The 46,484-nt window shown below is 59.1% G+C and carries 37 protein-coding genes and 1 tRNA gene (1 of these 38 only partly in view); 25 read left to right on the forward strand and 13 right to left on the reverse strand.

All coding sequences use genetic code 11. From position 1 onward, the window contains the following. The 7 genes from F8N36_RS05135 to F8N36_RS05165 all read left to right on the forward strand — a co-directional run. Positions 1-31 carry the 3' end of a 2-hydroxycarboxylate transporter family protein gene (locus tag F8N36_RS05135; protein ID WP_291331725.1) on the forward strand. Its footprint begins 1,307 nt before the window's first position, so only the last 31 of its 1,338 coding nucleotides appear in the window; the start codon falls outside the window, past its left edge; it ends in the stop codon at positions 29-31. A 101-nt stretch (positions 32-132) separates the two neighbouring features. After that, on the forward strand, positions 133-1,185 hold the full coding sequence (locus F8N36_RS05140; RefSeq protein ID WP_291331726.1) for a hypothetical protein: 1,053 nt from the start codon (positions 133-135) through the stop codon (positions 1,183-1,185). A gap of 75 nt (positions 1,186-1,260) precedes the next feature. Beyond that, positions 1,261-1,533, forward strand: coding sequence for a citrate lyase acyl carrier protein (citD, locus tag F8N36_RS05145; protein WP_291331727.1), 273 nt, complete (start codon positions 1,261-1,263; stop codon positions 1,531-1,533). Beyond that, entirely contained in the window at positions 1,533-2,387 is an 855-nt protein-coding gene (locus tag F8N36_RS05150; protein WP_291331728.1) for a CoA ester lyase, read from the forward strand. The genes citD and F8N36_RS05150 overlap by 1 nt, the downstream gene beginning before the upstream one ends. Positions 2,388-2,400: 13 nt before the next feature. Beyond that, the gene (citF, locus tag F8N36_RS05155) at positions 2,401-3,807 is read left to right on the forward strand and encodes a citrate lyase subunit alpha (protein ID WP_291331729.1); all 1,407 of its coding nucleotides are present in this window, start codon (positions 2,401-2,403) and stop codon (positions 3,805-3,807) included. Positions 3,808-3,867: 60 nt separating this feature from the next. Then, positions 3,868-4,440, forward strand: coding sequence for a citrate lyase holo-[acyl-carrier protein] synthase (locus F8N36_RS05160; RefSeq protein ID WP_291331730.1), 573 nt, complete (start codon positions 3,868-3,870; stop codon positions 4,438-4,440). Continuing rightward, complete coding sequence (locus F8N36_RS05165) at positions 4,428-5,459, forward strand: triphosphoribosyl-dephospho-CoA synthase (protein ID WP_291331731.1); 1,032 nt, start codon at positions 4,428-4,430, stop codon at positions 5,457-5,459. The genes F8N36_RS05160 and F8N36_RS05165 overlap by 13 nt, the downstream gene beginning before the upstream one ends. A 7-nt stretch (positions 5,460-5,466) precedes the next feature. Here the strand turns inward: F8N36_RS05165 and F8N36_RS05170 are convergent, their stop codons facing one another. Then, positions 5,467-6,147, reverse strand: a complete 681-nt coding sequence (locus F8N36_RS05170) for a response regulator (protein WP_291331732.1) — start codon at positions 6,145-6,147, stop codon at positions 5,467-5,469. After that, complete coding sequence (gene dcuS, locus F8N36_RS05175; RefSeq protein WP_291331733.1) at positions 6,144-7,778, reverse strand: DcuS/MalK family sensor histidine kinase; 1,635 nt, start codon at positions 7,776-7,778, stop codon at positions 6,144-6,146. Before dcuS ends, F8N36_RS05170 begins: the two co-directional genes overlap by 4 nt. A 421-nt stretch (positions 7,779-8,199) precedes the next feature. Between dcuS and F8N36_RS05180 the strand changes: the two genes are divergently transcribed. Further along, positions 8,200-9,726, forward strand: a complete 1,527-nt coding sequence (locus F8N36_RS05180; RefSeq protein WP_291331734.1) for an outer membrane homotrimeric porin — start codon at positions 8,200-8,202, stop codon at positions 9,724-9,726. Positions 9,727-9,839: 113 nt separating this feature from the next. Here F8N36_RS05180 and F8N36_RS05185 read toward each other — a convergent pair whose 3' ends face one another. Both F8N36_RS05185 and F8N36_RS05190 read right to left on the reverse strand, forming a co-directional pair. Continuing rightward, positions 9,840-11,090 carry an MFS transporter gene (locus F8N36_RS05185; protein WP_291331735.1) on the reverse strand — a complete coding sequence of 417 codons (1,251 nt, stop codon included), beginning with the start codon at positions 11,088-11,090 and terminating at the stop codon, positions 9,840-9,842. A gap of 164 nt (positions 11,091-11,254) precedes the next feature. Next, entirely contained in the window at positions 11,255-13,030 is a 1,776-nt protein-coding gene (locus F8N36_RS05190; protein ID WP_291331736.1) for a methyl-accepting chemotaxis protein, read from the reverse strand. A 216-nt stretch (positions 13,031-13,246) separates the two neighbouring features. On the opposite strand from F8N36_RS05190, the gene F8N36_RS05195 reads away from it, so the two are divergent. Together F8N36_RS05195 and F8N36_RS05200 are read left to right on the forward strand one after the other, a co-directional pair. Further along, positions 13,247-15,628 (forward strand): DUF2157 domain-containing protein, encoded by a 2,382-nt coding sequence (locus F8N36_RS05195; RefSeq protein WP_291331737.1) that lies wholly within the window; start codon positions 13,247-13,249, stop codon positions 15,626-15,628. Then, positions 15,621-16,229, forward strand: a complete 609-nt coding sequence (locus F8N36_RS05200; RefSeq protein WP_291331738.1) for a GDYXXLXY domain-containing protein — start codon at positions 15,621-15,623, stop codon at positions 16,227-16,229. Before F8N36_RS05195 ends, F8N36_RS05200 begins: the two co-directional genes overlap by 8 nt. Before the next feature lie 136 nt (positions 16,230-16,365). Here the strand turns inward: F8N36_RS05200 and F8N36_RS05205 are convergent, their stop codons facing one another. After that, a complete protein-coding gene (locus tag F8N36_RS05205; RefSeq protein WP_291331739.1) occupies positions 16,366-17,742 on the reverse strand; it encodes an SIR2 family protein in 1,377 nt (458 codons plus the stop codon). Positions 17,743-17,839: 97 nt separating this feature from the next. Further along, a tRNA-Met gene (locus F8N36_RS05210) sits at positions 17,840-17,916 on the reverse strand. A gap of 532 nt (positions 17,917-18,448) precedes the next feature. On the opposite strand from F8N36_RS05210, the gene F8N36_RS05215 reads away from it, so the two are divergent. From F8N36_RS05215 to F8N36_RS05250, 8 genes are all read left to right on the forward strand, one after another. Further along, positions 18,449-19,486, forward strand: a complete 1,038-nt coding sequence (locus F8N36_RS05215) for a CNNM domain-containing protein (RefSeq protein ID WP_291331740.1) — start codon at positions 18,449-18,451, stop codon at positions 19,484-19,486. A gap of 486 nt (positions 19,487-19,972) precedes the next feature. After that, positions 19,973-20,383: a cytochrome c maturation protein CcmE gene (locus tag F8N36_RS05220; protein ID WP_291331741.1), complete on the forward strand. Its 411-nt coding sequence runs from the start codon at positions 19,973-19,975 to the stop codon at positions 20,381-20,383. Positions 20,384-20,655: 272 nt separating this feature from the next. Then, entirely contained in the window at positions 20,656-22,572 is a 1,917-nt protein-coding gene (locus F8N36_RS05225; protein WP_291331742.1) for a cytochrome c-type biogenesis CcmF C-terminal domain-containing protein, read from the forward strand. A 16-nt stretch (positions 22,573-22,588) separates the two neighbouring features. Continuing rightward, a complete protein-coding gene (locus tag F8N36_RS05230; RefSeq protein WP_291331743.1) occupies positions 22,589-23,296 on the forward strand; it encodes an ABC transporter ATP-binding protein in 708 nt (235 codons plus the stop codon). Then, the gene (locus F8N36_RS05235) at positions 23,284-23,961 is read left to right on the forward strand and encodes a heme exporter protein CcmB (protein WP_291331744.1); all 678 of its coding nucleotides are present in this window, start codon (positions 23,284-23,286) and stop codon (positions 23,959-23,961) included. Before F8N36_RS05230 ends, F8N36_RS05235 begins: the two co-directional genes overlap by 13 nt. Beyond that, positions 23,961-24,644: a cytochrome c biogenesis protein CcsA gene (gene ccsA / locus F8N36_RS05240; protein ID WP_291331745.1), complete on the forward strand. Its 684-nt coding sequence runs from the start codon at positions 23,961-23,963 to the stop codon at positions 24,642-24,644. Before F8N36_RS05235 ends, ccsA begins: the two co-directional genes overlap by 1 nt. A gap of 47 nt (positions 24,645-24,691) precedes the next feature. Next, positions 24,692-24,829 (forward strand): CcmD family protein, encoded by a 138-nt coding sequence (locus tag F8N36_RS05245; RefSeq protein ID WP_291331746.1) that lies wholly within the window; start codon positions 24,692-24,694, stop codon positions 24,827-24,829. Continuing rightward, a complete protein-coding gene (locus F8N36_RS05250) occupies positions 24,822-25,487 on the forward strand; it encodes a hypothetical protein (RefSeq protein WP_291331747.1) in 666 nt (221 codons plus the stop codon). Before F8N36_RS05245 ends, F8N36_RS05250 begins: the two co-directional genes overlap by 8 nt. Positions 25,488-25,661: 174 nt before the next feature. Here F8N36_RS05250 and F8N36_RS05255 read toward each other — a convergent pair whose 3' ends face one another. From F8N36_RS05255 to F8N36_RS05270, 4 genes are all read right to left on the reverse strand, one after another. Next, on the reverse strand, positions 25,662-27,953 hold the full coding sequence (locus F8N36_RS05255) for a hydratase (protein ID WP_291331748.1): 2,292 nt from the start codon (positions 27,951-27,953) through the stop codon (positions 25,662-25,664). A gap of 233 nt (positions 27,954-28,186) precedes the next feature. Then, complete coding sequence (locus F8N36_RS05260) at positions 28,187-28,882, reverse strand: LysE family translocator (protein ID WP_291331749.1); 696 nt, start codon at positions 28,880-28,882, stop codon at positions 28,187-28,189. Positions 28,883-29,092: 210 nt separating this feature from the next. Next, complete coding sequence (gene icd / locus F8N36_RS05265) at positions 29,093-30,235, reverse strand: NADP-dependent isocitrate dehydrogenase (RefSeq protein WP_291331750.1); 1,143 nt, start codon at positions 30,233-30,235, stop codon at positions 29,093-29,095. A gap of 14 nt (positions 30,236-30,249) precedes the next feature. Continuing rightward, the gene (locus F8N36_RS05270; protein ID WP_291331751.1) at positions 30,250-32,091 is read right to left on the reverse strand and encodes a cache domain-containing protein; all 1,842 of its coding nucleotides are present in this window, start codon (positions 32,089-32,091) and stop codon (positions 30,250-30,252) included. A gap of 207 nt (positions 32,092-32,298) precedes the next feature. On the opposite strand from F8N36_RS05270, the gene F8N36_RS05275 reads away from it, so the two are divergent. The 5 genes from F8N36_RS05275 to F8N36_RS05295 all read left to right on the forward strand — a co-directional run bounded on the left by F8N36_RS05275 (position 32,299) and on the right by F8N36_RS05295 (position 39,498). Next, complete coding sequence (locus F8N36_RS05275; RefSeq protein ID WP_291331752.1) at positions 32,299-34,449, forward strand: ribonuclease catalytic domain-containing protein; 2,151 nt, start codon at positions 32,299-32,301, stop codon at positions 34,447-34,449. A gap of 181 nt (positions 34,450-34,630) precedes the next feature. Beyond that, the gene (gene plsY, locus F8N36_RS05280; protein ID WP_291331753.1) at positions 34,631-35,245 is read left to right on the forward strand and encodes a glycerol-3-phosphate 1-O-acyltransferase PlsY; all 615 of its coding nucleotides are present in this window, start codon (positions 34,631-34,633) and stop codon (positions 35,243-35,245) included. Positions 35,246-35,397: 152 nt separating this feature from the next. After that, on the forward strand, positions 35,398-36,843 hold the full coding sequence (gene thrC, locus F8N36_RS05285) for a threonine synthase (protein WP_291331754.1): 1,446 nt from the start codon (positions 35,398-35,400) through the stop codon (positions 36,841-36,843). Between the two features lie 259 nt (positions 36,844-37,102). After that, entirely contained in the window at positions 37,103-39,151 is a 2,049-nt protein-coding gene (locus tag F8N36_RS05290) for a methyl-accepting chemotaxis protein (RefSeq protein ID WP_291331755.1), read from the forward strand. A 119-nt stretch (positions 39,152-39,270) separates the two neighbouring features. Further along, the gene (locus F8N36_RS05295; protein ID WP_291331756.1) at positions 39,271-39,498 is read left to right on the forward strand and encodes a hypothetical protein; all 228 of its coding nucleotides are present in this window, start codon (positions 39,271-39,273) and stop codon (positions 39,496-39,498) included. Positions 39,499-39,609: 111 nt separating this feature from the next. Here F8N36_RS05295 and F8N36_RS05300 read toward each other — a convergent pair whose 3' ends face one another. Genes F8N36_RS05300 through mtnA form a run of 3 tightly spaced genes read right to left on the reverse strand, consistent with a single transcriptional unit; the run spans position 39,610 to position 43,202 of the window. Then, positions 39,610-40,083, reverse strand: a complete 474-nt coding sequence (locus F8N36_RS05300; RefSeq protein WP_291331757.1) for a C-GCAxxG-C-C family (seleno)protein — start codon at positions 40,081-40,083, stop codon at positions 39,610-39,612. Further along, the gene (locus F8N36_RS05305) at positions 40,080-42,086 is read right to left on the reverse strand and encodes a TIGR04326 family surface carbohydrate biosynthesis protein (protein WP_291331758.1); all 2,007 of its coding nucleotides are present in this window, start codon (positions 42,084-42,086) and stop codon (positions 40,080-40,082) included. Before F8N36_RS05305 ends, F8N36_RS05300 begins: the two co-directional genes overlap by 4 nt. Positions 42,087-42,095: 9 nt before the next feature. Next, a complete protein-coding gene (mtnA, locus tag F8N36_RS05310; RefSeq protein WP_291331759.1) occupies positions 42,096-43,202 on the reverse strand; it encodes an S-methyl-5-thioribose-1-phosphate isomerase in 1,107 nt (368 codons plus the stop codon). A 334-nt stretch (positions 43,203-43,536) separates the two neighbouring features. On the opposite strand from mtnA, the gene F8N36_RS05315 reads away from it, so the two are divergent. Next, a complete protein-coding gene (locus F8N36_RS05315) occupies positions 43,537-44,718 on the forward strand; it encodes an aminotransferase class I/II-fold pyridoxal phosphate-dependent enzyme (RefSeq protein ID WP_291331760.1) in 1,182 nt (393 codons plus the stop codon). A gap of 319 nt (positions 44,719-45,037) precedes the next feature. Then, a complete protein-coding gene (locus F8N36_RS05320; protein WP_291331761.1) occupies positions 45,038-46,372 on the forward strand; it encodes a homoserine dehydrogenase in 1,335 nt (444 codons plus the stop codon). The last annotated feature ends 112 nt before the right edge of the window (positions 46,373-46,484 follow it).

Below are 46,484 nucleotides of genomic sequence, written 5' to 3' on the forward strand. Positions count from 1 at the left end.
TATTCTCATGCGCATTTTTTACGCGGGCTAGACGCAAACAGATATTGGGCTTCCCCGGAAGGCGCAGGTCTTCCGGGGACTGCCTGTTTTTGCCTTGCAGGAATGGCCGGGCGCATGCCCAGGGATACGAGCATGCAGGAATATCGCCAGATATTGATTGATACTGAATGGGCCGAAGCCGAGAGGCTGCTGCTCGCTGCCGGGCTGGGCATGCCCACGGGCTGCGACTACGGGCTGGCCTACTACGAAGACGACACCATGCTTGCCTGCGGTTTTTTGGCGGGCAATGTGCTGTGCGGTTTTTGCGTGAGCCCTGCGGCGCAGGGCGGCGGCGTGTCTACCGCCATTCTGAGCCGTCTGGTGCTGCACGGTAAACAGAAGGGCATCAACCACTTCTTCATTTTCACCAAGGCCAGCGAGGCGGAAAAATTCGCGGCAGCGGGCTTTACCCTTGTGGCCCGTACAGGGCAGGCGGCCTTGCTGGAACAGGGGCGGCCCAACTATGCAGACTGGCTGGCCGCCACGCGTGAACGCATGGCGGATTTTGCAGGGCAGCAGACGGCTCCGGTTCTTGGGGCCATTGTCATGAACGCCAATCCCTTTACCCGTGGGCACGAATATCTCGCCAGCACTGCAGCCGCCTCCTGCGACCGTTTGCTGGTTTTTGTAGTGCAGGAAGACGTTTCCGTTGTGCCTTTTGCCGTGCGCTTCCGGCTGGTGAGCGAGGGGCTGGCCCACCTGGGCAATGTGCTGGTGCTGCCCGCCGGGCCGTACATGGTGTCGCGCGCCAGCTTTCCCGCCTATTTTACGGCAGACGAAGCGCGCGGCAGCGTGCATGCGGGCCTTGACTGCGCCCTCTTTGCCACACGCATCGCGCCCGATCTGGGCATTTTCATCCGCTTTGTGGGTACTGAACCCTTCGATCCCGTAACCCGGCAGTACAACAGGGTTATGACGCAGGAATTTGCGCACTCCGGGTTGATCCTGCGGGAAATTCCCCGTCTGGAATCCGCCGGTGCGGCGGTGAGCGCCTCGCGCGTGCGCGCCCTGCTGCAGGGAAACACCTGCGAGGCCCGCTGGCGCGAGCTTGAAATGCTGTTGCCCAAGGTAACCTATGATTTTTTGCGTTCCCGAGAGGGGGTAGACCTGCTGTGCAGGCTCCAGAATCATGTGGGGCGGCACTGAGGGGCCTGCGGCAATGGCCGTGAATGTTCTGGTCTGATTTCATGCAGGCGGCGCTGCCGCCGGAGGAGATACTATATGAGCGCACACGTGAGCGCAGTGGCGGGTACACTGGAATCAAACGACATTCTTGTAACCATCAGCAGCACCGGCGGCAGCGCCAACAGCGTGAGCCTGTCGAGCATTGTCATAAGCCAGTTTGGCCCGGCCATCAGGGCGGTCATTGACCAGTGCCTTGAAGCCTCGGGCCTTTCTGGCGTGGAGGTAACCGTGCAGGACAAGGGCGCGCTGGAGTGCACCATCAAGGCCCGCATGGAAACGGCCATCGCCCGCTACAAGGAGAAGATGTGATGCGCAACCGCACGTTTCTTTTCATGCCCGGTAACAACCCCGGCATGCTTGCCAGCGCCCAGTGTCTGGGCGCTGACGTGGTTATTTTTGATCTTGAAGACGCCGTGGCCCGGCAGGAAAAAGACGCGGCGCGCAACCTGGTGAGCCACGCGCTCAAAGAGCTGCGGCCCCAGGGCGTGGGTATTACCGTGCGCATCAACGGGCTGGATACTCCCTTTTGGCAGGCAGACATGGAAGCCGTGGTGGAGGCTCGCACCAACTTTGTGATGGTTCCCAAGATGGAACGGGCAGAGGAAGTGCAACAGGTGGCCGAAGCCATCGAGGCTGCGCGCCGCAAGTTTGGCGTGCAGGAAAAGGTTGAGGCTCTGGTGATTGTGGAAACGCCAATGGGCCTTGAAAACGTGTACGCCATCGCCTCTGCCAGCCCCCTGCTGCGGGGTATACTGCTTGGGGCGGAAGACTTTACGGCTGCCATGGGCGCGCAACGCACGGCAGAAGGGGCAGAGATCGCCTACGCCCGTTCGCGTCTGCTCACGGCCTGCAAGGCTGCGGGCGTGCTGGCCATTGATACACCCTTTCCCTTTGTTTCCGACCTTGAGGGGCTGGAAAAAGACGCGGCCTTTGCCGTGCAGCTTGGCTTTGACGGCAAGGCCGTTATTTCGCCCCACCATGTGCACCGGGTCAACCGCGCCTTTGTGCCCGCGCCGGAAAAAATCAACTGGGCAAAGCGCGTTATGGCCGCCGCCCGGCTGGCCGAAGCCGAAGGCAAGGGCGCTGTTTCACTGGACGGCATGATGATTGACCTGCCCATTATCAAAAGGGCGGAACGCATACTGCTTTTGGCCGATGTCTAAAGGGGGCGCAGCCATGAAAAACAAGTTTATCGCAACTATTGCCGATGCCCTGCGCCAGTGCGGCATTGCCGACGGCATGACGCTGTCGTTCCACCACCACCTGCGCAACGGCGACCATGTGGTCAACATGACCATGGACGCCGTGGCCTCGCTGGGCATCAAAAATATCACCGTGGCCTGCTCGTCGATGTTTCCCGTGCACGAACACCTTGTGCAGCACATCAAGAGCGGCGTTATCACCGGCATTGATACAGACTACATGAGCGGCCCGCTGGCCCGCGCCGTTTCAGAGGGGCTGTTGCCCACGCCTGTCATGTTTCGCTCGCACGGGGGCAGGCCGCGCGCCATCGGCGAGGGCTCGCTCAAGATAGACATTGCCGTTATCGCCGCTCCGGCGGTGGATTCGCTGGGCAATATCAACGGTACGGAAGGCCCTTCGGCCTGCGGTTCACTTGGCTATGCCCTGCCCGACGCCAAACACGCCAGACACGTCATTGCCGTTACCGACCATCTGGTGCAGGGCGGTCTTGGCCGCGTAAGCATCCCCCACGATCAGGTTGACCATGTGGTTGTGGTGGACAAGATCGGCGATCCGGCGGGCATTGTTTCCGGCTCCATCAGCCTTACCCGCGACCCTGTGGCCCTTGCCATCGCCCGCAGCGCCCAGGCTGTCATCCGCGCCTCGGGCCTGCTCAAGGACGGTTTCAACTATCAGACCGGCGCTGGCGGCGCTTCGCTGGCGGCTTCCATCTTTTTGCAGGAAGACATGCGCGCCATGAAGTTGCACGGCGGTTTTCTGCTGGGCGGCATTACCAAATACATGGTTGAAATGCTTGATGAAGGCCTGTTTGACAATGTGTACGATGTGCAGTGCTTTGACCTGAGCAGTGTGCAGTCCATTGCCCGCAATCCGCGCCATGTGGAAATATCGGCGGATACCTACGCCAACCCGGCCAGCAAAAGCGCCTGTGTGGACTATCTGGACGCGGTGCTGCTGGGCGCCACCGAGGTGGATATGAACTTTAACGTCAACGTGACCACCGATTCAAACGGCAATATCATCGGCGGTTCGGGCGGCCACAACGATGCCGCCGCCGGAGCCAAGCTGACCATCATTGTGGCCCCGCTGGTGCGCGCGCGTCTGCCCATCGTGGTGGACAGGTGCACCACCCTCACCACCAGAGGTGAAACCGTGGACGTGCTGGTGACCGAGCGCGGCATAGCCGTAAATCCGGCGCGTAAAGAGCTGGCCGACCGCCTGCGCGATGCCCGCCTGCCAGTGTGCGACATTGCCGAGCTGCACGAAACAGCCATGAAAATGACCGGCAAGCCGTTGTCCTTCGAGCACGGAGAAAAGGTGGTGGGCACGGTGGAGTACCGCGACGGAACAATTGTGGACAAAATATACGCCACAAAGTAAGCCCCGCACACCCTCCTGGCGGGGGTACGCCCCCCGCCAGCGCGGGGCAGGAGAACATGCATGGATTTTTGCCAGCTGCTTGCCGAACGCGAACGCCGGTGGAATACACGTTTGTCACTGGCTGGCCTGTACAATTGCCCGGTGCTTTCCCTGACACTGAACATTCCCGGGCCGGACAAGAATCTGCCCGGTGCGGATGCCGCATTGGGCCTGCTGCGGACAGAACTGTGCGCGGCGGTGGAAGCGGCAGGGGGAACGTGCGTAGATGAATGCCAGTTCGCAGGCCCGGACGGCCCCGCGTGGGTGGCCGCCGTGCGTATGGACGCCATGGCTCTCAAGCATCTGGCAGTAGCGGTGGAAGAAAGCCACTTTCTCGGCAGGCTGGCCGATGCGGACGTAATGGATTCGCAGGGGCAGCCCGTGAACCGCGAGCATGTGGCAGGCACGCCGAATGCTGTCGAGGGCGGCGCAGCGCAGGGCCGTGCGCCGCGTCAGTGTTTTTTGTGTTTCCGCCCCGCCAGCCTGTGCCGCCGCGAGGGCAGGCACAGCCTTGATGAACTGCTGGCCGTCGTGCATCGTACGCTGCGTCTTGCCAGTGAAAATGCAGGGCAGGAACAGGCATGTCGGCCGTAACGCCACTGCTGGACGAGCTGTCCGGTGCAGATTGCTGGCATCAGGACGGCCTGCCTGCCTTGTCGCTGTGCCTGTCTGGTGAGCAGGTGACGGAGCTGGCTGCGCGCGCGGCCATACTTGAAGCAGCTGTAAGCCCCAAGCCGGGGCTGGTATGCCTGGGCAGCAACGGCGCGCACAGTGACATGGACTACCCCCTGTTTGTGCGCAGCGCCAAGGCCCTGCGACCTTATTTTGCGCAGGCCCACGCCCTTGGCGAGACCACTCGCGATCTCTCGCCGGGGCAGGTTTTTGCCCGTTTGCGGCCCCTTGGAGTGTGGGCAGAGCAGTGCATGCTGCAGGCCACTGGTGGTATAAACACCCATAAAGGATTGATTTTTTCCATGGGGCTGTTTTGTGCTGCGGTGGGGCGCCTCAACAATGGCATGGCCGGGCAGGTGGTGTCCGCACTTGCGCTGCGGCAGGCGGCGGCGTCGTTCGTGAGCGGCATTGTGCGGAGGGATTTTGCTCCACTGGCTGAACATAAGGCGGCACAGCGTGGAACTCTGCGCTGCGGCGTGATGGGTGGCCTGAGCCCCCGTGATGCTCGGCCTGTGTTTGAGGCACAGCTGCAACGCGCGCTTACCGCCGGTGAAGTGCTGTACCTGCTCTACGGCGTAACGGGCATACGTGGCGAGGCCGAGCAGGGGTTCCCGCATGTGGGGCTGGCCCTACAGGCGCTGGAGGCGCACGGGGCAGCGCACGACCTCAACACGGCCATGGCCCACTGCCTGCTGGAGCTGGTGCAGGCCATGGATGATACAAATATTTTATGGCGCGGCGGCCCGGAGGGGTTGCGCCACGCGGCAAGCTCCGCACGGGCGGTACTGGCTGCCGGTGGCCTGGGCACTCACGTCGGGCAGGCGGCCTTGCGCCGCATGAGCGTCGATTTTGCACGCAAAAGACTGAGCCCCGGCGGCTGCGCCGACATTCTTGCTGTGAGCGTGTTTTTGTGGCTGTTGCGCTGCCACGGCACAGGCTGACTCGCCCTTACGCAATCCAGTTGTACAGGGTTACGGGACGGCCCGGGCCGCCGTAGTCCTTCACACTGCCAAGCCTGCCGGTGGCGGTGAGGTAGTCAAAGTATTTCTTTAACGAAATGCGCGAGATACCCGCCAGCGGCTCAATGTCCTTGAGGCTGAACGGCCCCTCATACTGCTGCAATACCTGCATGACCGTTTTCAGCGTGCGTGCGTCAATGCCCTTGGGCGTGCCGGAATCGGGCGCGGGGCGCTCCTTTTTGATGAAAATGCGCCGGTCAAGCATCTCCTGGGTAATGGGAACCTCGGGCGAGATGAGCAGCTGGCGCTTTTCGCGGAACTGGAGCAGCGATTCGCGAAAGCGCTCAAAGGTAAAGGGTTTGACAATGTAGTCAGCCACGCCCATGCGCAGGGCGTTGAGAATGTCGTCGCTGTTCTGCGCGGCGGTTATCATGATTACATCGGTGTGGTAAAACTGCGACTTGATGATGCGCAGCAGCTCCATACCGTCCATGCCCGGCATGAATACGTCAAGCAGCACCAGATCCACATGGTGCGCGCGCAGCAGGGCAAGGCCATCCTCGCCGGAATGGGCCGTATGCTCAAGGCTGAAGCCGTCTATACCTTCCAGATACCCGGCAGCCAGATCTGCCACCATGGGGTCGTCTTCAATGATGATGACGCGGATCATGGGTTTTCTCCTTCCACCAGTGTGGTTGCTGGAATACGGACAGTAAAGATGGAACCGTGCCCAAGCCTTGAATCAATTTCCACAGATCCGTCCACTTCGTCCAGCGTAAGCAGCAGCATGTACAGCCCTATGCCCCTGTTGGAGCCCTTGGTGGAAAAACCCTTGCTGAAGATTTTTTCCTGGTGTTCCTCTGCTATGCCGCGCCCGGTATCGGCCACCCACAAAATTAGCTGGCCCTTGTCGCCAGCGGGGGCAAAATCGCTTTCGATGTGCAGGGTAATGCGCTTCTCACCAGCATAGGTAACTGCGTCAAAGGCGTTGTCTATAAGGTTGCCCACAATTGTCACCAGGGCGTGCGCTCCTTTGGCCGAAAGGGGCGGCAGCGCGCCGGTGCCCTCGATGTGCAGGGTAACGCCCAGCTCGTGGGCGCGGCTGTACTTGCTCTCAAGAAAGCCCGCCATAATGGGATCCTTGACCAGCGCCGTGATGGATGAGGTTTCGCGCTTTTTGCTGCCGATGATGCGCTCGAGGTAGGCATCGAGCTCTTCATAGCGCCTGTTGCGAAGCAGGCCCGAGATGACGTGCAGTTTGTTGAGATATTCGTGCGAGCGCGAGCGCAGGGCCTCGGCGTAGTTGCTGAGACCGGTGAGGCGCTCGGCCTGCGCGCGAACCTCTGTCATGTCGCGGAAGGTGGCCACCGCGCCGATAATTTTGCCCTGCACGCTTATGGGCGCACGGTTGGTCATGATGATGCAGCCGTTGATGTTCTGCTCCATATCATATTCTGGCTTGCCGCTTTCAATAATGGCGTCGAGCCGCGTGGCGGGAATGGTTTTTTGCACCGGCTGGCCTTCCAGCGGTCCGGTAACACCAGCGGAGCGCAGTATTTTTTCGGCCATTTCGTTAACAAGCACCAGTGTGCCGTCCTTGTTTACGGCAATAATGCCCTCGCGCACGGTGCGCAGAATGGCGTTGCGTTCTTCAAGCATACGCGCGATCTGGTGAGGCTCAAGGCCGAAAAGAATTTTCTTGATGGTGCGCGAAAGCATCACGGCCAGTACAATGCCAATACCCAGCGAAAGCACCAGAAGCCACGACAATGGCCCGCTCAGTCGTGAAACATTGGCCTCGATATCCTTGGACATGATGCCCACGGCCACTGCGCCCAGCTGCTTGCCCTGCTCGTCGTATATGGGCCTGAAGGCCCGCAGTGAAAAGCCGAACGACCCGCGCGCCGACGAAATATAGGTGCGCCCTTTAAGGGAGTCGCCTTCGTCGCCGCCCATGATATGCCCGCCGATTTTCCACGCTTCGGGGTGATAGACGCGTATGCCCTGCATGTCGATGAGCACTATGAACTTTACGTTGGAGACGTGGGTGAGCATCTCCACAAAGTCCACCATCTGTTTGCGGCCCTCGGGCTTGCTTGAGCGCATGCCCTCGATGACGGTGGAGGATTCTGCCGAGAGTCTGGCCACGTTGGTGACGGTTTTTTCCGCCTCTTCATAGCCGTACTTGCTGATAAAATACGATTCTGCCAGATGGCTGAACAATATGGGCGGGCAGAGCGCAAGGCTCACCAGAATAACAAGTTTTACAAACAGACTGGAATTTTTGATTGCTTGCAGCATGGCAAATCGTTGGGGGCGGTCTTGCTGGCGGGCAGGCCGGATTACGGCGGGCTGCCCTTGTTGCGGGTGCTCGCCATGAATGGTTGTTGCGACTGGCTGCGGCGTGCGGCTCAAAAGCCTGCGCACCACTAGTAAATCATAACAGGAGCCCGGAGGCCTCGCAAATGGCGCAGCACTGATCCGCTTTGCACAAATTTGCCAGTTCAGCACCGGTTACAAAAAGGCCTTTTTGAATGAAAATTTTTTCAACGCTTTGTAAATACTATTTTTTTTGGTGTCATCCTGCGGGCAATTAAAAATGACAGTGGATAATTATCACATATGGAGTTAGGAAAGGCGACCCCCCCCTGTACGAGAAAAGTTTGAAGCATGTTGTTTTGGTCATTGGGTACTGAACCAGGAAACGAAGATGGAGCCGGGGATGAAAAAAATTGCAGTGTTGGTTTTGGCGGCCGGTATGTTGTGCGCGCTTTCAGAAGGCGCGAGCGCCATTGATTTTTCGGCCAAGGGCCGCTGGGCTTACAATTTTAGCTACGGGCAGCACGGCAATTTTACTGCTGGTGGGGGCAGAACGGGGTACAGCTCGACTGAAGACGAATTTGAAGCCGCCCAGCAGGTTCGCCTGCAACTGGATGCCAAGGCTTCCGAAAATCTTTCCGGCACGGTTCATTTTGAAATCGGCGGATACAACCGTGGCATGATGCAGTACTGGGGCGCCAGCGGCAACGGCGGCGCTCTTGGCGCAGACGGTACAGTGGTGAAGGTCAAAAACGCCTTCATAGACTGGACTGTGCCGCAGACCGCCCTCAAGGTGCGCATGGGCATTCAGCCCATACAGCTGCCCGATTATATCAACAACAGCCAGGTGCTGGCCGATGATGCCGCGGGCATCACCGCTTCTTACGCCTTCAACGAAAATGTGGGCCTTACGGCGTTCTGGACGCGTCTGTTCAACGACAACACCACCGCTACCACCAACCGCTACCCCGGCTATATGGACAACATGGACGCCGTGGGCCTTACCCTGCCCCTGACCTTTGATGGTGTTAACCTTACACCCTGGGGCATGTATGCCGGTATTGGGCCCGCCATCAACTATGATAGCGTTACCAATGACCCCACCAAAAAGCAGATAACGAGCTATGTCAGCCAGGCTTCTGCTGGCGGCCCAAAGGCTGGCCTGCTGCCTCTGTACGGCGGTTTCCACAAGAGCAGGCTTTCGCAGTACGGCAACGCCATGTGGGCTGGCCTGCCCGGTCAGATCACGGCTTTCGACCCCTTCCGCATTTCGTGGGACGTGGTGTACGGCGCAGTGCAGTATGACGACAGCGCCATGAACCGCGCTGGCTGGCTGGCCTCGCTGGTGCTTGAATACAAGCTCGACTGGAGCACTCCCGGCCTGTACGGCTGGTACACCTCTGGCGACGACGACAACCTCGGCAACGGTTCCGAGCGCATGCCCAACATCCACCCCAACAACCCCAACGATTTCTCTGAATTTGCCTTCCACGGCGACCCCATCGTGGGCCGCGACAGCATTGTGGGCAAATCCATGACAGGAACCTGGGGCATCGGCGTGCGGCTCAAGGACATGAGCTTTGTTGAGAACCTCAGCCATACCTTCCGCATCAACTACATGGGCGGCACCAACGACCCCGGCGTGCTCAAAAAGATCAACCGCGCCACCGGCAGCTGGATGGCCCCCAACGACACCACGGTTGCTGGTCGTGAAGGTCTGTACCTGACCCGCAACGACAGCCTGGTGGAATTTGGTCTGAGCACCAAGTACAAGATGTACGATAACTTTACCGTGTATGTTGAAACCAACTACGACGCCCTGTTCCTCGACAAGAGCGCCACGGTTTGGGGCAACAGCAAGATGAACGGCAAGAGCGACCGTAGTGCCGATGCCTGGAATACTGCTGTTACCTTTGTGTATCAGTTCTAATCCGCGTTGCGGCAGCAACCTGCCGCGCCCGGCATACTGCAAAGCGCCCATGGTTTCATGGGCGCTTTCTGTTTTTGCCGCAGCATTCTGACTTTATTTTTTGAGTGGCGGGCTCAGTCGGCCTTGGGCCGTTCTGGTCTGCCCATGAGCACAACGGGCACAATGCTGAGGGCCGCCACTGCCGCCATCAGCAGGTACACGGCATCCATGCCCCACAGGGCGGCAAGCCCGCCAAATAGCGTGGGAGTGAGAATGTTGGTAATGCCCCGGCCAAAGGAATTGACGGTGAATATGGACTCGTAGTTTTGCGCGCCCTGCACTGGTTCGGTGATGATGGTCTGGATAACCGGCACGGTTCCCTTGGTAACAATGCCTATGGCCAGCGCCAGCAGCAACGTGATCACAAGGTTGCTGGAGCTGAGCAGGGCGCAGAGCAGCAGGGTGAGTGTCAGCCCCGCCGCGATGAAAATTTTGCGTGTGCCGAAAATGTCGATAAGTCGGCCACAGGCCATCTTGCCCGCAAAGGAACCAAGGGTGAACCCCAGGGCGAACGAGCCGATGGTTTTGGCATCCATGCCCTTTGCCACCAGCAGCAGGGGCAGAAAGGTAAAGATTCTGTCATTGCTGAAAGCATTGAGCATGCTGCCCAGCATGGCCAGCAAAACAGAGCGGTTTTTCAGTATGGCAAAGGCGGCAAAGGGATTGCGGCGTGGGGGCCTGCCTGCGGAAGAATCGGCGGGCGCGGCATCGCCGCTCTCGCCGGATTCGGCAAAGCTGCCCCTTGTGCAGTAGAGCCACAGGCCCGCGCAGAGGGCAAACACCCCGTAGGCGAAACAGATGGCCCGCCAGCCGGGCATGGAGCCCACAGTGTAGGCCGCCGCAAAGGCAGCAAACGACACCAGCGGAATACGCCCCACATCGCCAATGGCCGTAAAATCGCTCATGACCCGGCCAAGCCGCGACCTGTCTGTGTTGGTGGTAATGTACGAAAAGGAAAGATTGTGGAATACGGCAAAGCCCGCCATGACCAGCAGCATGCAAGCGCCCGCGGCTGTCATGCCGCCACCGGGCAGGACGCTGGCAGCCCCCGTACCAGCAAGCCCGGCCCCAATGAGGCCCAGCCCCGCCACGCAGGCAATCAGGGCCACAGAGCCAGCAAAGCCAAAGCGGCGCGAAAACCAGCCCGTGCCAAGGCCAGCGGCGGTGCTCAGGGCTGTGCCGAGTGAAACAATCAGGCCCACCTCTGTTTCACCACTGCCGTAAGCCAGCGCCATGAACGACAGGATCACCGGCACCGTGTCAAACAGACCATCCACCAGGATGTGGTACAGATTCAACATGATAAAACGTGCGCGGGTCATCATGCGTGAGCTGTACTGTCAGGCGCGGGGCGCGTCAAGGCACAAGCTGCCTGTTATGGATGGGGCCGCCGCCCCATAGGCGTAAAAAAGGCCCCCAGGAATAACCGGTGGAGGCCTGTGTGAGCACGAAAAGAAAAAACGGATGATCAGGCTAAAATCGAAGGCCTCTACACTGTCTGACTCTGCGTCTTCATGTCCTGAATAAGGGTGTGCAGCACGTGGGTTTGCTGAATGAGGTCTGTAACCGATTGGGCGGCGAGCTCCATGGCCTGTGCGGTTTCGGCCGAGATGGTTGCAATCTGCTCCACCGATCTGTTGATTTCTTCGCTGGTGGCAGATTGCTGCTCGCTGGCCGTGGCGATGGACTGCACCTGATCGTTGACCTGGTCCACAAATTCAAGAATACACTTGAGCGATTCGCCAGAGTGGATGGAAAGCGATGCGGCGCTTTCAACGGCTGCCACCACGTTTTCAACGCTCGAAATATTTTTGCGTGTACCTTCCTGAATTCCGCTAACCGCGCGGCCCACATCCTGCGTGGCGACCATCGTTTTTTCTGCCAGTTTGCGCACCTCGTCTGCCACCACGGCAAAACCACGCCCTGCGTCACCCGCCCTCGCTGCCTCAATGGCAGCATTGAGCGCCAGCAGGTTGGTCTGGTCGGCGATATCGGCAATGATGTTCATGATCTGCCCGATGCCGTCGGCCTGTTTGCCCAGCAGGGCCATGTCTTCGCGTATGGCAAGCGATTGCGCACGCACACCTTCAATGCCTTTTACCGCACTATTCACAACAGACGCGCCTTCCTGAGCCTGTCCATGAGTATTGCGAGATGCGTCGGCAGCCCGTTGCGAGTTCCTGGCCACTTCGAGCACGGTGGCGTTCATTTCTTCCATGGCGGTGGCGGTTTCGCGCACACGGCCAGACTGCTCGTCTGCGCCACGGCTAGACTGCTCAACCTGGCTCGAGAGCTCCTCCGAGGCCGTAGCCACAACATTTACCACAGATTCAAGGCTGTGCACGGCCTCAACAATCTTGTTGCGGTTGGCCTCGGCTTTTTCGCGCGCTTCTTCTGCGGTTTGCATGGCGCGGTTGGCCTTGCCTACCTCTTGCTCCGCCAGCTGGCTTTTTTCTTCTGCAAGCGAAATCTTGTGTTTCAGTTCGTCCAGCATTGTGCTGAGGTTGTCTGCCAGTGCGCCAAAATCGTCGTTGCGCTGCAGAGATATGCTTGAATCAAACTCGCCCCGGGTGATGTTTTTGGCAAAGCCAATGCATAAGCGGAGCGGCCTGATAATGCCCAGGGCAATACCCAGCGATATGAACGTGATCAGAGCAAGGGCGCAGATAAAGATGGTGGTGAAGTATATGCGTCCTTTGCTCACGATGCTACGGCCCTCTTCGGCCACTTTTTGGGAATAGGCATCGAGCAGGCTTGCAAGCTTGTCTACCACTTCACGGTGCTTCTGGTAGGCGGGGGTAAGCTGGCGGGCGGCCAGTGTTTCTGCCTCAGACCAGTTGTTGGCCTGCACGGCAGGTTTGATCTTGTTTTCAATGACATCAAACACGACGCTGCCGGTGGGGTAGAGCTCCTGATCAACAATCTGCTTGATCTGCGGGTCGATATCGCTGGAATGCCAGAAATTATACTGGCGCAAAAAATCTTTTTTGTGTTGGGCAATGGATGCATACAGCTTTTCGAGATTTGCTGCATCCCTGGTGCCCACAACCTGCAGGGCATCCAAATAGGTTTCAATGACATACAGCGGCGGCGGCAAAATATCTGCAAGCAGGTCTTTGCTGTCGGAGATAGATTGATATGTGTCAGAACCAATAGAAGTTTTTGTTATTGTATAAGTAGAAATGGAAAAAACACCAGTCATACCAACGAATACAAAAATGATAAGGATGGCAAATTTTTTGGCGACAGAGATATTTTTAAGCATTGGTGCTCTCCCTGCATTGGTATCAAAGGTGGATTTTGTTTTCATGCTTCTAAACGGTCACCCGGAAGAAAACAATAGGGTGGCGACATTCTCTTGAGTGTGCTTGCCAGTTAGGCAAGCGCTCACTATGCTTGATCGTGCTCAACTATAGCCAGATACGCCCAACCTGCCGCGATTTTGCGGGCTTGCCCTTGTATATTCTTACGGAAGCAGCTCATGACAGAAACTGAAAATTCCTCTGCAACGCTCCACATCACGCCATATTCCACTGCCAGCGGCAGAGCGTATATGCCCCCGCTGACGCGGGCCTCACTGAATGCCCTGTGTGATGCTGGCGGCATAAGCCCTGCGGCATGGCAAAAGGCCATGAATTTCTGCGGGTTCAGGCCAGACGGCAAGGCCTGGCTGGCTTACTGGCGGCAGCTGTGCCTGCTGGGCGGCGCGCTGTTTTTTGTGGCGGGTGTAGTCTGTTTTATCGCCTGGAACTGGGGAACCATGACGCCGCTGGCCCGCATGGCGCTGACAGGCGCGGTGGTTGCCAGCAGCGGCTTTGGGGCGGTGCTGCTGGGGCCAGATACGCGGCTGGGGCGGGTTTTGCTGCTGGTGTGCGGCCTTGCCATTGGGCCAATGCTGGCCGTGTTCGGGCAGACCTATCAGACCGGGGCCGAGCTGTGGGAGCTCTTTAGGGTATGGACTGCCGTGCTGGTGCTGCTGGCGCTGGCAGGCAGGCAAGCCGGGCTGTGGTTTGCAGCGTGGCTTGCGGCCAATATGTTTGGGGCGCTGTGGCTTGGGCGCAGCCTTGGCTCGCCCCTTGATGCCCTGGGCCAGACCCTTATTGTGCCAGAGTGGCTTGTTGCCATTGCCTGCGTTGTTGTGTGCTGGGAGTGGGCCGCGTACAGGGCAACACTCCGGGCTGTGAATAAATCCGTCCAGCAGGCCGACGATGGAACGGATCATGGCGTAAATCATGCCGCAAGCCCTGCAACAGAGCAGACCTGGTTCTGTTCGCGCTGGATGCCGCGCATGCTCTATTTTGATCTGGTTATCCGCACGGCTTTTTTTCTGCACGGCCTGATCAACGGGCTGGGCCATAGCCCCAAATTCAGCCCGATGCTGTTATCGGGCAATTTTGTGGTGGGCTTTGCCGTGGTGTTGGCGGGCCTTTCTTGGTGGTGGTACCGTACGCGGCAGCCCGACCTTTTTATGCTGGCATCGCTGCTGGCGGCGGGTGCGGCGGTGCTGCTTTCAGCCTTTGCCGAGGCGGAGCTGTTTCGCGATACGGGAACAACCGCCGCCCTGCTTCTGTGGGGGCTGCTGGTTACGGGCATGACGGCGGGGCTGGCAAAAATTTTGCTGCACCTGCAGGTAAGCATGGCAACATCCCCACGGCACGAAACTGAAGCCCTGTCGTTTCCCCCCTCGATCTTTGGCCGCACGGTTGCCGGGGCAAGCTGGCAGACACTGTGGGCCTATTTGCAGGCCCACTCGCAACAAGGCGGGCTTGTGCCGCAAAGTCAGTCACTGGCCGAAGCACTGGGTGCGCTTGGGGAGCAGCCGTCGCCCTGGTATGTGCGGGCCATGCTGGCCTTTGGCGGCTGGGTGTCTGCGGTGCTGTTTATCTGCTTTTTTGGATTTTTGCTGTTTTCAAATCTGCATATCAGCTCCAACGAAGAGCTGATTATCTTTGTTGCCTCAGTGCCGGTGCTGCTGCTTGGGCGGGTATTGTTGCCGCGCGGGCACATGTTTGCCCGGCACTTTGGCTTTGCCATGGCCATTGCCGGTACTGCCGGGGTTTCCATCGCCCTGTGCCTGAGCGTTACCCCCGAAGGACTGGCCTGTTTTGCGCTGGCTGCGGTGCTTTTTGCGCTCGCTGTTCTCATGCGCAACGCTGGCTACACGGGGCTGGCGGCGGTGGTGACTGGCAATTGTGTGGCAATGGGAATCGCCTTTTATTACGGCCAGATGGGTGGTGAATTAGCCGCGCACATTGAGAGAGGCTGGATGGGTGGCCCGGTGGGGCTGCTATCCCTTTGGTGGACGCTGGTTTGCGTGGGGCTGGCCTGCTACTGCCTGCGCGAAGATGCGTGGCGCGGGGCGGTCCATGGCAAACAGGCGGAGGCGTGGTTTTACGGATTGTACACCTCGGCCCTGATTTTTCAGGTATGCACCCTTGCCCCGGTTTACAGCCTGACCAGCGAGATGGGTCTGCCCGGCCTGACAGCGGGGTATCTGGGGCTTGGCGCGGCTTTGGCAGTGGCTGCGCTGGCCTGTAATTTGAGCCGGGGCGCGGGCAAGGCCTCGCGGCTGCTGGCAATGGCGGCCATTCCCCTTGCGTTTGCCCTGTCGTGGTATCTGCCGGGGGTGGGGCTGGCTCTTTTGGGCCTCGCGCTGGCACGGCAGATGGGCAGTGTGGTGATGCAGGGCTTTGTGCTGGTCTATCTCTTCGCCTACATGGTTTTTTACTACTACAGTCTGGCCGTGCCGTTTTCGTTAAAGTCACTCTATCTGGTTGTAACCGGGATAGGTTTGCTGGCGGTGGCGCTGGTGCTGCGGCTGTGGCAGGCAAAACAGACGGCAGGGGAGGCGGGCCATGCGTAGGCTGTATATTCTGGTGGTGCTGGTACTGTTTTTGGGAGGCTACGCCCTTGCCGCGCAGCGCATGGAAGCCGTACGGGCAGAATGCAAGACTATTTTGCTGGCTCTTGCCCCGGTTGACCCCCGCGCCCCGCTCATGGGCGACTACATGGCCCTGCGCTATGTGGTGAACAACGATATTCGCAAGGCTCTTGCTGCCCAGAAAAATGCGCAGAGAAACGCGCAGGAAAACGCGGCCAAAGCTACCCCAAAGTCAGCCCAAAAAGATGGGCAAAAAGACGGCCAAAAAAATGAGCAGAAAGCTGAGCCCTCTGAAAAAGTTACCACTGCCCGCGAACAAAAACGCAATGCCGAGGGCTTTGCCGTGCTGCGCATAACAAATGCCCCGGTGCCGCAGGCGGCAACCTTTGTGCGTCTGGACGATGGCAGCCCCCTGCAAGCCGACGAGTTTCTGCTGGGCTACAGGTTACGCGGCTACGAAGTAACATCTGCCGCCCCGGCTTTCTATTTTCAGGAAGGAACCGCCCACCAGTACGCTGGCGCGAAGTTTGGGGTGTTTAAGCTGGCCGCAGATGGCAAGACTTTGCTTGTTGGGCTGCAGTGATGGGGCGGGAATTGCTTCCGTTTGAGAACCCATTTTGGGGATAAAAACTGGTAATCCAAATGCATCTGTCGAACGTTGGCGGATTGCTTTGACTAGCTCATTTCTGCAGTGTCCTTTCATTGAAAATTATTATTACTTAGAGCTCCTCCTGATTTTTTTGAATAAGAGTTTCAATCGTATAGTCATTATTGTTTTCTGCCCTATTTAAGAGATCGAACATTTTTATTGAGTATTTATGGGTACTTGAAATGTTCCCCGTTTTGATTGTTATGTGATATTGGTTGTCTGACTCTTTAAAATTAACACCATGACGATCTTCAATTTCCTTCATGAGCTTGTGCGCATGCATCCAATGTGAAAACCCTAATTTGTGAGCCATTTGTGATATAAGATAGGGGTACTGGGCAGAAAGTGATTCGGGAGAATTCAATACAGTGATTCCAAACAGTTTTGCTAGTCCATCGGTGCTGCTGCATGCAGACTCAAGGAGCTGAAAATCAACCTTAAGGTCTTTACGTGGAAAATCGTGGCGTACAAGTTTGTATGTGTTTGCCATCAACCGCCTAAGCATTTTAGGGTCAACGGATGTTTCTATATTGCCGCCATAAAATGCGTCGAAAACCCATGAAAAATCATCGGAGACAATGCTCTTTATTCGAATTTGTTTTTCATCTTGTGTTGGGATAATTGTTTCCAACTTCTCAAATTTGTTTGATATTTTTTCTTTCCATTCCAATATATAGATATTGGGAATGATGTCATCACCTTGTGAAAGAATTTCATCAATGTCTGATAAGATTGATGAAATATTTTTGTCTGCTGCACTGTAGCCAATAAATAAAAGAGGATGCTCAGCAAAATATGTAAGGAGCTTTGCACTTAAGTACTTTTTGTTTTTTGAAAAGTTTTGATAGTCTTCTTTCGTAAAGACTATGCTATCTGGTTGACTGCAACATCCATGAATTTTATATATTTCTCCATATGATACGTAGTTTGCGCGGATAATTTTTTGCCCAATGACTCTGGAATATGCAGGGAAGATATTTTCTATAATGTTATCATAGTTGGTTGTTATAAGTGCGTGTGGTTTTATATTTTGCAATTTATTGATTTCATCAATAAAAGGTGAGGATAATGCATTAAAATTATTGCAAATATTATGTATTACAGAAGATATTTTGTGCTTAATATAAATATCGGGTCGATAGCTTTTAGAAAAAAGCTCCTGTGGAAAGTTGTTTTTCCCACTTCCCCATGCCCAATCTGTATATAGTTTTGAAAGAATGCTTCCGATCTCTGATTTATCGTCGTGCATCTGTAGGTAATAATCGATCCCTTTTGTCTCAATTTCGCAGTCGGCTGCAAGTATTTCTAATAATTCTGTCCAGTTGGGAGCACCGCAATATCTCCGTGCTAGGCCGGAACCAATAAACAAAATGGGTTGGCATCCCATGTTCTCAAGGCATTGTCGTACGTCGTCTTTTACCACACGCTGATAATCTGAATAGTCCACGATTTCTCCTTTCCAGAGACTTGTTGTGGGAGGTCTTTGAAGTGGATGAAAACAGAAAAAGCCCTTACGTCTGTTCAACGTAAGGGCTTGTGTTATCTGGTTGCGGGGGCAGGATTTGAACCTACGGCCTTCGGGTTATGAGCCCGACGAGCTACCGAGCTGCTCCACCCCGCGACACGTGCAGCGTTTCTCGCTGCGAGAAGATATATGTAAGCGCAACGTCTCTGACTGTCAAGAAAATTGTAAAATTCTTTTGGGTGGTCGCTTTCATATATCTGTGTCCTTGCCTCAAATCCGCTGTTGGCGCAGGTTTGCACCCTTTATGTGTGCGTAAATTATTTTTGTTCCAGGCACTGCGTGTCTGTTTTTTTGTTTCTGTGCCGGAATAAAGGCATGTAGTTTCACAAAACACATTGGTTCAATATGTTGAAATATATAGTACTCCTAATTTAATTTTCAGTAAATACATGTCATGCGAATTATTTTATCGAAATTTACGATGATTGGGTTGCGCAAAATATTTTACGTGTTCTGCTCGTTACTGCAATCTGCTTAATTTATAGAATAGTCTTGATTGCTGCTACGGATGGTGGTCACGCTGCCCTGCCGATTGCAAACACTGCCGCGCGGGGCTAAACTTCGGCTGTCAGCGCCGCCTTGCGTTTTGCCGGGTGGCCCGCGCATCAAATCTTCCGGATGTTTCGTCATGCTCACCCTTGTTCTGGCCGTAGTCATTGCAGTTGCCGTTTCCTTTACCTGTTCGCTGCTTGAAACGGTGCTCTATTCCTTGTCATGGTCAACCATAGAGCGGTTGCGCAAGTCTGGCAGCAAGCCGGGCGAGCTGCTCTACACCCTGCGTACGCAGGTAGACAAACCCATCGCCGCCATTCTCACGCTCAACACCATTGCCAACACCGCCGGGGCCACTGTGGCTGGTGCGGCCTTTTTGTCTGTGTACGGCTCGGAATACATGTCTGTTTTTGCCGTGGGCTTTACGGTGCTTATTTTGACCATGGGCGAAATTTTGCCCAAAAACCTCGGCGTGGCAAAGGCAGAGCCCATTGCCGTGATGCTGGCCCGCCCCCTCGCCATAATGGTAAAGTTGATGACCCCCCTGCTGTGGGTCACCAGCATGATAACCCGTCTTGTGGCTCCGCCGCCCGCAGGGCCGGTTATTTCAGAAGACGACATCCGCGCCGTTACCAGTCTTTCGCGGCAGGCGGGGCGCATCAAACCCTACGAAGAAGCCTTTATCCGCAACGTGCTGGCTCTGGACCAAAAGCGCGTGCGCGAAATCATGACCCCCCGCACCGTGGTATTTGAACTTTCGGACGACCTCACGGTAGAGCAGGCCTACACCGACCCGCGCACCTGGCATTTCAGCCGTATACCCGTGTACGGCGATGATAATGAAGATATCGTGGGCGTGGTTGAGCGTCGCACTCTTGGCCGCTGCATAAACGAGGGCCGCAAGGATGTGCCCATCAGCAAGATCATGCGGCCTGCGCATTTCATACTTGAAAACCAGACCCTCGATGTGCTGCTGCACGACCTGCTCAAGGCCCGCGTACATCTCTTTGTAGTGATGGACGAATACGGTGGTCTTTCTGGCGTTGTTTCGCTGGAGGATGTGTTGGAAGAAATTCTTGGCAGCGAAATTGTGGACGAAAGCGACAAGGTGGACGATCTGCGCGCTCTGGCCCGCCAGCGGCGGCGCGAACTGAGCGGCAGCAGGCAGGCGTAAAGTGCCGCATACAACCGCATTGGCGGGAAAGAATCACTGAAGACCTTGCGGTGATATTCTTATTGTAATAGTATGATAGGCCGTAACCAGCGTTGAGCGTCACGCTCGGCGCAGCCGTACAGCCCCGGCGCGTGGCAGCGCACAGGCGGGCGGCCCACCTTTAACCCGCTGTATCCCGGCACTGATGTCTTTGTGCAATATCTGCGCGCATATCCTGTGTACAAATTTGGCCGCATTCCTTGCGCATAGTGTGATTACAGTCACAGAATGTGCAGTTCAGGCTGGGTTATAATTCTAATAAAAATAATTCCTATCTTGTCAGCAGGTGCAAAATAGCGTAAGGTTTCGAGCAATAAATGTCGGGCGATTATGGGCGAAAGTCCAGGCCCGGCAGGCTCTGTCTTTCTGCCCTCGCGGCAGGGCAGGCCCAAGGCCATGGCCCCTTTCGGGCAGCACAAACATGGCTCAATGTTTCAGGAGAAACGCATGGCCCGTAAAAAAAACACAGGCATCTACATAGCCGCGCTGCTGCTCTTTTTGGGCGGGGTGGGCTATCTTGCATATTCCGGCTTTTCTGAAAACAGCGTGTATTTTCTGAATGTGTCGGAAGCCAAAGCCGCAACGCCCGATAAACTCGTGGCAGCGCGGCTTTTTGGTACTGTTGCCGAAGAGGGAATTGAAAAGCACCGGGGCGCGCCCGGTGTGAGCTTTCGCCTTGAAGACAAGGACAACGCCAGCCAGACCATTGAAGTGAACTATTCCGGCGCAGTGCCGGATACCTTCAAGGCCGGGGCCGAAGTTATTGTTGAAGGCGGCATGGGGGCAGAGGGCCGGTTTCAGGCCAAAACGCTCATGACCAAGTGCCCCTCCAAATACCAGAAAGAGAATCGCGGCTAGCCTTGCAGGCAGGTTGCGAGCTGCCGGGGCGGCCGGTCACGGACCTTTCGCTCCATCTAGTGTTGCGGGCTTCAATTGCGGGTTCTGGTATGGGGCCCCTGTTGTGACCTTGCCCGGCCACGGTTTGTCTTGCCGCCCGCAGCGGCCTGCATCTGCGCTGGCAGGTGCTGGGCGTCTGTGAAGCGCCTGATGGTCGCGCCTTTAATGATGCACAAATGATAGTCACTCCCCGCCGTGCGGCGGGCCGCCCCCTGGTGGGATAAAGGAGTCGTATGTACGTTTTTGCCTTTGCTCTTCAACTGATCGCCCTGCTGGCCGCCCTTGGCGGCGGTGGCCTGGCCCTTCTGCAACTGTGGCAAAACCGGGAAGACTCCCTGCCCGTGGTGGAAAAAGCCCACCTTGTCATTAGCGGCGCGCTTTTGCTGGCCTCGGCCCTGCTGTTGCACGCCCTGTTCTGGAATGACTTCAGCCTGTCTTACGTGGCCAGCTACACCGACCGCGTTTTGCCGGTGTTTTATCGCCTTACGGCCTTCTGGGCCGGTCAGCCCGGCTCCATGCTTTTTTGGGCGCTGGCCGTGGGCCTGAGCGGCAGCGCATTTGCCCTTACGCGGGCGTACAGAAATCTCAGCCGCCCCACGCGCCTGTGGTACTGGAGCTTTTTTTACGTCATCATGGGCTTTTTTGCCCTTATTCTCACCAGCTGGAGCAACCCCTTTGTGCTGCAGACGCCTGTTCCGGCAGACGGCAACGGCCTGAACCCCCTGCTTCAGAACCCCGGCATGATTTTTCACCCGCCGTTGCTGTTCCTTGGTTACGGCGGCTTTGCCGTGCCCGCCTGTCTGGCGCTGGCGCAGTGTCTTTCGGGGCAGAGCAGCACCGAGGGCGCGTGGTTTCGCCTTTCGCGGCCCTTCATCATTCTGGCCTGGCTGTTCCTTACTGCGGGCATAGTGCTTGGTGCCTGGTGGGCCTACATGGAACTGGGCTGGGGCGGCTACTGGGCATGGGACCCGGTGGAAAACGCTTCGCTGGTTCCGTGGCTGATCGCCACTGCCTCGCTGCATACCCTGATTGTTGAAGATCGCCGGGGCAAGCTTGGGCGCGTCAACGTGTCCATGATGGTGCTCACCACGGTCTCGGCCTTTTTCGCCACCTATCTGGTGCGCAGCGGCGTTATCGATTCTGTGCACGCCTTTGGCGACGGCAGCGTGGGCACGCCCCTCACCATCTTTGTGCTGAGCGGCCTTGTTATCGCCCTGTGGATTCCCTTTGCCGCGCCCAAAACCGGCAAGCCCCTTGCTGGGCTTGAAAGCCGTGAGGGCTTTCTGACCCTCGTCGCCTGGGTTTTGCTGGCGCTGGCCGTGATTATTCTGGTGGCCACCATGTGGCCTGTCATCAGCAAACTGTGGTCTGCCGCACCGCGTGGGCTTGATGCCCGCTTCTACAACCGTGTGTGTCTGCCGCTGGGCGCGCTGCTGGTGGTCATGATGGCCGCCTGTCCGTGGCTTGGCTGGGGCGGCGGCCTGCGCAACAAAAAAGGCTTTTTTGTTGTGATCGGCGGTTTTGTGGTCAGCGCCGTGGTCATATGGGCGCTTGGCTATCGCCAGCCCACTGCCCTGGTGGGCGCATCCGCCGCTGTGGGTATTGTGCTGGGGGCTATCATGCTGCTGGCCGACAAAGCCAACCGTGCACAGCCCGTAACCGTGGGTGCGCTGGGCGCGCACATGGGCATGGCCCTTGTGGCCATTGGCATTGCCTTTTCCGGCCCGTACACCACCGACCGTGAAATGATCCTCGCCAAGGGCGAAAGCGACACGGTGGGCGGCTACACGGCCACCCTGCTTGAACTGGGCGAGGGCCGCCGCGCCGACCACGAATACATCGTTGCGCAGCTGCAAATTTTCAAGGACGGCAAATCACTGGGTGTTGTATCGCCAGAACGCCGCCTGTACGACAAGTTTGGCAGCATGCAGTTTTCTGAAGTGGACGTGATCCCCGGTCTTGGCAACGAAATCTACGCCTCCCTGCTGGGGTTGGATGAAAATTCCAAGGTGGTGGTCAAGGTCAGCGTTGAGCCGCTGGTCAACTGGCTGTGGATAGGCGGCACCCTCATGTGCCTTGTGCCACTTGTGGGCCTGCGCCGCCGCAAGAATCCCGTGTCAGAGCCGGACAGCGGGAACAGCGCGGCCTAGCCGCAGGAGGCCCCTCTTGCTGGAACTTGTGCGCGTTGCCAAGGTCTATGGCGTCAAGGTTGTGTTTAAAGACATAAGCTGCGCCTTTGCTGCGGGCAGTGTTTCACTGCTTGTGGGCGGCAACGGCGCGGGTAAAAGCACGCTTATGCGCATAATGGCCGGGCTTTCGCGCCCCAGCGCGGGCGCGGCAAGGGTGGCCGATCAGGTTCGCGTTGGCTATCTGGGCCACGCCACCTTTCTGTATCCCGGCCTTACGGCGGTGGAGAATCTTGCCTTCTGGCGCGATGCCTACGACCTCAAGCTGACGAAAGACGACATCATGGCTGGGCTTACCCGCGTGGGGCTTGAAGCCCACGCCCACGAACGGGCGGGGGTGTTCTCTCGCGGCATGGCCCAGCGCCTCAATCTGGCGCGTGTGCTCATGCAGGCCCCCGATGTGCTTTTGCTGGACGAACCCGGCACGGGGCTTGATGTTGCCTCTCTGGCCCTGCTGCGGCGCGAGATTATAGCGGCGCGGCAACGCGGGGCGTGCGTGGTGCTTATCAGCCACGATCTGGCGGGCGATGCGCCGCTGGCCGACAGGCTGCTGGCGCTGGAACACCGCAAGCTGGCCTACGATGGCGCACCGGCGGGTTTTGACGGCTTTGGCATGGCAGAGGTGCTGGCGGGCGATGCCGCTGGCGCAACGGCCCGGAATCAGGGAGGCTCTGCATGCTGCGCCTGATGATGGCCATGGCCCGCAAGGATCTTTCGCTCACGCTGGCGCGTGGCAGCGGCCTTGTGCAGGCCCTGCTGCTTGGTTTGCTGCTGCTCTTTGTATTCAGCCTGTCGCAGGGCATTGGCGAGCGCATGGCCCCGCAGGGTGCCGCGGCCGTGTTCTGGATAAGCTCTGCCTTTTGTCAGGTGCTTATATTCAACCAGCTTTACGCGCTGGAAGAAGTAAACAATTCCCGCCTTGGGCTTTTGCTGTGCCCCGCACCCGTGCAGGCCGTGTGGCTTGGCAAAGGGTGCGCCGGGCTGGTGCTGCTGGTGCTGGCACAGATAGTATTTTTGCCTGCTGCAGTGGTCTTTTTGGGGCAGGATCTCAGCGGGCCCCTGCCCGAAGCTTTGCTGGCCCTGGTACTGACAGATATCGGCATGTGCGCCCTTGGCTCGCTGCTGGGTGCGCTGGCGCAGGGGCAGGCCGCCCGCGAATCGCTGCTGAGCATTGTGCTGTTTCCGCTGCTGACGCCGCTGTTGCTGGCGGGCATCAGCGTAGGGGCTCAGGCGCTTGGCGCTCCCAACCCGGATGGCCCGGGAGCGTGGCTTGGCGTTGCCGCCGCCTTTGACGCCGTTTTTCTCGGCGCGGGGCTTTTACTGTTTGGATACATCTACGCGGGGGACGAGTAATGCCCAAGTGTTCGGCGCTGCCGCAGATTCTGGCCCTGCTGGGGGGCATTGCCTTTGCCGCCTGCCAGTGGCTGGTGTTTGCCTACGCTCCAGAGGAAGCAACCCTGGGGCTGGCGCAAAAGATATTCTACATCCACCTGCCCATGTCGTGGTGGGCGCTGGTGAGCTTTTTTGTGGTGTTTGTTTCCTCTGTGGCCTATCTGTGGCGGCGCAATCCCGCTGCCGACAGGCTGGCCGCTGCCGCCGCCGAGGTTGGCGTGCTGCTGGGGGGCCTTGCGCTGGTTACAGGCATGCTGTGGGCACGCCGCTCGTGGGGCGTGTGGTGGACGTGGGACCCGCGCCTTACCACTACCCTGATCATGTGGTTTGTGTACGCTGGCTATCTGGTTTTGCGCGGGCTTGACCTGCCGCCGCAGCGCCGCAATACGGTGTGCGCCGTGGTGGGCGTGGTGGCTTTTCTGGATGTGCCGCTGGTCTTTATGTCGGCGCGCATCTGGCGCTCCATCCACCCCGCTGTTTTTGGCAGCAAGGGCGGCGGACTTGAGCCGGAAATGCGCCTTACTGTTATTGCCTGCGTGGGCTGTTTTGGCCTGCTGTGGGCGGCTTTGGTGTGGCTGCGCAAGCGTCAGCTTGATCTGCGCGACCGCCTTGACGCTCTGACGCAAAACGGGCTTGATGCCTGATTTTGCCAGATTTTGACTGAAACCCGTTCACTCCCCCCGGAGGAAATATGGATACACTGACCTGGGTTATCATGGCCAATGCCGCCGTGTGGATCGGCATAGGCGCGTACATGGCCTTTATGGCGGCGCGCCAGCGCTCTCTGGCCGCCCGGCTCGCCCAGATGGAGATGCTCAACCATGACTGATACCAACAAGTGCGGCCTTTCGGCCCGCATACTGATTATTCTGCTGGCTGCGGCCTTTACCATCATGCTTTTTGCCTCGCTCAAGGCGCGTATTCAGAATCCCCACCTTACCGTGGCGGCCCGCCCGCAGCAGGGTATGGCCGGGGGCGAAGCTGGCGAAGACTCCCAGACCGTGGGCAGGCTTATGCGTCAGGTGGCGGAAAATCCGCAGGATATTGGTGCGCTTATCCATCTGATCGAGCATCTTGTCACCGCGCAGAACTGGGACGCGGCAGAAACCTTTGCCCAGCGAGCGGTTGCCATGGATGTGAGCAATTCCAAGCCTCTGTATCTGCTCGGTGTTATCCAGCACAATCAGGGCCGGAACAAGGAAGCCGCCGAAGCGCTCGAAAGGGTCGTAAAGATCAAGGACGAGGCCTCTGTGCGCTACAGCCTTGGCGTGCTGTATATCTATTTTCTCGAAGACCCCAAGCGTGGTGTTGAGCACCTGCGCGCGGGCCTGAAAGACACTACCGCCAGCGAAGAACTCAAGGCCGCCATGCAGCAGGAGCTGGATAAGACTCCTGTGCCGGAAGAAGCCCAGACCGCGCCCGCCAAAACGGACGCCAAGGCAGACAAAAAGGCTGACAAAAAGGCTGACAAGAAAGCCGCCAAGTAAGCAGCTTTTCTTCAACATATATTAAGCAAAAGGCCTCTTTGGGTTCCCAAAGAGGCCTTTTGCTGTTTTGAATAACCCAGTTACCCATTCCAGATAGCAGAATAAAAAATTTAGAGGGTGGGGTACGGGGGAGGATATCCTTTTTAAAGGGTCCCTCCCCCGCAAAACCCTAGCCTAGCTATTATAGAAGTTGATCAGGCAACCGTCGAGGATGATCTTGCGTTCGTCGCTGGTCAGTTCCTTGAGGGCAAGGCTGATCTGCTGGGCCTTGCCGTCTTCGCTGGCAACGTAGCCGGTAAAAGAGGGGTCGGCGTTCTGCACGGCGCTGCGCACATTGGGTACCACCAACCAGTCGCCCACCTTGAGGGTATCGGCCAGCGAGGCATCAACAATAAAGGGCAGCATGCCCCAGTTGATGAGGTTGGAGCGGTAACGCTTGGTGGCGTATTCCACGGCCATGTTGGCCCAGCCGCCCAGCACCTTTTGGCACGACGCAGCCTGCTCGCGGGCAGAGCCGTCGCCGGGCTTTACGGCAAAGATGGCGGAGCCAAGGCCCACCTGCTTGAGATCGGCAGCGCCCTGTAGCGCATCGAGTCCGCAGGTGGCAAACAGACCGCGCACCTTTTCCAGCAAAGCGGCATCGCCGGGGTTGGCAAGACGGGCTGTTTCAAGGGCGTTCACGGTTTTGGCGCGGCCCACATAGCCGGGGTCTTTGCGCGAAAGGGTGTATTCCGCCAGTTTGAGCGGGTTGGAGCGCAGGGATGAGGTTTCGCCAGAGGGAATCAGCTCGTCGGTGGTGGTAACCGGATCGGTGATGACGCTCACCACCTGGAGCAGCAGGTGCTCGGGCAGGGGGCTCATGCTCGGCCAGTCGGCAATGTTGGGGCCGCGCACAAGCTCGGCCTGCGGTTCTGCCTTGCCAAAGCCGTTGTACACGCGGCTGTGGTAGATAAGCGGCTCAAAGGTGTAGGAAAGGTCGGCATTGGCCAGCGCGGGCGCGGACCAGTCGAGCTCGGTGGCCGGGGTAAGGCGGCCGCCGTTGGCAGCGGTGGCCGCGATGGAACGGGCGTCCATAAGGGCCACTGTGGAAACCTGACCGTTGGAGGGCTTGGAGCCTTCACGGTTGGGGAAGTTGCGGGTTGTGTGGCGGATGGAGAGCGCTCCGTGGGCCGGGGTATCGCCAGCGCCAAAGCAGGGACCGCAGAAGGCGGTTTTCATCACAGCGCCAGCCAGCATGAGCTTGGCCGTTGCGCCGTTTTTGACCAGGGCGAGGCCCTGGGGTTCACTGGCGGGGTACACGGCCAGGTTGAAAGCCTGATTGCCCGTTGTTTTGCCGTCGAGAATTGCGGCGGCCAGAGCGATGTTTTCAAAGTTGCCGCCAGCGCAGCCAGCGATAATGCCCTGATCAACCCACACTCCGCCGTCGCGTACCTTGGCGCGCATGTTCAGACCCTTGGCCGCGTCGCCAAACTGGCGCTGGGCTTCAGCCTCTACCTCGGCCAGCAGCTCGGCGCCGTGCTTGGCCACCTCGGCCACAGGGTAAACGTTGCTGGGGTGGAAGGGCAGGGCGATCATGGGCACGATGCGGCTGAGGTCAACGCGGATCAGGCCGTCATAGCAGGCGGGGCCTTCGAGGCACAGTTCGGCGTAGTCTTCGGCGCGGCCATGCATGGCCATGTAGTCGCGCACCTTTTCGTCGGTGGTCCAGATGGAAGAAAGACAGGTGGTTTCGGTGGTCATGACGTCGATACCGCAGCGGTATTCCACAGAAAGACCCGCCACGCCGGGGCCCATGAATTCCATGACCTTGTTTTTGACAAAGCCGTTTTTGAACACCGCGCCGATGATGGCAAGGGCCACGTCCTGCGGGCCGACACCGGGGCGGGGCGCGCCCTCAAGCCACACCGCAACCTTTTGCGGATTGGTCACGTCGTAGGTCTTGCCCAGCAGCTGCTTGACCAGTTCCGGGCCGCCTTCGCCAATGGCCATGACGCCCAGCGCGCCGTAGCGGGTGTGGCTGTCGGAGCCAAGGATCATACCGCCGCACCTGGTCATCATTTCGCGCACGTACTGGTGGATTACAGCCAGATGCGGGGGCACAAAGATACCGCCGTACTTGCGCGCGGCGGAAAGACCGAAGAGGTGGTCGTCTTCGTTGATGGTGCCGCCCACGGCGCACAGACTGTTGTGGCAGTTGGTCAGCGCGTAGGGTACGGGAAATTCCTTAAGGCCGCTGGCGCGGGCCGTCTGGACGATGCCCACATAGGTGATGTCGTGCGAGGCCATGGCATCAAAGCGGATGCGCAGCACATCATCTTCCTTGCCGGTATTGTGCGCGGCAAGAATGCGCGCGGACAGGCTGTTTCTGCGGGCGGCTTCAATATCCACGCCCTTGGCGCGGGCTTCTTCGGCCATGGCTATGCCGTTGGCGTCGATCACGACGGAATTGTTTACAATCTCGATCATGGCAGACCTTCAGGGGTTTGCGGGTCGCTGGCGCGACGCGGGTTAGCTAGAGTATTTCAAAGTTGAAATGCTCCGGCGTCTGCATAGGCAGACGCCCGCCGTATCGGCGTAACGCAGCTTCAGCCGTTGGTGAGCTTGTGAGCCTTACGGATGAAGACAGCAACGCTACTTGTTTGCGCTGGTCAGCGCCGGGACGTGTGTGTCTAAAACTTTGAGAATGTACATTCTCAAAGTTAATCTGCTCCAGCGTGTGCCGTGGCCAGTTTGAGGCCAAAGGCAATGAACACAAGGCCCGTACAGCGGTGCATCCACTTCTGGAAGCGGCTGTTTTCAAAAATGTGCCGTATGCGGCCCAGCATGTAGGCCAGCGGCACATACCAGAACAGACACAGGCCCGACATGATGCTGCCCAGCGTTAAAAACTGCGGGGCAAGCGGTGCGTGCGGGTCCATGAACTGGGGGAGAAATGTCAAAAAAATCAGCACGGCCTTGGGATTGAGCGCATTGGTCAAGAAGCCCTGGCCGAAAAAATGCAGCCATTGGCGCATGCTGAGGCGCTGCGCGGGAGGGGTGGCATCTGCCTGGGTATGGGTTTGGTGCGCCGTTTTGACCACCGCCGAGCTCACAGGCTGACCAGCACGCTGAGCGGCGCGCAGGGCCTGAATGCCCAGCCACGCCAGATAGGCGGCACCAATGTATTTGAGAATGCTGAACCACAGCACAGACTGGGCGATGATGGCCGAAATGCCCAGCATGGCCGCAGTGGTGTGCACACAGATGCCAAGGGCGACGCCAACGGCAGCGGCCTGGCCCTGCGGGCGACCATTCATAAGCGAAATTTTTGCTATGAGGGCAAAGTCCGGCCCCGGCAGCATCACCAGAATGGCGGCCATAGGCACAAACAGCAGCAGGTTGTCCAGTGAGATCATGGTGGTGGTCCTTCATTCAGGCCAGAGCAGGCGGGAGAAAAGGAGCGCCCTGCGGTTGCGCCCGGTGATTGTTTGACCACCGGGCAGAGCCGTAAAACACTCCTTTTCTCCTCCTGCCCTTATAACTGACAGCAAACAGGCAGCGGCATGCGCCGTCCGCACCTCTGCGACATCTGCGGGCCGGTGAGGTTAAGGCCAGCGCCACGTATACTACAGGTTTGCGCCGATGATATCGCCAAATTCCACGCAGCCAACAGCGCGCGAACCGGGAACCTGGCCGGCCAGATCTTCGGTAACAGCCTTGGCGGCGATGGCCTTGCTCACGGCGTTGCGGATGCGCTCGGCGGCCTTGGGTACGCCGATGTGCTCAAGCATGAGCGCGCCGCACAGAATGACGCTGCCGGGGTTGGCCTTGTCCTTGCCCGCGATGGTGGGGGCAGTGCCGTGGGTTGCCTCGTAAAAGGCCAGCGTATCCGACATGTTGACGCCGGGTGCCAGACCAAGGCCGCCCACCTGCGCCGCCAGCGCGTCGGAGATGTAGTCGCCGTTGAGGTTGGGCGTGGCAAGAATCTGGTACTGTTCGGGGCGCAGCAGCGCTTCCTGGAACATGGCGTCGGCAATGCGGTCCTTGACCACAAGGCGACCGGCCACGGGTTCCTTTTCCGTGCAGGTAAGGTCACCAAATTCCTGTGCGGCCACGTCGTAGCCCCACTGGCGGAAGGCGCCTTCGGTAAACTTCATGATATTGCCCTTGTGCACAAGGGTGAGGCTCTGCTGCTTCTGGTCGAGTGCAAAGCGCAGGGCGCGGCGTACGAGACGCTTGGAACCGGCTTCGGTCATGGGCTTGATACCCACGGCGGCGGAATCGCCCACCTTGTTCACGCCCAGTTCTTCACGCAAAAAGGTGATGAGCTTGCGGGCCTCGGGGGTTTCGGCGGCAAATTCCACACCGGCGTAAACGTCTTCGGTATTCTCGCGAAAGATGACCATGTTGACGCGTTCGGGGTGTTTGACGGGGGTTTCAAGCCCTTCAAAGTGCCGCACGGGGCGGATGCAGGCGTACAGGTCGAGGCCCTGGCGCAGAGCCACGTTGAGGCTGCGGATACCCGTGCCCACGGGGGTGCCGAGGGGACCCTTCATGGCAAGCTCTGCGGTGCGCAGGGTCTGCATGGTTTCTTCGGGCAGGGGCGAGCCGGTTTCCTTCACGGCCTTGTCGCCCGCCAGCAGTTCGGTCCATTCCAGTTTGATGCCAGTGTTTTCGGCAGCAAGGGCAGCTTCAATGACAGGGCGCGCGGCCTTCCAGATTTCGGGGCCGATGCCGTCGCCTTCGATCCAGTAGATTCTCTTGTTCATGAAATTTCCTTACCTTAGTCGTTGTCGCTGTCGTCTGCTGCGGCCACTTCCTGCTGAAGTGCGCGCGCGCGTTTGAGGAGCTGTTCAAGCTGGATATCCACGCCAATGACGCCCTTGATATTGTCTTTTTCATCAGTAACCGCGCATGAAACGGTAATGATGAGCTTGCTCGTGAAGTGCGACTGGTACACATCCATGATGTGCAGGTCGCCGGTTTTCATGGGCATCTTGAACCATTCGCGCTGCGAAAAATCGTAGCCGATGGGCAGGGCCTCGTAGGTTTCCTTGTATACCGGGTCGGTGATGGCCGAGCAGCGCAGTTTGCCCTGATCGTCAGTAAGGTAGCAGTACTGGATAAAGGGATATTCGCGCACAAATTCGTCAAGCCGCGCGCAGGCGTGCTTGCTGAAGTCCAGCAGGTCGCTGCTGCGGGCAAGGCGAATGATGATGTTGGCAGAGAGCTCGCCAGCCAGCTGCTTCATGTGGTCGTATTCGGAGGCGAAGAGCTCGGGCATGAAGCGCTGCACCAGGGCTTCCATTTCTTCGTGCGAGAAGCTGGTGGTGCGGCCTGTTTCTTCGTATACGGCCATGATGGCGTCGTATATCTGGCCCACGGAGGGGTGCTTTTTCGAAACCTGCTGGTCGCTGGCCAGATTCAGGTTGGCGTTGATCCAGTAGGCAACACCGGCGCGGCCCGTCTTGTCGGTAATGATGATGGGCACAGGGCGGCCAAGCAGATGGTTGGTGTCGAAGATGTTGTAAATTTCTTCGTTCTTGGCCAGACCGTCGGCGTGCACGCCAGCGCTGGTGGCGTTGAAGTCGCGGCCCACGAAGGGATAGTTGTTGGGAATGCGGTAGTGCAGTTCTTTTTCAAAGAACTCGGCAACTTCACTCAGAATGGTGGTGTCGGCGGCGGCGTCGTCGCCCGTAAGCGAAATGTATTCGATCAGCAGGGCTTCAAGCGGGGTGTTGCCCGTGCGTTCGCCAAAGCCGAAAAGCGTGCTGTTGACCGCGCCGCAGCCATACAGCCAGGCGGTGACGCCGTTGACCAGCACCTTGTGAAAGTCGTTGTGCCCGTGCCATTCAAGCCATTCGCCCGGTACGCCAGCCTCGTCGGTAAAGCAGCGCACAATGCGTTGCACCGAGCGGGGCAGCGCCGCGCCGGGGTAGGGCACGCCATAACCCATGGTGTCGCACAGGCGAATCTTGACCGGCATGCCGCTCTGGCGCGAGAGCTCCATGAGCCGCTGGGCCAGGGGTAGACAAAAACCGTAGATATCTGCTCGGGTTACGTCTTCAAAGTGGCAGCGGGGAATGATGCCCCATTCCAGGGCCTGTTCGGCCATGCCTACGTACATGTCCATGGCCTGCTGGCGGGTTTTGCCCAGCTTGAGAAAAATATGGTAGTCCGAAACGCTGGTGAGCATGCCGGTTTCGTCAAATTCCATGTCGCGGGCGAGCTTGAGGTCGTCCTTGGTGGCGCGAATCCAGGCGGTCACACGCGGAAAGCGGTAGCCTCTGGCGCGGCACACATCAATGCACTTGCGGTCTTTGGCCGAGTACAGAAAAAATTCAGAAGCCGTGATGAGTCCGGTTTTTCCGCCGAGCCTGTGCAGAAAATCGAACATCTTTGCCACTTGCTTGACCGTATAGGGGGGGCGGGCCTGCTGGCCATCGCGAAAGGTCGTGTCGGTGATGCGCATCTGTTCTGCGGGGCGGGGGGCCAGCAGAACCTCGTCAAACGAGGTGCGGCAAATACTGGTGTAGGGGAAAAGCTCACGGTAGAGCTGCGGTTTTTCCGGCTCCTGCATGACCAGGGTACGGCTGCCTCCAGTTTGGTGAATAACGTTGCTCATTGGGTTCCGCCCTGTCGCGCGGTGGCCGCGCGGTATAAATTGTTGCCGTAAGCCGCTAATATAGCGGTTTACAGCCCTTGCGTCCAGTATGCACAGCGCCCTGGCCCCGGCAACACTTGCCAGAAAACCAAAAATAAAGGATTGTCGTTGGCTGCAAGCGCGCCGATCTATAGGGGAGCGGGCGCGCGTTTTCCTGAAGGAGCGGGCATGTCTGATTGTGTACGCTACCCGGCACCGGGTTGCGTGGTGGAATATTTGGAAGGCAATGCCGTACAGATTGCCCTGGTCACTGAAGAGGCCGGAGGCCGTTTGCGGCTGCTCTTGCCCAACCGTAGGGAAACGCGCCTGAATTCCTCGCGCCTGCTGCCCTGGCTTGGACCTTTGCACGCGGCAGACATGGGACGCGAAGACGCCGTGCGCGTGCTTGAAGCGCACAAAAACACGCGCGAGGATCTGGCCGCACAGATACCTGTCATGGACGTGTGGGAACTGGCGCAGGGCGAAGTGGAGCTTGCCCCTGCCAGTTGGTTTGCCGAGCTTTTTGAAAGCGACCCCAACACCGACCATGTCTCTGCCTATGGCCGCGCCCTGCTGGCCTGTAAAAGTCATTTTCGCTTTCAACCCCCGGATTTTCAGGTTTTTTCTGCCGATATGGTTAAAAAACGCCTGATCGAAGAAAAAGCCCGTCTTGAGCGCGAATCACTCGCTGCTGGCGGCGCGGCATTTTTGCGTCTGCTGTGGGAGGTTGCCTGCCGCAAGCGCGAGCTGCCCCAGCCCCCGCGCGAGGGGGCTTCTCTTGGCGAATGGCCGCCGCAGGAAGTGGCCGAACGCCTTGAGGAAGTGCTGTTTGCCCGCATGACGGATCCTGAAAGTCAGGAATACGAAAACATCTGGCGCACCCTGAGCAAGGGCCTGCCCGATGTGCCGCACCTGCCCCTGCAACTGCTGGTGGCCTGGGGCAAGGTGCCCGCCCACTACAACTTCTGGCTCGACCGCGCGGGCTATGCACCGGGCGATGCCTGGTGGACCGACTGCTGCGACGAGGTGGCGGCCCTGGCCGATGCGGGCCGTGATCCTGCCAAGGCCTTTGTCCGACAGTGGCCCGATGGCGCGCTTGCAACCTGCGACCAACCCTGCATCAGCATAGACAGCGCCACCACCCGCGATGTGGACGATGCCTTTCATGTAGAGGCAGAGGGCGACGGATGGGCGCTCACGCTCATGCTGGCCTGCCCCTCACTGTTCTGGAATTTTGGCGGGCCGCTGGACAAGCTAGTGCTGCACCGTGGCACAAGTATCTATCTGCCCGAGGGCGACTGCCACATGCTGCCCGAGGTGCTGGGCACCGACGCCTATTCGCTGCTGGCCGATCAGGCCCGCCCCGCCCTGCGCGTGCTGGTGCACGTGGCGGCCGACGGCACACTTGGCGGTTGCGAGATTTCTGTCGTGCAAGCCACGCTTGCCGCCAACCTCACCTATGTGGACAGCCAGGCCGTACTTGATGCCCAGGCCGCTGGCGAGGACCTGCCCCAGAACGCGGCCACGCCCTATGCGGAACAGCTGCGCGTGGGCCTTGCTTTGGCCCGGCAGCGGCAGACTGCCCGCATAGCCGACGGTGCGGTGATAATGGACCGTCCCGACCCGGTGATTCGCCTTGAAGGCGAGGGAGCCGAGGTGCGCGTTGAGGTGGGCCAGGACTATCAGGCCTCGGACGCGCAGATGCTGGTGGCGGAAATGATGATTCTTGCCAGTGCCGCCGTTGCCCAGTGGGCAGCCGAGCACGGCGTGGCCATGCTGCACCGCGTGCAGGATGTGGTTTTGCCCAAGGAATACGCCGGTATCTGGACTACCCCGCAGGACATGACGCGCATCATGCGCGCGCTTACGCCATCGGGCCTTGAGGTGCAGGCCCGCCCGCACGCCGCCCTTGGTCTTGCGCGTTATACGCCCGTAACCTCGCCGCTCAGGCGTTATCCCGATCTGGTGAACGAGGAACAGCTGGTGCATTATTTCCGCACCGGGCAGCCTCGCTGGACAGAACCCGAGCTGGTTGACCTGCTCAACGTGCTTTCGCCCGCACTGGATGCGGCTGGGCAGGTGCAGCGCTTCCGCCCGCGTTACTGGAAGCTGCTGTTCTTCCGCCAGAAGGGTGACAAGGTGTGGTGGAACGGCGTGATCACAGAGGAAAACGACGCATTTGTTACCGTAAGCCTGCCCGATCAGGGCATGTTTGTGCGCGGCAAAAGACGGCTTTTTGACGAGCGGGCGCACCCCGGCCTTGCCGTGGATGTGCGCATTGGCAAGGTGCAGCCGCTGTACAACGAAATCATGATTCTGGAAGCGGTTCCGGCAGACTAGGGCCGCCTTTGGGCGAACCTGTCCCCAGACCTGCCGAGGGCATGCCCCGGCATGCCCTGCGCACTGCCGGTTGTGACGTGTGCAACGCAGCCATACGTGGGTATTACGCGTCCCAACGGGACTGTTTAGGGGTGGTGGGCAGCTGTGCCCGGATTTTCAAAGGCTTGCAGCGGAGAATTATATGCTGGAAGTATTGTGGATTGCTCTGGCCTATGTGCTTGGTTCTGTGCCGTGGGGGCTGGTGATCGCCAAAACCTTTTGCCGCATAGACCCGCGTGAGAGCGGCAGCCGCAACACCGGAGCCACCAACGTGGCCCGTTTGTGCGGTTTTGGCTGGGGGGTGACCACCCTGGCCTGCGATGTGTGCAAGGGCGCTGTGCCAGTGTGGCTGGCCTTTCGCATTAATCCTTCGCCCGTGTTTGTGAGCGTGGTGGCTCTGGCCTGCGTGCTGGGGCACGTGTTTTCCTGCTTCATGAAGTTCAAGGGTGGCAAGGCCGTGGCCACAAGCATCGGCGTGTTCCTTCCCCTGGCTTTCTGGCAGCTTCTGGCGGCAGCGGCCCTGTGCTGCCTTGTTATCTGGCGCAGCGGCTTTGTTTCGCTGGGCTCCCTCACCCTGGTGGTTTCGCTGGCCGTGGCCCTGGCAGTTACCGGCCAGTGGAGCTGGCTGCCGCTGGCCCTGTGCGTGTGCGCCGTGGTGGTGTGGAAGCACAAGGAAAATATCGCCCGCCTGCGCGCTGGCACGGAAAAAAGCTGGCTCAAGGGCAAGCACGCCGAAAAGCAGGAAGACAAAGGCTAGCTGCGGCTGCCTGCAAATTTACGGCAGCAGTTCTGCTGCCGTTATACATGTCAGTATGGGCCCCTTGCCGCAGAATGTTTTTGCGGGCAGGGGCGTGCAGACAGCCTGTGGCAAGACTGTTTGCCTGATGCACTTATCAAGGAGTTTTTCTCATGGCGCATGCGGATTTTCCGGCCTATCGCGGCCGCATGGAGTATGTTTGTCTTGACTGCGGCGCACGTCACCCCGGCGACAGCCTGCTGTACACCTGCCCCCAGTGCGGCGGCGTGTTTTTGCTGGAAAACCTGGATTTTGACAAACTGAAAGAACGCAGCGGCGCAGAGTGGCGTGAACTTTTCGATGCCCGCTCCGCCAGCCGCAACACTGCGCTTCGGGGAATATTCCGGTTTTACGAGCTGCTCGCTCCCCTGCTTGATGAAGACGACATCGTCTATCTGGGCGAGGGCATTACACCCATCATCGAGGCCGCCCCGGCCCTGCGCGACCGGGTGGGCATTCCCTTTGCCTACAAGAACGACGGCCAGAACCCCAGCGCGTCCTTCAAGGACCGTGGCATGGCCTGCGCGTTCAGTTACCTCAAGTGGCTGTGCCGCCGCAACAAGTGGGACGAAGTGCTGACCGTGTGCGCCTCTACCGGTGATACTTCCGCCGCTGCGGCCCTGTACGCCTCGTATGTGGGCGCACCCCTCAAGAGTGTTGTGCTGTTGCCCCACGGCAAGGTCACGCCCCAGCAGCTTTCGCAGCCCCTTGGCAGCGGTGCCACCGTGCTGGAACTGCCCGGCGTGTTTGACGACTGCATGAAGGTGGTTGAGCTGCTGGCCGAAAACTATCGCGTGGCCCTGCTCAATTCCAAGAACAGCTGGCGCATTCTGGGACAGGAATCGTACGCGTACGAAACCGCACAGTGGTACGGCTGGGACATGACCGATCTCTGCCTCTTTGTGCCCATTGGCAACGCGGGCAACATTACGGCAATCATGTGCGGCTTTTTGAAGATGCTCGAGCTTGGCATCATCAGTGCGCTGCCGCGCGTGTTTGGCGTGCAGTCCGAGCATGCCGACCCTGTATGGCGCTACTACGATGCTCCCAAGGGCGCGCGCCACTGGCAGCCTGTTACGGTAACGCCCAGCGTTGCCCAGGCCGCCATGATCGGCAACCCCGTGTCCTTCCCGCGTGTGCGCAAATTGGCAGAAATGTTCATTGAAAAGGGCGGCGAAAATGCCTTTCAGGTTGTGCGCGTGACCGAGCAGCAGATCATGGACGCCATGATTGTAGCCAACCGTCACGGCCACATCGCCTGTACCCAGGGCGGTGAATGCCTCGCTGGCCTCATGAACGCCAAGGCTCTTGGCCTTATCAGCGACAAGGAGCACGCCGTGCTTGACGCTACGGCCCATGCCCTCAAGTTTGCCGGTTTCCAGGACATGTACTTCAATGATTCCTTCCCTGCCGAATACGGCGTGAAGCCAGATAAAAGCCTGGCCAACAAGCCCGAACTTCTGCTGCCCGAAAGTGCCCGTAAAGGCCGCGAAGTGGCCGAGTTCGCCCGTATGGGCGCGGATGCCGTAGCGGAAAGACTTTCTTTGCAGAAGAAATAAAGTTATTCTTTTGAAAGCCGATAAAATCGGTGGCGGCGGCGCATGTCTGTTGCGTCGCCGCTTTTGTTTTGGGCTGTGAAAGGTGCATGTTAAGCAGGTCTGCAGACATATCGAATACCTGTATTCTGTGCGGGCATGCCGGTTCCACGGTTTTGCTCTGTTGAAGATCTTTCGCTCCCATTGGAAAAAAGCCGCCGAACCGGAACCTCTGGTTCGACGTTGTTTAGAACGACAGGCTTTTTACGAAAAAGGACGCTTTATGTTTTTTCGCAGTATCAGAACTGCCATGTTGCTGGTGATCAGCCTCGTGGTGCTGGCAGTGCAGTCGGCTCTGGTTGTTGTGGTAACGCGCATGGGCGACGATGCAAATCTTGCGGCGCGTACCCACGAGATGGATCTTACAGCCGACACTGTTGCCAAATCTCTGGGCGATTTTGGAACCCAGCTCGGCATGTTCGTCAACGGCGTTTCCAAGCCGCCCCGCTTGCGTGAATTTCTGCTGACAGGCGAAGACCAGAAGGGTACGGAAGTGTTTTTGGCGGCCATGTCACAGGCAGCGCCCGAGATCAACACGCTGTATCTGTTTGACGCCGCAGGCAAACAGGTTGTTACCTGCGCTCAGGGCAAGCTGGGTAAGCTCAGCAATCTGGCGGAGCGCGAATACATAAAGGCCGCACTGGCGGGCAAGACCGGTTACAGCTCTGCGCCGATCAAAAGCCTTGCCACCGGCAAACTTATCGTCAGCGTCACAGCGCCCATTTTTGACGCCAATGGCAAGCCCATCGGCGGCGTGGGCATGTCTTACGACATTGATGGCCTCACCAAAAATCTCAACGCCATCACCCTGGGCAAGACGGGCCGTGTCATTGTGGTTTCGCCGCAGGGCGTTGTGATCAGTCACGCCAACAGCGAGCTTATACTCAAAAACATGGATGCCGAACCGGGCGTGCGCGAAATGGTCAAGACCGAAACGGGCAGCGGTGTGGAATTTGTGCGTGACGGCGAGCAGCGCATGCTGGCATGGGACGCCGCCCCAAACTGGAACTGGCGCGTTGGTGTGAGCATCAGCCGCGAAGAGGTTGAGGCCCCCGCCATTGCCCAGCGCAATGCCATGCTGATTATCGGGGCCATTACCATTCTGGCTCTTGTGGGTATCTGCCTGTTCGCACTCGAAAAAGTCGTTGTGAGCCCCCTGCGGCAGCTGCAGGGCTTTGCCTCGGGTGTTGCGGGTGGCAATCTGAATGCCGAGTTGTCCATCAATCTGCGCAATGAAATCGGCAGTCTGGCCGAGAGCCTGCGTGTCATGGTGGGCAGCCTCAAGGCCAAAATTGCAGAGGCTGACGAAAAGAGTGCTCATGCGCTGGCAGAAACGGCCCGCGCGGCCCAGGCCAGGGAAGAAGCCGAGACGGCCCGTATTGCTGCCGAGCACGCCAAGGCCGAGGGCATGCTGCACGCGGCCACCGAGCTCGAGGGTGTGGTGGAAGCCGTGACCTCTGCATCTGAAGAGCTGGCCGCCCAGGTGGAACAGGCCAGCCGTGGCGCAGGGCGCCAGACCGCCCGCGTGGGCGAAACCGCCACCGCCATGGAGCAGATGAACGCCACCGTACTTGAAGTTGCGCGCAATGCCGGTCAGGCGGCGGATTCTGCCAAAAACGCCAAAGGCAAGGCCGAGAGCGGCGCAGACGTGGTGGCCCGCGTGGTTACAGACATCAGCCGTATCCAGACCAGCGCCGTGGAACTGAAAACAGAGATGACCACGCTCGGCAAGCAGGCTGAAAGCACAGGGCAGATTTTGGGCGTGATTTCAGACATCGCCGACCAGACCAACCTGCTGGCCCTTAACGCCGCCATCGAAGCTGCACGCGCTGGCGAGGCCGGGCGCGGTTTTGCCGTGGTGGCCGACGAAGTGCGCAAACTGGCGGAAAAAACCATGACCGCCACCAAGGAAGTGGGCGACGCCATACGCGACATCCAGAACGGAACCCGCAAAAATGTTGGTAACGTGGATCAGGTCGTGGGCATGATAGATTCCACCACCGAGCTCGCGGGTACGTCTGGCACAGCCCTGCGCGAAATTGTCGAGCTTGTGGACGCCACGGCCCAGCAGGTGCAATCCATCGCCACGGCGGCAGAAGAACAGTCGGCCACCAGCGAAGAGATCAACCGTTCCATTGAAGACGTGAACCGCATCTCGCTGGAAACCAGCTCGGCCATGCAGCATTCTGCCGGGGCGGTGGCCGAGATGGCCCAGCAGGCCCAGGTGCTGCGCGGGCTCATTGCCAACATGAAGTCGGGAAGCGACAACTGATGATAGCGTCTCTCGCGCAGGGCCCTGCTCCGGCGGGGTCCTGCACGGCATGACTGCCAGTCTTGCAAAATACAGATGTGTATGGGGTGAGCGCCAAATAGCCTGAAGCAGGAGGCGCTATGCGGCGCACCCTGTGTTTTGTGCGGTGCTGTGTACTGGTGGCCGAGCCGCATCTGGCGCAAAAAACGCTGCCCGTGGTTTCGTACCAGCACAGCGCGGTATTTACCCGTGCAGTTATGCCCTCAAGGCCTGAAGAACCAGAAGAAACGCGCATTGTGGCCGTCCGCCGGGGCGCGTTTTTGTGCGACGTGAAGAACCAGAAGAATTTTTTTGATAGCAGGCGCTGAATACATACTGTTGCGATCAGAAATATTACCACAAGGCGCTCAGGGGGCTAATCCTGACCGCCTTGTGCATTATAATGGCGTGCGAGGTGCGCAAAGGCAGAATTACGCTCCCTATTCAGCCGTATCAGCTCCAGAGGCGGTTTTTCTGCGGTTGGGTTCTGATGAATGGGTCATTTCTTCAAGGAAGTTATGCAAAAAACATATGGCGTCTACCGTGATGAGTTCGCACAAATGCGGCGGGTCATTGGGGTGGATGCCGCCGGGGCGCAGATCCTTGCAGGCGAGGCTGCTGAAGCGCTCGGTAAACTGGGTGGCAAAGCTGGCGCACAGATCCACAATGTCGCCTTCGTCCTTGCCCAGCTCTGCGCCGTGCAGGCCGATGAGCAGCAGACCGCCTTCCACCAGACCGCACTGGCCGCCAGTGCCGCCAGCGCCATGGCAACCCACAACAGCCGTGTACACCTGGGGGTGCAGAGGCTCCTGCAGCATGCTTTCAACGCAACGCAGCGTGGTGCGTGCGCAGTTCAGGTCCCTGTCCCAATAATAGTGGCGCACAAGGGCGGCCACTCTGTCGCGCGTGTTCATGAATTTCCTCTCAGGTGAAGCAGTGTTTTCCATCGGGGAAGATCGACGTCCAGATCGAGATATTGGGGCGGAAGACGCAGCGGCGCGGCGGTTTGCAGGGCGCGGGCAACATCGTCCACGCTGCCTGTGCGGGGCAGGCTCTCCACGTCTTGCAAGGGGCAAAGGTCAAAATCGTCTGTGGGCAGCATGGCTACTACTGGCAGGCCCTTGATGGCGGCATCCAGTGCTGCGGTGGTAGAATTGGACGCCCACACCACAACGCCGGGCACGAGCTGGTCGGCAATGGGGCCGTCCACAACCTGCACCTCGGGCGCGCGGCGGCCAAGCAGGGCGTTGAGGCGTTCCTGAACCGGCAGATAGGGGTGCGGCTTTACACGAATATCCCATCCGTCCAGCAGGCCCGCGTGCAGTGCCCGGGCCAGCAGGGCCAGATGGGCCTCGGTTTCGTCGGCAAAAAAGCTGGTTACGACCAAAAGCTGGCGGTGTGCAGGATCTGCGCCTTCCGCCGTCGGTTGATCCTGTTTGGCCGGTTCCGCACCGTTGTCGGCAAGGTAGAGATAGCGCAGGGCTTCAACCTCACCCAGTCTTTTGCCAGGTACCCCCGCCTTGCGCCACTGAGTGCAGGCCGACTGCCCGTTGCCGCGCACGGCGTCGGGCTGAAAGGCGGCCAGATCGCCCAGAAAGGTACGCGGATCGTCAAAAAAACGAAAGTCCGTGGGGCGTATGGTGGAGTGCTGGGCCCCGATGACCGGGCCGTTGCCCGCATCGTGTACAGCCTGGGTGAGCATGCGCTCCCAGGGGCAGTTTTCCAGCGGAAACAGCGTCCAGCGCTGCTCGCCGGTCATGGCGGCATAACGCCTGAATGCCCGTTGTTGCAGACAGCGTTCGAGGCAACGCCAGCCCCGGAACGACTCAGCCCAGTAGGGGCCGAGATAGCTCCAGAAATCAAGGTGCGAGTCAGCAAAATGGAAGGCCGCACGGGCGTCCTTTTCAACGCGCAGGCTGGCCACGCACAGGCGGGCGTAGCGGAACAGGGCAGCCACGAGATCGCCGGTGGTCAAAAACTCTTCCAGATAGTGGAAGCTTGCGCCGTCCTTGCCCTCGCGCCTGAACCGGTCGCGCAGGGCCAGGCACTGGGCCAGGCTGAGCTGCGGCGCAGGAAAACGGATAAAGAGCCAGCGCACAAAATGCTTGCTCGTGCCTTCGCCAGCCTGTCCGGCGGTTTCATTCAGCGCGTTGTGCAGACTTTCCCAGTAGCGGCTGCGGAAGCGGCCTTTTTCAGCCGCCTTCATGTCGATGTTGGGAAAATAGGTGGCAATGGTGGCCGCCTGCCCTTCGGTGGGCGGCAGGGCGCTGTTGGCCGCAACCGGCGGCATGAGGCGACGTACGGTCCACCACCAGTAGGCGTAGCGCGCCAGAGCGCGCAGGGTAGGCGGCGTGGCGTCATAAATCTTGCGCAGCAGGCTTTTGGCCGGGGCTGGCGGGGTGGGGGTGTCGCAGTTTTCGGTAAACTGTCGGTGGCCTGTGCGGCACATGCTGGCCAGCGCGCCACGCAGATTGGCATCGCCGCCAAAAACACGCAGGGCAGCAAAACCGCCCTCGTCCATCAGGCGTTCTACAGCGCGCAGCTTGTACACAGTGTAAAGGCCGGGAGTCATCTTGGGGTGACGCTCGTACAAAAGCGAACACCACCACATGGAAAGTTTGTCTCCGCCGCAGAGCCAGTGCTGTATTTCGCTGCCGCCCACGCGCAACCGGCCCATATCGTGCGCCCAGGTCATGTGCTCGGAGCGGATCTGCGTGAGCTCGTCACGCAGGCGGGCAGAGAGCGAAATTTCGCCTTCGGGTGCTTCCCACCCGTCCCAGTGGACAATAACGCGTTCGGGCAGCGCACCGCCGGTTTCGCTCTCGGCCTTGCCGCTGGGGCCGTATCCAGGCGCAGTGCACAGGGTGCGCGCGGCTTCGGGCAAGGCAGGGCCTATGACAAGAACAAGCTCTTTCATGCTGAGTCCCTAGCGCCCCGTACCTGTGGTATCTGCGGCTTTGGCGATGTCTTCCGCCTCAGGGGCGGCGCTGGCCTCGTTCAGGGCCGCCCAGATGGCAAGACCGTAGGGCGGCTGCAGCACGCCCTTTTCGGTGATGATGCCGGTAATGAGCTCTGCCGGGGTTACGTCAAAGGCAAAATTGTACACGGGCACGCCCTCGGGCGTAAGGCGCTTGTCGCCCACGTGGGTGACTTCGCGTTCCGGGCGCTGTTCAATGGGTATGCCGCTGCCGTCGGGGGTGGTGGGGTCGATGGTAGAGAGCGGGGCGGCCACGTAGAAGGGAATATTGAAATGCTTGGCCAGCAGGGCCACGCCATAGGTGCCGATTTTGTTGGCAGCGTCGCCGTTGGCGGCAATGCGGTCTGCGCCCACTACCACGCGCTGCACCATGCCCTTGCTCATGAGCAGGGCGCAGGCATTGTCGCAGGCCACGGTAACGGGAATGTTGTCCTTGTGCAGTTCCCAGGCCGTGAGGCGCGCGCCCTGAAGAAATGGACGTGTTTCGTCGGCAATGACCGTGATGCGCTTGCCCTGCTCGATGGCTCCGCGAATGACGCCAAGCGCCGTTCCGTAACCAGCCGTGGCCAGCGCCCCGGCATTGCAGTGGGTCAGCACGCAGTCGCCGTCCTGCAGGCATTCGCCGCCAAAACGGCCCAGGGTTTTGCAGGCTTCCACATCTTCGGCCTGCATTTTTGCCGCTTCGTCAAGAAAAATGGGCAGCAGGGTAAGGCGGTCGCCGCCGCCGTTGTTCATGGCCTTCCACCAGCATTTGCGCATACGGTCAACGGCCCAGCGCAGGTTTACGGCGGTGGGGCGGGCGTTTGCCAGCCGGTCAAGAAGCTCCTCGAGCTGGGTGGCCCAGTCGGGCCCGACTGTTTCGTTGAGGGCAAGGGCACAGCCCCAGGCCGCAGTAACGCCGATAGCAGGAGCACCGCGCACCACCATGGTTTGCAGTGCGTAAATAACGTCATCGGTATTGCGGCAAACTATGTCCGCCTCCTGCTCTGGCAGAACGCGCTGATCAAGCAGATGGAGCGCGAGGTTTTGTCTGTCAAAGCGAATGTGGTCTTCCATAGTTTCCTCCGTAGAGCTTCAATCTATTTCCCAATGGTACACTAGAATTGGGTGAAGGCAAAGCGCCGTGGGAGACCCCGCGCCGGAAACGGCGCAAAAAAACATGCCGCACCAAGGGGTTCTGCGCCGCGCAATGCTTTACAAACAGGCGCACGGCTGGCTATGCTGCGGCATGACAAAATCGTCTTTGGCGCTTTGTGAGTGCGCTGAAGGCGCACGGGCTTTCTGTGCGGCTGAGCGACAGGGCGGAGTCCATGCCCGCGCTGTGCGGGCGTGACCTTGCCGCGGCTACATAGGAAAGACTGCATGTCGATCAACTTAGGAGCTATCAGACATGGAAGAGTTTTCGCGGATTCGCCGCCTCCCTCCCTACGTTTTTGCGGTGGTGGGAGATCTAAAAATGCGGCTGCGTCGGCAGAATATCGACATCGTGGACTTCAGCATGGGCAATCCGGACATAGCAACGCCCGCACCCATCGTCGACAAGCTTGTTGAGGCAGCACAAAAGCCGGTGAACCACCGCTACTCGCTTTCGCGCGGTATTCCGAACCTGCGCAAGGCAATCTGTGATCGTTACGCCCGCCACTACGGTGTGCAGCTCGACCCCGATAGCGAAGCCATTGTGACCCTGGGTTCCAAGGAAGGTCTCGCCCACCTTTCGCTGGCCATTCTTGAGCCCGGCGACGTGGTGCTTGCGCCCGATCCGACCTACCCCATCCACAAGTATGCGCCCATCATCGCCGGCGCAGACGTGCGCAGCGTGCCCATCGGCCCTGGCCGTAATTTTTTTGAAGATCTTGAGGCAGCCATGCGTCAGGCCTGGCCCAAGCCCAAGGTTCTCTTTATCTGCTACCCCCACAACCCCACCACCGAGGTGACGGATCTGGAATTCTTCCAGAAGATTGTCGACTTCGCCAAGGAACACAAAATCTGGGTTGTACATGATCTGGCCTACGCCGATCTGGTGTTTGACGGCTACAAGGCCCCCAGCTTTTTGCAGGCCAAGGGTGCCAAGGACGTGGGCGTGGAATTCTATTCCCTGTCCAAGAGCTATTCCATGCCCGGCTGGCGCGTGGGTTTTGCCGTGGGTAACAAGGACCTCATCCACGCCCTTGCCCGCATCAAGAGCTATCTCGACTACGGCATGTTCCAGCCCATCCAGATTGCCTCTACCGTGGCCCTCAACGGTCCAGAAGACTGCGTGCACCAGATCCGCGACGTGTACCAGGAACGCCGTGACCGCCTTATCGAAGGTCTCAACCGTATCGGCTGGGAAACCCCTTCGCCCAAGGCGACCATGTTTGTGTGGGCGCACATTCCCGAACCCTTCCGCAAGATGGGCTCTGTGGAATTTTCCAAGCTGCTGCTGCAGGAAGCCCACGTGGCCGTTTCGCCGGGTCTGGGCTTTGGCTCGTACGGCGACGAATACGTGCGTTTTGCCCTGATTGAAAACGAGCACCGCACGCGGCAGGCCATCAGCAGCATGCGGCGGTTGTTGTCGGGCGTCGCCGACTAAAACTGTTTCGCCCTCCGCGCCTTTTTGTTTCCGGCGGCGTCAGGTGGTCTTTTTATTCCGGTCGAGTACCGTCTGGGTACACTCCCTGCATAAAAAGCCCGCCTTCCTTGCCGGAAAGCAATAATTCGCTGGATGGCAAAGCAGGTTCCGGACTGTTGCGGCTCCAGCAAAATACACAGCAAGAAAATGAAGTGACTGAAATCGGCGGGGTCGGGAGTATTTCCGGCCCCGCCGCAGCAACCATAAGGCCGCACACGGCCAACAACCGCGCAGGCCCGCGGCGGACAGACCGGGGTTAGGCAGCAGATCTGGAGGCGACATGACGAAGAACAGCGAAAAACCCCTGGTAGTAGGCCTTGCGGGATTTGGTACGGTGGGCGGCGGTCTTGTGCGCCTGCTCGACGAAAATGCCGACCTTATCCGCCGCCGTTGCGGCCGCGCCATCGTGCTCAAAAAGGTGCTGGTGCGCAACGCCACCAAGGCCCGCAGCGCCCAGTTGCCCGCCGGAACAGAACTGACCACCGACTACCGCGCCCTTACGGATGATCCCGAAATCGACGTGCTGGTGGAGCTCATCGGCGGTATCGACAACGCCCGCACCATCATCGACCGCGCCCTCGACCAGGGCAAGCACATCGTTACCGCCAACAAGGCTCTGCTGGCCGAAGAAGGTCTGGCCCTGTTTCAGAAGGCCGACCGCAAAAAACGCATTCTGCGCTATGAAGCCAGCGTGGCCGGGGCAATCCCCATTGTGGAAACGCTGAAGGAAAGCCTGACGGGCAACCGCATTGAATCGCTCATGGGCATTCTTAACGGCACCAGCAACTATATTTTGTCCGAGATGACCAGCAACGGCATGGATTTTGACGTCGCGCTCAAGCAGGCCCAGCAGCTGGGCTATGCCGAAGCCGACCCCACGCTGGACATCGACGGCCACGATGCCGCCCACAAGCTCATCCTGCTTATCCGTCTGGCCTACGGGGTGCACTATCCCTACACGGCCCTTTCTGTGCGCGGCATTCGCGGGCTCTCGGGCATGGATATCCGCCTTGCGCGCGAATTTGGCTACCGTATCAAGCTCATCGGGCAGGTGCGCGAGGTTCGCAATGCCGAGGGCAGCGAGGGCGAGGACAATATCCGGCTTGAGGCTGGCGTGTTTCCTGCCCTTGTGTACCACAAGTTTCTGCTGGCCCGCGTGGGCGGCGTGTACAATGCCGTGCGCGTGGACGCCAACGCATCGGGTCCGCTGTTTTTCCACGGGCGCGGCGCGGGCGACCTGCCCACCGCCGGAGCCGTGCTTGGCGATTTGCTGGCCGTTGCCCGCGACGAGCGGCCCAACAACACCGGCTTTGTCACCAAGGAACTGCCCAAGGCCTCCATTGTGCCGCCGGAAGAATGGCGCTCGTGCTACTATGTGCGTGTCATGGTGCAGGACACCCCCGGTGTACTGCGCGACCTTTCCGGCTGCATGGCCGCCGAGGGCATCAGCATGGCCCAGGTTATCCAGAAAAGTGACGAAGGCAACGGCGTGCCGCTGGTCTTCATGACCCACGAAACCACGGCCCGTGCCATGAGCGACGCGCTGCAGCGCACCATGGACGCAGGCCTGCTCAAGGAACCCGCGGTGTACTTCCGCGTGTTGGGAGGAGCATGATACTTTTCGACGAACCATATGTCTCGCCGGAGCTGCTCGATTACGCGGCAGCACGGCGGGAACCGGTGCTCGACAATGCCGTGGGGGGGGGGGGGTTCCCCCCCCGCCCCCC

Origin of the sequence: Desulfovibrio sp. (genome assembly GCF_009712225.1) — a bacterium.
Taxonomy (GTDB): Bacteria; Desulfobacterota; Desulfovibrionia; order Desulfovibrionales; family Desulfovibrionaceae; genus Desulfovibrio.

Excerpts from the sequence above, each read along its gene's own strand:
- F8N36_RS05140 (WP_291331726.1), top strand. The coding sequence starts at position 133 with ATGCAGGAATATCGCCAGATATTGATTGATACTGAATGGGCCGAAGCC.
- citD (WP_291331727.1), top strand. The coding sequence starts at position 1,261 with ATGAGCGCACACGTGAGCGCAGTGGCGGGTACACTGGAATCAAACGAC.
- F8N36_RS05150 (WP_291331728.1), top strand. The coding sequence starts at position 1,533 with ATGCGCAACCGCACGTTTCTTTTCATGCCCGGTAACAACCCCGGCATG.
- citF (WP_291331729.1), top strand. The coding sequence starts at position 2,401 with ATGAAAAACAAGTTTATCGCAACTATTGCCGATGCCCTGCGCCAGTGC.
- F8N36_RS05160 (WP_291331730.1), top strand. The coding sequence starts at position 3,868 with ATGGATTTTTGCCAGCTGCTTGCCGAACGCGAACGCCGGTGGAATACA.
- F8N36_RS05165 (WP_291331731.1), top strand. The coding sequence starts at position 4,428 with ATGTCGGCCGTAACGCCACTGCTGGACGAGCTGTCCGGTGCAGATTGC.
- F8N36_RS05170 (WP_291331732.1), bottom strand. The coding sequence starts at position 6,147 with ATGATCCGCGTCATCATCATTGAAGACGACCCCATGGTGGCAGATCTG.
- dcuS (WP_291331733.1), bottom strand. The coding sequence starts at position 7,778 with ATGCTGCAAGCAATCAAAAATTCCAGTCTGTTTGTAAAACTTGTTATT.
- F8N36_RS05180 (WP_291331734.1), top strand. The coding sequence starts at position 8,200 with ATGAAAAAAATTGCAGTGTTGGTTTTGGCGGCCGGTATGTTGTGCGCG.
- F8N36_RS05185 (WP_291331735.1), bottom strand. The coding sequence starts at position 11,090 with ATGATGACCCGCGCACGTTTTATCATGTTGAATCTGTACCACATCCTG.
- F8N36_RS05190 (WP_291331736.1), bottom strand. The coding sequence starts at position 13,030 with ATGCTTAAAAATATCTCTGTCGCCAAAAAATTTGCCATCCTTATCATT.
- F8N36_RS05195 (WP_291331737.1), top strand. The coding sequence starts at position 13,247 with ATGACAGAAACTGAAAATTCCTCTGCAACGCTCCACATCACGCCATAT.
- F8N36_RS05200 (WP_291331738.1), top strand. The coding sequence starts at position 15,621 with ATGCGTAGGCTGTATATTCTGGTGGTGCTGGTACTGTTTTTGGGAGGC.
- F8N36_RS05215 (WP_291331740.1), top strand. The coding sequence starts at position 18,449 with ATGCTCACCCTTGTTCTGGCCGTAGTCATTGCAGTTGCCGTTTCCTTT.
- F8N36_RS05220 (WP_291331741.1), top strand. The coding sequence starts at position 19,973 with ATGGCCCGTAAAAAAAACACAGGCATCTACATAGCCGCGCTGCTGCTC.
- F8N36_RS05225 (WP_291331742.1), top strand. The coding sequence starts at position 20,656 with ATGTACGTTTTTGCCTTTGCTCTTCAACTGATCGCCCTGCTGGCCGCC.
- F8N36_RS05235 (WP_291331744.1), top strand. The coding sequence starts at position 23,284 with ATGCTGCGCCTGATGATGGCCATGGCCCGCAAGGATCTTTCGCTCACG.
- ccsA (WP_291331745.1), top strand. The coding sequence starts at position 23,961 with ATGCCCAAGTGTTCGGCGCTGCCGCAGATTCTGGCCCTGCTGGGGGGC.
- F8N36_RS05245 (WP_291331746.1), top strand. The coding sequence starts at position 24,692 with ATGGATACACTGACCTGGGTTATCATGGCCAATGCCGCCGTGTGGATC.
- F8N36_RS05250 (WP_291331747.1), top strand. The coding sequence starts at position 24,822 with ATGACTGATACCAACAAGTGCGGCCTTTCGGCCCGCATACTGATTATT.
- F8N36_RS05255 (WP_291331748.1), bottom strand. The coding sequence starts at position 27,953 with ATGATCGAGATTGTAAACAATTCCGTCGTGATCGACGCCAACGGCATA.
- F8N36_RS05260 (WP_291331749.1), bottom strand. The coding sequence starts at position 28,882 with ATGATCTCACTGGACAACCTGCTGCTGTTTGTGCCTATGGCCGCCATT.
- icd (WP_291331750.1), bottom strand. The coding sequence starts at position 30,235 with ATGAACAAGAGAATCTACTGGATCGAAGGCGACGGCATCGGCCCCGAA.
- F8N36_RS05270 (WP_291331751.1), bottom strand. The coding sequence starts at position 32,091 with ATGAGCAACGTTATTCACCAAACTGGAGGCAGCCGTACCCTGGTCATG.
- F8N36_RS05275 (WP_291331752.1), top strand. The coding sequence starts at position 32,299 with ATGTCTGATTGTGTACGCTACCCGGCACCGGGTTGCGTGGTGGAATAT.
- plsY (WP_291331753.1), top strand. The coding sequence starts at position 34,631 with ATGCTGGAAGTATTGTGGATTGCTCTGGCCTATGTGCTTGGTTCTGTG.
- thrC (WP_291331754.1), top strand. The coding sequence starts at position 35,398 with ATGGCGCATGCGGATTTTCCGGCCTATCGCGGCCGCATGGAGTATGTT.
- F8N36_RS05290 (WP_291331755.1), top strand. The coding sequence starts at position 37,103 with ATGTTTTTTCGCAGTATCAGAACTGCCATGTTGCTGGTGATCAGCCTC.
- F8N36_RS05295 (WP_291331756.1), top strand. The coding sequence starts at position 39,271 with ATGCGGCGCACCCTGTGTTTTGTGCGGTGCTGTGTACTGGTGGCCGAG.
- F8N36_RS05300 (WP_291331757.1), bottom strand. The coding sequence starts at position 40,083 with ATGAACACGCGCGACAGAGTGGCCGCCCTTGTGCGCCACTATTATTGG.
- F8N36_RS05305 (WP_291331758.1), bottom strand. The coding sequence starts at position 42,086 with ATGAAAGAGCTTGTTCTTGTCATAGGCCCTGCCTTGCCCGAAGCCGCG.
- mtnA (WP_291331759.1), bottom strand. The coding sequence starts at position 43,202 with ATGGAAGACCACATTCGCTTTGACAGACAAAACCTCGCGCTCCATCTG.
- F8N36_RS05315 (WP_291331760.1), top strand. The coding sequence starts at position 43,537 with ATGGAAGAGTTTTCGCGGATTCGCCGCCTCCCTCCCTACGTTTTTGCG.
- F8N36_RS05320 (WP_291331761.1), top strand. The coding sequence starts at position 45,038 with ATGACGAAGAACAGCGAAAAACCCCTGGTAGTAGGCCTTGCGGGATTT.